At 63.9% G+C, this 56294-nt stretch carries 55 protein-coding genes, 1 tRNA gene and 1 pseudogene (2 of these 57 cut by a window edge); 29 read left to right on the forward strand and 28 right to left on the reverse strand.

All coding sequences use genetic code 11. The annotated features are described in order from the left end of the window. On the reverse strand, nt 1–398 hold the 5' portion of the coding sequence (locus tag PU724_RS25800; RefSeq protein WP_127286701.1) for a phosphoglycolate phosphatase. 283 nt of this gene lie to the left of the window's left edge; 398 of the gene's 681 nt are visible here — the first part of the coding sequence; the start codon lies at nt 396–398; its stop codon lies beyond the left edge, outside the window. Between the two features lie 164 nt (nt 399–562). Between PU724_RS25800 and rpiA the strand changes: the two genes are divergently transcribed. From rpiA to gor, 3 genes are all read left to right on the forward strand, one after another. Beyond that, a complete protein-coding gene (rpiA, locus tag PU724_RS25805) occupies nt 563–1297 on the forward strand; it encodes a ribose-5-phosphate isomerase RpiA (RefSeq protein ID WP_348630783.1) in 735 nt (244 codons plus the stop codon). Continuing rightward, nucleotides 1284–1895, forward strand: coding sequence for a DUF2059 domain-containing protein (locus PU724_RS25810; protein WP_127391626.1), 612 nt, complete (start codon nt 1284–1286; stop codon nt 1893–1895). The genes rpiA and PU724_RS25810 overlap by 14 nt, the downstream gene beginning before the upstream one ends. Nucleotides 1896–2013: 118 nt before the next feature. Then, entirely contained in the window at nt 2014–3402 is a 1389-nt protein-coding gene (gene gor / locus PU724_RS25815) for a glutathione-disulfide reductase (RefSeq protein ID WP_127391627.1), read from the forward strand. 59 nt (nt 3403–3461) lie between these two features. Here gor and mgtE read toward each other — a convergent pair whose 3' ends face one another. Then, complete coding sequence (gene mgtE, locus PU724_RS25820; RefSeq protein WP_135858442.1) at nt 3462–4826, reverse strand: magnesium transporter; 1365 nt, start codon at nt 4824–4826, stop codon at nt 3462–3464. A gap of 288 nt (nt 4827–5114) precedes the next feature. Next, nucleotides 5115–7001: an ABC transporter ATP-binding protein/permease gene (locus PU724_RS25825; protein WP_354421738.1), complete on the reverse strand. Its 1887-nt coding sequence runs from the start codon at nt 6999–7001 to the stop codon at nt 5115–5117. Nucleotides 7002–7590: 589 nt separating this feature from the next. Here PU724_RS25825 and PU724_RS25830 point away from each other — a divergent pair. Beyond that, a complete protein-coding gene (locus PU724_RS25830) occupies nt 7591–8025 on the forward strand; it encodes a hypothetical protein (RefSeq protein ID WP_354421736.1) in 435 nt (144 codons plus the stop codon). Between the two features lie 11 nt (nt 8026–8036). Here the strand turns inward: PU724_RS25830 and PU724_RS25835 are convergent, their stop codons facing one another. Both PU724_RS25835 and PU724_RS25840 read right to left on the reverse strand, forming a co-directional pair. Beyond that, nucleotides 8037–8720: a DsbA family oxidoreductase gene (locus PU724_RS25835; protein ID WP_354421734.1), complete on the reverse strand. Its 684-nt coding sequence runs from the start codon at nt 8718–8720 to the stop codon at nt 8037–8039. A gap of 20 nt (nt 8721–8740) precedes the next feature. Then, nucleotides 8741–10561, reverse strand: coding sequence for an extracellular solute-binding protein (locus PU724_RS25840; RefSeq protein ID WP_127394104.1), 1821 nt, complete (start codon nt 10559–10561; stop codon nt 8741–8743). A gap of 282 nt (nt 10562–10843) precedes the next feature. Between PU724_RS25840 and PU724_RS25845 the strand changes: the two genes are divergently transcribed. Continuing rightward, nucleotides 10844–11470 (forward strand): invasion associated locus B family protein, encoded by a 627-nt coding sequence (locus PU724_RS25845; RefSeq protein WP_126054534.1) that lies wholly within the window; start codon nt 10844–10846, stop codon nt 11468–11470. Nucleotides 11471–11540: 70 nt separating this feature from the next. Here the strand turns inward: PU724_RS25845 and hspQ are convergent, their stop codons facing one another. Both hspQ and PU724_RS25855 read right to left on the reverse strand, forming a co-directional pair. Further along, nucleotides 11541–11864, reverse strand: coding sequence for a heat shock protein HspQ (gene hspQ / locus PU724_RS25850; protein ID WP_128346819.1), 324 nt, complete (start codon nt 11862–11864; stop codon nt 11541–11543). A 222-nt stretch (nt 11865–12086) separates the two neighbouring features. Further along, on the reverse strand, nt 12087–13298 hold the full coding sequence (locus tag PU724_RS25855) for a UbiH/UbiF family hydroxylase (RefSeq protein ID WP_354421731.1): 1212 nt from the start codon (nt 13296–13298) through the stop codon (nt 12087–12089). 103 nt (nt 13299–13401) lie between these two features. Between PU724_RS25855 and PU724_RS25860 the strand changes: the two genes are divergently transcribed. The 8 genes from PU724_RS25860 (at nt 13402) to PU724_RS25895 (ending at nt 21719) form a co-directional block, all read left to right on the forward strand. Continuing rightward, the gene (locus tag PU724_RS25860; RefSeq protein ID WP_354421894.1) at nt 13402–14298 is read left to right on the forward strand and encodes a DUF2182 domain-containing protein; all 897 of its coding nucleotides are present in this window, start codon (nt 13402–13404) and stop codon (nt 14296–14298) included. Between the two features lie 14 nt (nt 14299–14312). After that, nucleotides 14313–14927, forward strand: a complete 615-nt coding sequence (locus tag PU724_RS25865; RefSeq protein WP_127311367.1) for a DUF1326 domain-containing protein — start codon at nt 14313–14315, stop codon at nt 14925–14927. Beyond that, nucleotides 14924–15754, forward strand: coding sequence for a phosphatidylcholine synthase (gene pcsA / locus PU724_RS25870; protein WP_128275701.1), 831 nt, complete (start codon nt 14924–14926; stop codon nt 15752–15754). The genes PU724_RS25865 and pcsA overlap by 4 nt, the downstream gene beginning before the upstream one ends. Before the next feature lie 52 nt (nt 15755–15806). Next, nucleotides 15807–16784, forward strand: a complete 978-nt coding sequence (locus PU724_RS25875) for a quinone oxidoreductase family protein (protein WP_292348813.1) — start codon at nt 15807–15809, stop codon at nt 16782–16784. A 209-nt stretch (nt 16785–16993) separates the two neighbouring features. Continuing rightward, on the forward strand, nt 16994–18571 hold the full coding sequence (locus PU724_RS25880; protein ID WP_354421728.1) for an ABC transporter ATP-binding protein: 1578 nt from the start codon (nt 16994–16996) through the stop codon (nt 18569–18571). Beyond that, nucleotides 18568–19680, forward strand: coding sequence for an ABC transporter permease (locus PU724_RS25885; RefSeq protein WP_292100855.1), 1113 nt, complete (start codon nt 18568–18570; stop codon nt 19678–19680). The genes PU724_RS25880 and PU724_RS25885 overlap by 4 nt, the downstream gene beginning before the upstream one ends. Next, entirely contained in the window at nt 19680–20600 is a 921-nt protein-coding gene (locus tag PU724_RS25890; protein ID WP_127282244.1) for an ABC transporter permease, read from the forward strand. The genes PU724_RS25885 and PU724_RS25890 overlap by 1 nt, the downstream gene beginning before the upstream one ends. Before the next feature lie 51 nt (nt 20601–20651). Further along, nucleotides 20652–21719 (forward strand): BMP family ABC transporter substrate-binding protein, encoded by a 1068-nt coding sequence (locus PU724_RS25895; RefSeq protein ID WP_292100851.1) that lies wholly within the window; start codon nt 20652–20654, stop codon nt 21717–21719. Nucleotides 21720–21763: 44 nt separating this feature from the next. Here PU724_RS25895 and PU724_RS25900 read toward each other — a convergent pair whose 3' ends face one another. From PU724_RS25900 to PU724_RS25915, 4 genes are all read right to left on the reverse strand, one after another. Further along, nucleotides 21764–22864, reverse strand: a complete 1101-nt coding sequence (locus PU724_RS25900; RefSeq protein ID WP_354421726.1) for an acyltransferase family protein — start codon at nt 22862–22864, stop codon at nt 21764–21766. A gap of 109 nt (nt 22865–22973) precedes the next feature. After that, entirely contained in the window at nt 22974–24287 is a 1314-nt protein-coding gene (gene rimO / locus PU724_RS25905) for a 30S ribosomal protein S12 methylthiotransferase RimO (RefSeq protein WP_128275869.1), read from the reverse strand. A 130-nt stretch (nt 24288–24417) separates the two neighbouring features. Further along, nucleotides 24418–25077: a TerC family protein gene (locus PU724_RS25910; protein WP_127282240.1), complete on the reverse strand. Its 660-nt coding sequence runs from the start codon at nt 25075–25077 to the stop codon at nt 24418–24420. A 192-nt stretch (nt 25078–25269) separates the two neighbouring features. Next, complete coding sequence (locus tag PU724_RS25915) at nt 25270–25677, reverse strand: DUF930 domain-containing protein (protein WP_354421724.1); 408 nt, start codon at nt 25675–25677, stop codon at nt 25270–25272. A 180-nt stretch (nt 25678–25857) separates the two neighbouring features. Between PU724_RS25915 and PU724_RS25920 the strand changes: the two genes are divergently transcribed. Continuing rightward, nucleotides 25858–26382: an OmpA family protein gene (locus tag PU724_RS25920; RefSeq protein WP_292348823.1), complete on the forward strand. Its 525-nt coding sequence runs from the start codon at nt 25858–25860 to the stop codon at nt 26380–26382. Between the two features lie 14 nt (nt 26383–26396). Here PU724_RS25920 and PU724_RS25925 read toward each other — a convergent pair whose 3' ends face one another. Both PU724_RS25925 and PU724_RS25930 read right to left on the reverse strand, forming a co-directional pair. Continuing rightward, nucleotides 26397–27839: a caspase family protein gene (locus tag PU724_RS25925; RefSeq protein ID WP_354421722.1), complete on the reverse strand. Its 1443-nt coding sequence runs from the start codon at nt 27837–27839 to the stop codon at nt 26397–26399. A gap of 402 nt (nt 27840–28241) precedes the next feature. Then, nucleotides 28242–28688: a hypothetical protein gene (locus PU724_RS25930; RefSeq protein ID WP_426213666.1), complete on the reverse strand. Its 447-nt coding sequence runs from the start codon at nt 28686–28688 to the stop codon at nt 28242–28244. Between PU724_RS25930 and PU724_RS25935 the strand changes: the two genes are divergently transcribed. From PU724_RS25935 to PU724_RS25945, 3 genes are all read left to right on the forward strand, one after another. Continuing rightward, nucleotides 28602–29225: an autotransporter outer membrane beta-barrel domain-containing protein gene (locus tag PU724_RS25935; RefSeq protein WP_354421720.1), complete on the forward strand. Its 624-nt coding sequence runs from the start codon at nt 28602–28604 to the stop codon at nt 29223–29225. The two genes, PU724_RS25930 and PU724_RS25935, sit on opposite strands and share 87 nt — an antisense overlap. A gap of 4 nt (nt 29226–29229) precedes the next feature. Next, a complete protein-coding gene (locus tag PU724_RS25940; RefSeq protein WP_292168989.1) occupies nt 29230–29367 on the forward strand; it encodes a hypothetical protein in 138 nt (45 codons plus the stop codon). 509 nt (nt 29368–29876) lie between these two features. After that, nucleotides 29877–30173 carry a PilZ domain-containing protein gene (locus PU724_RS25945; protein WP_128275723.1) on the forward strand — a complete coding sequence of 99 codons (297 nt, stop codon included), beginning with the start codon at nt 29877–29879 and terminating at the stop codon, nt 30171–30173. A gap of 836 nt (nt 30174–31009) precedes the next feature. Here PU724_RS25945 and PU724_RS25950 read toward each other — a convergent pair. Both PU724_RS25950 and PU724_RS25955 read right to left on the reverse strand, forming a co-directional pair. Continuing rightward, nucleotides 31010–31210 (reverse strand): hypothetical protein, encoded by a 201-nt coding sequence (locus tag PU724_RS25950; RefSeq protein WP_127282233.1) that lies wholly within the window; start codon nt 31208–31210, stop codon nt 31010–31012. Nucleotides 31211–31984: 774 nt separating this feature from the next. After that, a tRNA-Ser gene (locus PU724_RS25955) sits at nt 31985–32074 on the reverse strand. 638 nt (nt 32075–32712) lie between these two features. On the opposite strand from PU724_RS25955, the gene PU724_RS25960 reads away from it, so the two are divergent. From PU724_RS25960 to PU724_RS26000, 9 genes are all read left to right on the forward strand, one after another. Then, nucleotides 32713–33933: a septal ring lytic transglycosylase RlpA family protein gene (locus tag PU724_RS25960; protein WP_354421718.1), complete on the forward strand. Its 1221-nt coding sequence runs from the start codon at nt 32713–32715 to the stop codon at nt 33931–33933. A gap of 87 nt (nt 33934–34020) precedes the next feature. Then, the gene (locus PU724_RS25965; protein ID WP_354421716.1) at nt 34021–35178 is read left to right on the forward strand and encodes a D-alanyl-D-alanine carboxypeptidase family protein; all 1158 of its coding nucleotides are present in this window, start codon (nt 34021–34023) and stop codon (nt 35176–35178) included. 63 nt (nt 35179–35241) lie between these two features. Next, a complete protein-coding gene (gene tmk, locus PU724_RS25970) occupies nt 35242–35916 on the forward strand; it encodes a dTMP kinase (RefSeq protein WP_127284328.1) in 675 nt (224 codons plus the stop codon). After that, complete coding sequence (locus PU724_RS25975) at nt 35913–36968, forward strand: DNA polymerase III subunit delta' (RefSeq protein WP_292168398.1); 1056 nt, start codon at nt 35913–35915, stop codon at nt 36966–36968. Before tmk ends, PU724_RS25975 begins: the two co-directional genes overlap by 4 nt. An 83-nt stretch (nt 36969–37051) precedes the next feature. After that, nucleotides 37052–38602: a methionine--tRNA ligase gene (gene metG, locus PU724_RS25980; RefSeq protein WP_354421714.1), complete on the forward strand. Its 1551-nt coding sequence runs from the start codon at nt 37052–37054 to the stop codon at nt 38600–38602. Beyond that, nucleotides 38602–39396 carry a TatD family hydrolase gene (locus PU724_RS25985; protein WP_354421712.1) on the forward strand — a complete coding sequence of 265 codons (795 nt, stop codon included), beginning with the start codon at nt 38602–38604 and terminating at the stop codon, nt 39394–39396. Before metG ends, PU724_RS25985 begins: the two co-directional genes overlap by 1 nt. Before the next feature lie 3 nt (nt 39397–39399). Then, on the forward strand, nt 39400–40218 hold the full coding sequence (locus PU724_RS25990; RefSeq protein WP_354421710.1) for an MBL fold metallo-hydrolase: 819 nt from the start codon (nt 39400–39402) through the stop codon (nt 40216–40218). A gap of 79 nt (nt 40219–40297) precedes the next feature. Beyond that, entirely contained in the window at nt 40298–40585 is a 288-nt protein-coding gene (locus PU724_RS25995; protein ID WP_292168406.1) for a DUF1330 domain-containing protein, read from the forward strand. 408 nt (nt 40586–40993) lie between these two features. After that, nucleotides 40994–41386 carry a GFA family protein gene (locus PU724_RS26000; protein WP_354421709.1) on the forward strand — a complete coding sequence of 131 codons (393 nt, stop codon included), beginning with the start codon at nt 40994–40996 and terminating at the stop codon, nt 41384–41386. Between the two features lie 32 nt (nt 41387–41418). Here the strand turns inward: PU724_RS26000 and PU724_RS26005 are convergent, their stop codons facing one another. Further along, complete coding sequence (locus PU724_RS26005) at nt 41419–42936, reverse strand: winged helix-turn-helix domain-containing tetratricopeptide repeat protein (protein WP_354421707.1); 1518 nt, start codon at nt 42934–42936, stop codon at nt 41419–41421. A 135-nt stretch (nt 42937–43071) separates the two neighbouring features. Between PU724_RS26005 and PU724_RS26010 the strand changes: the two genes are divergently transcribed. Further along, a complete protein-coding gene (locus PU724_RS26010) occupies nt 43072–43299 on the forward strand; it encodes a DUF1127 domain-containing protein (protein ID WP_354421705.1) in 228 nt (75 codons plus the stop codon). 58 nt (nt 43300–43357) lie between these two features. Here PU724_RS26010 and PU724_RS26015 read toward each other — a convergent pair. The 6 genes and pseudogenes from PU724_RS26015 to PU724_RS26040 all read right to left on the reverse strand — a co-directional run. After that, nucleotides 43358–43462: pseudogene (locus tag PU724_RS26015) on the reverse strand (glutathione S-transferase family protein); the annotation flags it as partial. Further along, nucleotides 43459–44235 (reverse strand): pyrroline-5-carboxylate reductase, encoded by a 777-nt coding sequence (locus PU724_RS26020; protein WP_354421703.1) that lies wholly within the window; start codon nt 44233–44235, stop codon nt 43459–43461. The gene PU724_RS26020 and the pseudogene PU724_RS26015, both read right to left, overlap by 4 nt. A 46-nt stretch (nt 44236–44281) precedes the next feature. Beyond that, complete coding sequence (locus PU724_RS26025) at nt 44282–45154, reverse strand: aldose 1-epimerase family protein (RefSeq protein ID WP_354421701.1); 873 nt, start codon at nt 45152–45154, stop codon at nt 44282–44284. A gap of 293 nt (nt 45155–45447) precedes the next feature. Next, the gene (locus tag PU724_RS26030) at nt 45448–46164 is read right to left on the reverse strand and encodes a Bax inhibitor-1/YccA family protein (protein ID WP_127392809.1); all 717 of its coding nucleotides are present in this window, start codon (nt 46162–46164) and stop codon (nt 45448–45450) included. Nucleotides 46165–46185: 21 nt separating this feature from the next. After that, nucleotides 46186–46956 (reverse strand): anti-sigma factor family protein, encoded by a 771-nt coding sequence (locus PU724_RS26035; protein WP_354421699.1) that lies wholly within the window; start codon nt 46954–46956, stop codon nt 46186–46188. After that, nucleotides 46953–47471 carry a sigma-70 family RNA polymerase sigma factor gene (locus tag PU724_RS26040; RefSeq protein ID WP_189340757.1) on the reverse strand — a complete coding sequence of 173 codons (519 nt, stop codon included), beginning with the start codon at nt 47469–47471 and terminating at the stop codon, nt 46953–46955. The genes PU724_RS26035 and PU724_RS26040 overlap by 4 nt, the downstream gene beginning before the upstream one ends. 193 nt (nt 47472–47664) lie before the next feature. Here PU724_RS26040 and PU724_RS26045 point away from each other — a divergent pair, with 193 nt between their 5' ends. Together PU724_RS26045 and mazG are read left to right on the forward strand one after the other, a co-directional pair. Continuing rightward, nucleotides 47665–48849 (forward strand): amino acid aminotransferase, encoded by a 1185-nt coding sequence (locus PU724_RS26045; RefSeq protein WP_292348855.1) that lies wholly within the window; start codon nt 47665–47667, stop codon nt 48847–48849. 84 nt (nt 48850–48933) lie between these two features. After that, the gene (mazG, locus tag PU724_RS26050) at nt 48934–49758 is read left to right on the forward strand and encodes a nucleoside triphosphate pyrophosphohydrolase (protein WP_292168423.1); all 825 of its coding nucleotides are present in this window, start codon (nt 48934–48936) and stop codon (nt 49756–49758) included. Nucleotides 49759–49764: 6 nt separating this feature from the next. On the opposite strand, the gene hflX is transcribed toward mazG, so the two are convergent. The 6 genes from hflX to ntrC form a co-directional block, all read right to left on the reverse strand. After that, the gene (gene hflX / locus PU724_RS26055) at nt 49765–51153 is read right to left on the reverse strand and encodes a GTPase HflX (protein ID WP_292168425.1); all 1389 of its coding nucleotides are present in this window, start codon (nt 51151–51153) and stop codon (nt 49765–49767) included. Next, nucleotides 51154–51399: an RNA chaperone Hfq gene (gene hfq, locus PU724_RS26060; RefSeq protein ID WP_006202172.1), complete on the reverse strand. Its 246-nt coding sequence runs from the start codon at nt 51397–51399 to the stop codon at nt 51154–51156. A gap of 143 nt (nt 51400–51542) precedes the next feature. Next, nucleotides 51543–52406: a D-amino-acid transaminase gene (locus tag PU724_RS26065; RefSeq protein WP_127286358.1), complete on the reverse strand. Its 864-nt coding sequence runs from the start codon at nt 52404–52406 to the stop codon at nt 51543–51545. Nucleotides 52407–52506: 100 nt separating this feature from the next. Continuing rightward, nucleotides 52507–53868 (reverse strand): nitrogen assimilation response regulator NtrX, encoded by a 1362-nt coding sequence (ntrX, locus tag PU724_RS26070; protein ID WP_127286357.1) that lies wholly within the window; start codon nt 53866–53868, stop codon nt 52507–52509. Next, nucleotides 53858–56137, reverse strand: a complete 2280-nt coding sequence (locus tag PU724_RS26075; protein ID WP_135858470.1) for a sensor histidine kinase NtrY-like — start codon at nt 56135–56137, stop codon at nt 53858–53860. Before PU724_RS26075 ends, ntrX begins: the two co-directional genes overlap by 11 nt. Nucleotides 56138–56254: 117 nt before the next feature. After that, nucleotides 56255–56294, reverse strand: the 3' end of a protein-coding gene (gene ntrC, locus PU724_RS26080; protein ID WP_127310266.1) for a nitrogen regulation protein NR(I). The gene runs 1421 nt beyond the window's last position; only the last 40 of its 1461 coding nucleotides appear in the window; its start codon lies off the right edge, out of view; the stop codon is at nt 56255–56257.

Here is a 56294-nt window from a genome sequence, read left to right on the forward strand (position 1 = left end):
AAATACCGCGCCAGGCCAAGCGCGCCGATCAGCGCCACCGAATTGCCCTCGTATTTGTTGGTGCAGATCGCCAGCAAATAACCGGCGGCCTTGAAGCGGTCGAGCGCCTCGACAACGCCGGGGTAGGGGCGCGACTTGCCGGGAATGTTGAGCGTGTAGTGGTCGAGGAACAGCTGCAGCAGCCGGTCATGCTCCTCCACCGCCAGCGCCCGCTGCTGCGCGGCATGCGCCCGCTCGATCATCACCCGCCCGCCATGGCCGACGAAGCGCTTGAAGCCGGCCTCGTCGACAGCCGCCAGCGCATTGGCCGCCAGGCTGTGGTTCAAGCTGTCGAGCAGGTCCGGCGCCGTGTCGACCAGCGTCCCGTCGAGGTCGAACACGATGATCGGTCGGGTCATGGGCAGTCCTGTACGGTTGCGTCGCCAGAGGCGATAACCCCTGCGTCCCGATCAGGCAAGCCGGCTTGGTCAATCCACAGGCCTTAAGCACAAGCGCGGCCTTTGACCGCGCGGGCAAAAATGCTAGGAGCGCCCAAATCAGCCTTTCCCGGGGACGACGTGCAATCATGGATGCCAGGCAACTGAAGGTCGAAGCCGCGCGGTCCGCCCTTGGCCATGTCAGCGACGGCATGCGGCTCGGCATCGGCACGGGGTCGACGGCCGAGGAGTTCGTGCGGCTGCTCGCCGAGAAGGTCGCCACCGGGCTCCGGATCATCGGCGTGCCGACCTCGGAGCGCACCGCAGCACTCTGCAGCGAACTCGGCGTGCCGCTCTCGACGCTCGAGGAGACCCCGGAGCTCGACCTTACCGTCGACGGCGCAGACGAAGTCGACCCGGAGCTCACCCTGATCAAGGGGGGCGGCGGCGCGCTGCTGCGCGAGAAGATCGTCGCGGCTGCCTCCGCGCGCATGATCGTGATTGCCGACCAGTCCAAGATGGTGGAGACGCTTGGCCGCTTTCCGCTGCCGATCGAAGTCAACAAGTTCGGCCTGCGCGCGACCGAGATCGCGGTGACCGCGGCGGCCGCGAGCCTCGGCCTTGCCGGTCCGATTACATTGAGGATGACGGGGAGCCAGCCTTTTGTTACAGACGGCGGCCATTTTATCCTCGATGCATCTTTTGGCCGCATTCCGGATACAAGAGCGCTTTCGAATGCTCTCCATGCCATTCCAGGCGTTGTCGAGCACGGTCTTTTCATCGGGCTGGCTTCAGCGGCCATCATCGCCGGCGGCGAAGGCATCCAAACCGTCCATGCCGCCCGAAAACCAGGGAGTTCTATCGACCATGATGTTGCATAACCGGGTTCGCCGCTTCTCGGCCGCTCTGGCGGCTTCGGCTGTCCTTGCGCTGTCCTCGCCGGCGTTTTCGCAGGACGTCTCCGAATCGCATCTCAAGGCCGCGCGGGCCGCGGTTGCCGCGATCCACGCCACCGACCCGTTCGACAACATCCTGCCGCAGGCGGCGGCGGCGCTCGAGAACCAGCTGATCCAGAAGAACCCCGACATGCAGGAACTGATCGGCAAGACCGTTACCGAAAAGGCGATGGCGCTGGCGGCGCGGCGCGCCGATCTCGAAAAGGAGGCCGCCCTTGCCTATGCCAAGGTGTTCTCCGAAAAGGAACTCAACGACATCGCCACCTTCTACGGCTCCGATTCGGGCAAGAAGCTGCTCGACAGCGGCCCTGCGGTGACGCGCGATCTCGTCAAGGCAGCCGACATCTGGCAGAACGGCGTGGCCCGCGATCTCGCCCAGCAGGTCGGCGAAACGCTTGCCGCCGCGTCGAAGGCCGCCGCTCCGGCGGCGCCTGCGCCCGCCGATGCGAGCGCTCCTGCCGCCCCCGCCGATGGCGACGCTCCGGCCGATGGCGAGGCGCCTGCCGACAACACGCAGAACTGATTTGCCTTTACAGGCGGCATGACGGCCGCTGGACCAGAAAGCCCGGCTTTGTCCGGGCTTTTCTTTTGCCGCCCGGCAGCCTACCTGTGCCTCGGCCTTTCTCTGCAGGAGTTCCGTGATGACCGCTTACGACTACGATCTTTTCGTCATCGGCGGCGGCTCCGGCGGGGTGCGGGCGGCCCGTGTCGCGGCCGCACTCGGCAAGCGCGTCGGCATCGCCGAGGAATATCGCTATGGCGGCACCTGCGTCATCCGCGGCTGCGTGCCGAAGAAGCTTTACGTCTACGCCTCGCAGTTTCCGGAGCATTTCGCAGATGCCGCCGGTTACGGCTGGACGGTGCCCGAGGCCAGCTTCGACTGGCCGATGCTGGTCGCCAACAAGGACCGTGAGATCGCCCGGCTGGAAGCGATCTACGAGAAGAATGTGAAAGGTGCCGGCGGCGAGACGTTCCATTCGCGCGCCATGCTGGTCGACCCACATGTGGTGCATCTGCTCGGCGACGACCGCACCGTCACCGCCGACCAGATACTGATCGCCACCGGCGGGCGCCCGGCACCACATCCGGCCCTCGTCGGCCACGAGCACTGCATCTTCTCCAACGAAGCCTTCGACCTCAAGCAATTGCCGAAGGCGATCATGGTCGAGGGCGGCGGCTATATCGCCGTCGAATTCGCCAACATCTTCCACGGGCTCGGCGTCGAGACCACGCTGGTCTATCGCGGCAAGGAGATCCTTTCCCGCTTCGACATGGACCTCAGGCGCACGCTGCACGAGACGATGGAGAAGAAGGGCATCAGGATCCTGTGCCATGCGGTGTCGGAATGGGTGCGCAAGCGGCCGGATGGGCGCCTGGACGCGCTCGTCACCGGCGGCAAGGTGCTGACCGTCGACCAGGTGATGCTCGCCATCGGCCGCATCCCAAACACCGAGAACATGGGCCTGGAGGGAGTTGGCATCGAGCTCAGCAAGACCGGCGCCATCAATGTCGACAAATATTCGCGCACCAATATCGACAACATCTGGGCGATCGGCGACGTCACCAACCGCGTGCAGTTGACGCCGGTGGCGATTCACGAGGCGATGTGCTTCATCGAGACCGCCTTCAAAGGCAACCCGACCGCGCCCGACCATGACACAATCCCGACGGCGGTGTTCTCGCAGCCGGAGATCGGCACTGTCGGCCTGTCGGAGGACGAGGCGGTCAAACGCTTTGCCGACATCGAGATCTACCGCGCCAGCTTTCGGCCGATGCGGCATACGCTCTCCGGCCGCGACGAGAAGATGCTGATGAAGCTGGTGGTAGACGGCGCGTCTCGGAAGGTGCTCGGCGCCCATATCCTCGGGCCGGATGCCGGCGAGATGGCGCAGCTTCTGGGGATCCCACTGAAAGCAGGACTGACCAAGGAAGATTTCGACCGCACCATGGCCGTGCACCCGACGGCGGCGGAAGAGCTGGTCACCATGTACAAGCCGACCTACCGCGTGAAGGACGGCGAGCGCGTCTGAGATCGTGCGCATATCGCAAGGCCGCCACCAATTCTGTGGGCGACGGCCTTGCTAGCGGTCTACAGCAGCGTGCCGCGCAGGATCACCAGCGCCACCGAGAAGTAGATCACCAGGCCGGTGACGTCGACCAGCGTGGCGACGAACGGCGCCGAGGCGCTGGCCGGATCGAAGCCGATGCGCTTCAGCGCGAACGGCAGCATCGAGCCGGAGAGCGAGCCGAAGGTGACGATGCCGACCAACGCGGCGCCTACCGTGGCCGCAATCCGTTCCCAGTGTGGGCCGTAGTCGTAGAAGCCGAAATACTGCCACAGCGTGATACGGCAGATGCCGACGACGCCGAGGATCGCCCCGAGCACCAGGCCGGTCGGCAGTTCGCGCAGCGCCACCCGCCACCAGTCGCCAAGGCTGATCTCGCGCAGCGCCAGCGCCCGGATGACCAGCGACGTCGCCTGCGAGCCGGAGTTGCCCCCGGAACTCATGATCAGCGGAATGAAGAGGGTGAGCACGATCGCCTTCTCCAACTCGCCCTCATAGCTTTGCATGGCATTGGCGGTCAGCATCTCGCTGATGAACAGCGCGCAGAGCCAGCCGCCGCGTTTCTGGATCATGGCGAGGAAGCCCATCTTCATATAGGGCTCGTCGAGCGCCTCCATGCCGCCGAAACGATGCACGTCCTCGGTCGTCTCCTCGACCATCGTGTCGATGATGTCGTCGATGGTGACGATGCCGAGGATCTTGCCATGATCGACCACCGGCACGGCGAGCAGGTCGTATTTGGAGATCGTCTGCGCCAGCGTCTCTCGGTCGGTCAGGGGGGTGACGGTCACCGGCGCACGATCCGGCGCCACCGACAGGATAGGATCGTCGGGCTCGCCGGTAATCAGACGGCGCAGTCCGGTCGAGCGCACCAGAAGGTGCGTCTCCGGATCGACGATGTAGATCGCGTAGACGGTCTCGCGGGTGCGTTCGACCTTGCGGATGTAGTCGAGGGTGCGGCCGACGGTCCAGTCCGAAGGCACGCTGACGAATTCCGTCGTCATGATCGACGCGGCGCTGCCCTCCGGATAACCCAGAATGGATAGCAGCGTCGCGCGCAGCGGCGGCGCGAGCGCGCCGAGCAGTTCGGAACGGGCCGGCTCATCGAGCTCGCGCAAAATGTCGGCCGCGCGGTCGACGGACATGGCGGTCAAGAGCTTGCTGGCCTTGGCGCGCGGCAGGGCTTCGACGAGCTCCGGGGCGCTTTCGAGTTGCGGTTGGTCGAAGATCTCGACCAGGCGCTCGAAAGGCACGGCGCAAAGCAGCTCGATGGCTGTTTCGCGTGGTTCGTGGTTCAGCGCCTCGACGACGTCGGCGACGTGGTCGTTGGCAAGGACACGGGCGACGGCGATGGCTTCGTCGTCCAAGACGGGTACGAATTCGTTCATGGCTCACTCCTTGCCGTCCGGCAGGACGTGAGCCGTCAGGTCACGTCAAGGCGGACGGCGATTGCGTTCGACTGTGACTGTCGCCAGGCATGGCGGGTTGACCTTTCTGCTCGCGGGTTCGGGTTTGAATTCTGCGAGCCGGCGCAACATAGGAGCGCCTCGGCCCGAGTCAATCGCAAGGGCGCGGGAAAACCGCGGCCAATGGCAAGATCGCGACACTGTGATCGCCGTTCAACGGCCCAAGGAACAGCCTGATGCCGGAGGCCGATCGAAGAGAGGGGAGCGAGGCTATTTCTGCTTCAGCCGGCGCGAGAAGCGCAGCCATTTGTCCTCGGGCGGCCTGGGCTGCGCGAGGATGGTGGTGAGTTCGCGCGGCAGGCTCGGCGCGAGCGGCTTCTTGGTGGCGATGCCGTCACTGATCGCCACCACGCTGTGGTAGAAGTCGGCGCCCGTGAGCGAGCGCGGCGGCACGGCCTCATGCATGACGCTGATCACCGTGACATCGGGACAATTGTCCTTGATCGCCTGGTGGAAGGCGACCTTGCCTTCGGGATCGAGTGCGCCGGTCGCCTCGTCGAGGAACAAAAGGCCCGGCTGCTGCAGCACTATGCGGGCAACCACCAGCTTCTGCTTCTGGCCGCCCGAAAGCACCTGGTCCCAGTTCTTCCCGTCACGGCTTTCGTCGGCCAGGTGTTCGATGAAATCGCCAAGGCCTGCCTTGTGCAGCGCCGATGCGACCTGCGCATCGGTGTGGTCGCGTTCGGAGCCGGGCAGGCAGACCAGCTGCTTGAGCGACACCTGCTGCAGCTTGACCTCCTGGGCGGCGTAGAAGTTCTTGACCCCTTCCGGGAAGACGATGGTGCCACGGCCATAAGGCCACAGACCGTTGATCGCCTTGATCAGCGAGGTTTTGCCGCAGCCGGATTCGCCCTTGAGGAAGGTCCACTCGCCGCGCCGGAAGCGAAGGTTCGCGGCGCTCAGGAAGGGCGTCGCATCCTCGCCCTGATGCGCCAGCTCGAGCTTCTGGATGGTCAGGCCGAAGACGGGATTCTGGCCGGCATAGCTGAAGTCGGAGCGGCCGGTCTGCCGGTAGAATTCCTGCGGCTGCTGCACCTTCTCGATGGCGTTGGCCAGTTCCGTCACGCGCTGGCTGTTGGCCCGCAGCGTCGCGATGGCCGGCATGACATGGATGAACCAGGAGCACTGGCCGATCAGCGCGTTGACCATTTCGGAGCCGGTTATGTAGCCCTTGAGATCGAAGCCATTGTGGATGAAGGGCACCAGGCCCGGGCCATAGGCGACAATGCGGGCGCCGATGAAATTGTAGATCAGCTCGAACGAGTTGTAGCCGGTGTTGACGATGTTCAACCGCGCCCAGTTGCGGTCGATGTCGGCATAGAGCCGGTTGTGCATGGTCTTCTGGACATTCTCGCCTTGCGACGCGGCGACGTGGAAACTGCGGCGCAGGAAGGTGGTCAGCTCGCCGCGATAGCTGCCTTCCGACTGCTGCATCCTCACGTTGAGACGTTCCAGCAGCCTGCCCAGCTTGACCGCGATCCAGGTATTCAACGGCACGTAAATGGCGACGGCCAGGAAAGCCAGGACCGCGCTGCCGTAGCTGCCGAGGAATTCCAGTCCCCGCACTTCGACCGAGGTCTCGAGCAGCTTCTGGCCAACAAAGTAAAGCGAGGTGGCAACGGCGAGCACGCCCATGGCGAGGCCGATGGCTCCGCCGGTCATGTCCTTGATCGATTCCTGGACCCGCTGGTCGATGTTGTCGGGCGCCAGCGAGTCGGACGAACCGTGCTGGGCGTGGAAATGCGTGTGATTGGTGTCGAGGAGCGCCTCGTTGAAGCGGCCGTCCAGCCAGCCGCGCCATTTGCGGTGCAACGTTGCCGAAACAAGGCTGCGTATGCCGGTGAAGCCTGCATCCTTGAGCACGACGATAAGAATGAGGATGCCGGCGTTGGTGAGCAGCGTCTTCAGCGGGGTGGTATTTGCGGCGTCGTGGAAGAAAGCAATCGAATTGACCAGTTCACCCGACGCTTCGGCGAACCACACGCCGGACTTGCTGGACAACGCCGTGAGCAGCGCGATGACGAGGGTTAGGGTCCAGGCTTCCTTCCAGCGATCCGAGAACCAGTAGGCTCGCATCAGTCCCCAGAAGGTTCGCATCGACGACACCGGGGTCAGGGGCGGCTGCCTTCTGGCGTCGCTAGCACTTTTCTCCGATATTGAACGTCTCGGTCTGCCAACCCGAATCACGATCCCGCCCAAACCTTTTTAGTTTTGTTACGGATAGTAACACCAATTGATCATTTTCCATTAATTTTGTGTCGGCGAATGTGAACCGCCACACGAGCCGTTGCCCCTGCGCAACAGATCGCACCGCGATACGGTCGTGCTCAAACGGGATATTTCCCTTTCTTTCAATAAGTTGCGGCTCACTCATGTCGAGTGGAGGACCTTCCCTAAGGGAAACCAAAAACACGGTTTCGTGAACCGATCTGCTCTCCAGCTCAGCTGAATCTCCGTCCGAGGGCGAACCGGAGCGGTCGAAAATTTACCTGCTCGCGTCTTTCGGAGCCGGCCTTCGTGATGTTCCCGGGCAGGTCGAAACATGCCGGGAAGCGAACCGAAGGCGCCCGGCATCGTCCCGATACATCGATCCGCCATTGCTCTTTCAGGCGAACGCCGACTGTGTTCGACGTGCCGGCCGTTCGGTTTCGATTTTGCACCGGCCCTGGAGCGGAGGAGTTTTCTGATGTTTGCACGGACATTGTCAGCCGCGATGCTCTCGACACTCGCCTGGCTGGCGCCGGCACATGCCGGCAGCCAGACCATCCCGGCGAATGCCGAAGGTCAGGTCGAGTTCAACACGCCGTCAGGCAATATCGGCTGCATCTACACGCCGAAGGGCGGGACCAGCACCTATCAACCGCAGGACGGCGGCCCCGAGCTGAGCTGCTCGCGCGTCGAGCCGAGCTACATCACCGTCATCCTGGGGCCGAAGGGTCCCGCTACCCAGATCAAGAATCCCGGCGAGCAAGGCTGCTGCGGCGACGTCGCAAAGCTCGCCTACGGCAACAGCTGGAGCAAAGGATCGTTTTCCTGCCAGTCGTCGAAGAAGGGGCTGAGCTGTACGGGCAGCAACGGCCACGGCTTCTTCGTCAACAAGGCCAAGGTTACGGTGAAGTAAGCCGGTGTTGCTCAGCCGGCCGCTGTTTCCAGTTCGCCCCGCGCCTTGGCCGCGGCCACCTGGCGGATGGCGTCGGCGAGCGTGTCGGCTTCCTGCGCGCCCATCACCGCGTATTTGCCTTCGAGCAGGAAGCAGGGGACACCGGTGATGCCCATGCGCGAAGCGGTCGTGATTTCGGTGCGCACCGCCTCGACATCGGCATCGGTCGGCAGCAGCGTCTCGACCACGGACGCATCCATGCCGGCTTCGCGGGCGGCTGCCGTCAGCACGGCGTGATCGCCGAGATTCGCGCCTTCCTCGAAATTGAGCTGGAACAGCCGGCGCACCAGCCGGTTCTGCACCTCCTCGCCGGCGGCGCCCGCCCAGCGGATGACGCGGTGCGCGTCGAGCGTATTGGCTGCCACCTTGATGGCGTCGAAGGCGAAATGGATCCCTTCGGCCTCGCCCAGCGGCTCGATGCGGGCATGGATCTGGCGAACGCGCTCCTCGCTGCCGAACTTGGCGATCATGTAGGCGCGGCGATCCATGCCTTCGGGCGGGATGGTGGGGTCGAGCTGGAACGGCCGCCAGCGGACATGCACCTCGACGTCGCTGGCGGCGTCAATCGCCCTGTCGAGCCGTTTCTGGCCGATAAAGCACCACGGGCAGACGACATCGGATACGACATCCACCGTCACGGAATTCTCGCCGCTCATCCTCTGCTCCTGTCCGGAATTCAGTTCGGCTTGCGCCACCAGCTTGGCAGCTGATAGCCGAATATGGGGGTCTTTTGCGGATGTTCCAGATAATTCCAGTAAGCGAGCCATTGCTGCGCGTTGTATTGCATCGGCACCATATAGTTGCCGGAGATCAGCAGCCGGTCGAGGACACGAACGGCGGCGACATAGTCTTCCTTGGAACGCGCCCTCAGCATCGCATCGATCGCCGCGTCCACGGCCGGGTCGGCGACGCCGGCAAGGTTGAACGATCCTTCGGCCCTGGCGGCGGAAGAACCCCAGCGGCCGATCTGCTCGATGCCCGGCGACAATGAGTTGTTGAAGCCGCTGGAGCCGATCAGCACCTCGAAATCGAAACGCTGCTTGCGCGACTGGATCTGGTCGCCGTCAAGGCTGCGGATGGTCATCTCGATGCCGATCTTCTCCAGCGTGCGCTGGTAAATGGCGGCAAGCCGCTCCTCATCCTGCGAGGCGGTCAGGATCTCGAAGCCGAAGGGATTTCCCTGCGGGTCGTGCATCACACCGTCCTTGACCGTGTAGCCCTCGCTCTTCAGCAGCTCGAAAGCCACCCTCAGCACCTTTCGGTCCTGGCCCGAGCCGTCGGTGACCGGCGGCCGCCAGCTGCCGTCCATGACATTGGCGGGCACGCGGCCGGGGTAGGGCGCCAGCAGCGCCTTTTCCCTGTCGTCGGCCGGATGGCCGAGCGCGGAAAGCTCGGAATTCTGCCAGTAGCTCATGGTCCGGCTGTACTTGCCGCCGAACAGGTTCTTGTTCGCCCATTCGAAGTCGTAGAGCATGCCCAGCGCGCGCCGGACGGCCGGGTTGGAGAACTTCGGCAGCCTGGTGTTGAACAGGAACCCGGTCACGACGGGCGGAATGCCGGTGTCGAAGGTCTCGGCGACCACGTCGCCCTTGCGGAAGGCAGGAAAGTCGAGATCGCGTTCGCGCTTGACCGGGTCGGTCTCGTCGTCGATGGCGCAGATGCCTTTCTTGAACGCCTCGGTCTTGGCGTTGGCATTTAGGAAGTACTCGATGGTGATCTGGTCGAAATTGTCGAAGCCGCGCTTCGAAGGGACATCCTTGGCCCAATAGTCGGGATTGCGCTTGAACACGATGCGCTGGCCGGGCACCACCTGCGCCACCGTGTAGGGGCCGCTGCCGGTCACAGGCTTCAGCGTCGTCTTGTCGAAGCTGTCCTTGTCGAAGGCATGCTTCGGGATGATCGGCGTCAGCGCGACGATCAGCGGAAACTCGCGGTCGGCCTTGTCGTTGAAGGTGAAGCGCACGCTGCGGTCGCCGGTCTTTTCCAGCTTGGCGATCTTGGCCATGCGGTCGCTGTAGGGCGGGCGGCCCTTGTCGGTGAACACGTCGTAGGTGAACAGCACGTCCTCCGGCGTCACCGGCTGGCCGTCCGACCATTTTGCGTTGGGATTGAGATGGAACTCGATCGACTTGCGCTCGGGATCCATGTCGGCGCTGTCGGCGAGCAGGCCATAGAGGCTGAAGGGCTCGTCATAGTTGCGCTGCATCAGCGGCTCGAAGACCAGATTGCCGTAGATCGTATCCATCATGCCGCGTGCCGTGGTGCGCAGGCTTTTCAGGATGAACGGGTTGAGATTGTCGAAGCTGCCGACGACGCAATAGGTGATGCTGCCGCCTTTCGGCGCATCGGGATTGACGTAGTCGAAATGCGTATAGTCCGCCGGCAGCGCCGGCTCGCCCTGCATGGCGATGGCATGCTTCGGCTCCGACAGCGCCGGTCCAGCAGCAAGGGTCAGAAACGAGGTCGCGGCGATCAGCCAAACGAGAACGCGGCCCATGACCGTCTCCTTGCCAGGCGGCTTGATGATTCGGAATGCACCCTAGAGCATTTCGTGCTCCGATTGAATCGTTGCGGCACGGGGACCGAGCTGCAGGAGCTCGGCGACCGCGGGCGGCCGGCGGAGCTGCGCCAAGAATTGCGGCCGACGGGCTGGATTCGCCATCGCTGGCAGTGTAACAGGCGCTCCGAAGTCATGCTGTTGCCTCATTTCGGCAACAGGTAGCAGGACCACACGGCACGAAGAAGCCGGTCCCGGGATCATTGAGAGGAAGTACACCATATGACGAGCCTGAACAGCAACGCGTACCGCCTTTCGGTCCTGGCCGCAGGCGTGATCGGCTTTCTGGGCGCAGAACTTCCGGCTGCCTCCGCGCAGCAGCAGCAGATTCCGCAGGGCTGGTTCAAGGCCTGCACCAAGCAGGAAGATGTCGACATCTGCAATGTCCAGAACATCGTCACCGCCGGCAACGGCCAGCTCGTCACCGGCATCAGCCTGATCGAGCTGAAGGGCAAGGTGAACCGCAAGGTGTTCCAGGTCACGGTCCCGACCGGCCGTCTGGTCCCTCCCGGAATCGGCCTGCAGATCGACACCGGCAAGGCGCAGAAGCTCGACTATGTGATCTGCTTCCCCGACCGCTGCGTGGCCGAAGTGCCGCTGACCGACCAGCTCGTCGCCTCGTTCAAGAAGGGCCAGGCGATCACGCTGACCTCGGTCAATTTCCAGAACCAGCCGAACCCGATCAAGGTCGCGCTGACCGGCTTCAGCGGCGCCTATGACGGTCCGCCGCTGCAGCAGTCGGACATCGAGGACCGGCAGAAGAAGCTGAAGGACTTCGTGGCCAAGAACAACCAGGACTTCGCCAAGAAGCTCAAGGAAGAGCAGGACAAGGCGAAGACCGCCAACTGATCGCCGGGGACTCCTGAGGGAGTCTTCCTGCTTCGAAAAAAAGCGGGGCATGCCCCGCTTTTTTTGCGCCTCAATGCCGCGACTGTCGTTTCGGTTCGTAGCGACCGTCCGGCCGCTTGTCGAACATCTCGCCGATCTGCGGATGGCGCACCGGCTCGCCCGACTTGTCCTCGAGCAGGTTCTGCTCGGAGACATAGGCGATGTATTCCGTTTCGGAGTTCTCTGCGAGAAGGTGATAGAAGGGCTGGTCCTTGCGCGGCCGCACGTCGGCCGGTATCGCCTCGTACCATTCCTCGGTGTTGGCGAATTGCGGGTCGACGTCGAAGATGACCCCGCGGAACGGAAACAGCCGGTGGCGAACCACTTGTCCGATCGAGAATTTGGCCGTTTTCATCGCACTCACCACTCAGGTTCCAAGGCGCCGTCGGTGACCGCGCAAAGGCGCCTAAGATCTTGAATTTACGCGCTGCGCCGCCAAAAATCGACCCCGACTTTCGGTTGGTGCCTATTTGGCGCAGACGCCGCGTCAATTCAACGCCAAAGCACCGCTCCTATGCCAAGCAACGAGCTGGCGGAGCCGAGGGTTTCCGGCCTGCGGCGGAAATGTCCGGCGAACCTACCGCCGGGACTGCTTGCGCAACCCGCCGGCAAGCGCCTGGAAGCCGCTGCCGGGCCTCAGCCCTTCGCGCATGAAAAAGGCGCGCAACGGCGCGAAGCTGCCGAGCACGCCGAGGCCGGCGCTGCGCGCCAACTGCGCCGGCAGCATGTCGGAGAGCAGGGACCTGTTCAGCAGATTAACCGCGCTGCTGCGCGCCAGAATGTCGGGCCGTCGCCTGGTATCGTAGGTCGCGAGGCACTTCTCCGACCCCGGATCAGAGCTATTTTCGCTGGCGATTCCAATCAGGTCGTCGATATCCCTGATGCCGAGATTGAGACCTTGCGCGCCGATCGGCGGGAAGACGTGCGCGGCCTCGCCAACCAGCGCCACCCGGTTTTGCGCAAAACGCCCTGGCGAGGCGGCCGACAGCGGATAGACCTGCCTGCCGGGGTCGACGGTGACGCGCCCCAGCATCGACTGCATCTGCTCTTCGACGCGCTGCGAGAGCGTTGCGTTGTCGAGCGCCGCCAGTTCCGTCGCCGTCTCCGGCTTCACCACCCAGACAAGGCTGGAACGGTTGCCGGGCAAGGGAACCTGCGTGAACGGGCCGGTCTCGGTGTGGAACTCGGTCGAGGTGAAGGCGTGGTCGCTGCGGTGGCTGAAATTGAGAACCAGCGCCGCCTGTGGATAGGAGCGCACCGATGCGGCGATGCCAGCCGCCTCGCGCGCCGGCGACAAGCGCCCGTCGGCGGCGACCGCCAGGGAGGCGGAAATCTCGCTGCCATCGGCAAGCACGGCATGGGCATGGGTGGTGTCCAGGCGCCAGCTCTCGACCATCGATTTCCGCCATTCGATGCCCACATGCGCGGCAACCGCCCTGGCAAGGGCTGGAACAAGCACGTTGTTGGGCAGGTTCAAGCCGAACTGCTCTTCGCCGATTTCGGTGGCGCGGAAGGTGACCGTCGGGCTGCGGACCAGCCGCCTCGTCGCGTCGACGATGCGCATCACCTTCAGCGGCGCGGCCTTTGGCTTGAGTTCCGCGAGAACGCCCAGCCGCTCGAGGACTTTCAAGGCAGGGTTCATCAGTGCCGTGGTGCGGCCATCCTGGCCATTGGCTTCCGGGCCTGCCAGCGTCACCGCAAAGCCGGCCTCGGCAAAGCCGAGCGCCGCGATCAGCCCGGCCGGACCGCTGCCGGCAACCAATATCCGCGCTGTCTTGTGATGATCCAAATCCGGTATCCAGATCGCAATGCAGGCCCAACTGGCCGCCAACGTCGGTATAGGCCCGATCGCACGGCTTGATCAACGCGGCGATTCGGCCCATTTCGGGTCCATGACCGGCCAGGACCATGATTTCAGCCATCTCGACCGGGCCGGCCGCGCCACGGCGAGCGTCGCGCGCAACCCCCGGCTGGCGGTGACCGTGGCAGTGGGAGCGGCGGTCATGCTGGCCTGGCTCACGCTTGGCGCCATGGCGATCCGCGGCGCCGAAAGCCGGATAGCGGGCGCCTCGGCCCCCGGCGATTTCATGCTGAACAACCTGCCACCGCTGCCGCTGCCGGATTTTCTGGACCGGTTTTTCGCTCTCTGCCTGACACCGGTGTCGTTTGCCGATGCAATCAGCGCCCAGGCGCCGGCGCTTGTCCTGATGTGGTTCCTGATGGCCGTGGCGGCGATGCTGCCTTCCGCAGCACCAATGATCCGCACCTATTGCGAGATCGCCGATACCGCCCGCATCAAGGGCGAGCCGGTCGTCCACCCGCTGGTTCTGGTCGCCGGCTATCTTTGCACATGGCTCGTCGCTTCGGCGCTGTTTGCGGGGCTGACCCTCGGCGTCCATGCTTTTGCTCCGGCGGCGCGATTGCTGGATCCGGTCGTGGGCATTGCCGGGGCGCTGGCCTTGCTGGTCGCAGGCCTCTACCAGTTCAGCGGCTGGAAGGAAGCCTGCCTGACGAAATGCCGGAACCCGTTCTCGATCCTGTTCGCAAACTGGAGCGCGAAACCCCAACGCATCTTCCGGCTCGGCCTGGAACAGGGCCTGTGGTGCCTCGGCTGCTGCTGGGCGCTGATGCTGGTGATGTTCGCCGTCGGCGCAATGAACATCTTCTGGATGGCGTTGATCGGCCTGTTCACCCTGATCGAAAAACAGACCCAGGGCAGGGTGGCAAGCCGGGTCGCCGGTGCGATACTGCTTGTCTGGGGCGCCGCCCTGCTATTAGTTTCGGCCTGAGGGGGGAGAAGTCGATGACGGATCAGGGCTGGGCAATGAAGGGAGAGCTCGTCCTCTCCTGCAATTGCACGGTTTTTTGCCCCTGCGTGCTGTCGCTCGGCAGCCATCCGCCGACCGAGGGTTATTGCCAGACTTGGGCCGGTTTCCGCATCGACGCCGGCCATTTCGGCGACGTCGACCTCTCCGGGCTCAATCTCGGCCTGGTGATGGAAATCCCCGGATATATGAGCCGAGGCAACTGGACCGCCGGCCTGTTCATCGACAAGCGCGCCTCGGTCTACGCGGTCAAGGCGCTGACCAAGATCTTTACCGGCAAGGCAGGCGGCACAACCGCGCTGCTCTCCATCCTGGTCGGAAAATTCCTCGGCGTCGAACAGGCGCCGATCACCTATGAGACGCGTGACAAGACGCGTATCTTCCAGATACCAAAGATCATCGACGGGGCGGTGACGCCGGTTCCCGGCAAGGACCGCGAGAAGGATACGGTGATCAGCAACTCCGAGTACTGGATCGCGCCGGAAATCATCGTGGCGAAGTCCGACAAGAGCAAGATGCGCGCCTTCGGCCGCAACTGGAACTTTGCCGGCCGTTCGGCCGAGATCTGCAAACTGGACTGGCGGGGCCCGTGAGCAAGAACACTACGGCCAGGAAAGCCGCCAAGAAAATCGCCGATCGGATTCCGCGACCGAAGAAGAAGGTCACGTGGCCGCAGGCGCGCGCCTTTTCGGTGCACCTGCTGACGGCATCGGGCTCGTTCCTGGCCTTCCTGTCGCTGGTCGCGGCGAGCGAGCAGCGCTGGACGGCGATGTTCTGGTGGCTGGGCCTGGCGCTGTTCGTCGACGGCATCGACGGACCGATCGCCAGGAAGCTCGAGGTAAAGGAGATTTTGCCGACATGGTCGGGCGAGCTCCTCGACAACATCATCGACTACGTGACCTACGTGCTCATTCCGGCCTTCGCGCTCTATCAGCGCGGCTTCATGGGCGAGAAACTATCCTTCCTGTCGGCGGCCATCATCGTGGTGTCGAGCGCGATCTACTATGCCGACACCGGCATGAAGACGAAGGAGAATTTCTTCAAGGGATTCCCGGTCGTCTGGAACATGGTGGTGTTCACGCTCTTCGTCATCGAGCCCGGGCAGTGGGTTTCCTTCGCCGTGGTGGTGGTCGCCGGCATCCTCACCTTCGTGCCGATCAACTTCATCCATCCGGTTCGCGTGGTGCGGCTGAGGCCGATCAATCTCGGCATGACGCTCTTGTGGTGCGCCTTCGGCGCGCTGGCGCTGGCGCAGGCAGCGCTCGCCGCCTTCTACGACCAGATCGGCGTGCTGGGCGAACAGGTGAGCGTCTTCACCAAGGTCGGCATCACGGTCACCGGACTTTACCTCGCCTGCATCGGCGGTATCATGCAGTTCTTTCCAAGGCTCGGCGCCAAGCCCGGCGCCCGGAAAGACTGATCCCCGCGAAGGCCGGTTCCCAGGACGGCCCGATCCCAAGAGAGACTGCCCAATGCCCAAAGCGATCCGCATCCACGCCCATGGCGGCCCGGAAGTACTGATCTATGAGGACGCCGATCCGGGCCAGCCAGGCACCGGGCAGATCCTGATCAGGCACACCGCGATCGGCCTCAACTTCATCGATGTCTACCATCGCTCGGGCCTCTATCCGCCGCCCGGCGGCTTTCCGCTGATCCCCGGCGGCGAGGCGGCCGGCGTGGTGCTCAAAATCGGTGCCGACGTCGATTGGCTGAAGCCCGGCGACCGCGTCGCCTACGCCGTCAATGTCGGCGCTTACGCCGAGCAGCGGGTCATTGCCGCGGACCGCGTGGTGAAGGTGCCCGACGGCATCAGCGACGAGCAGGCGGCGGCGATGATGCTGAAGGGCATGACTGCGGAGTATCTCCTGCGCCGCACCTTCAAGGTGAAGGCGGGCGACACCGTCCTGTTCCATGCGGCGGCCGGCGGCGTCGGCCTGATCCTCGGACAGTGGGCCAAGCATCTCGGCGCCACCGTCATCGGCACGGCGAGTTCCGCCGACAAGATCGAGCTCGCCAGGGCACATGGCTTCGACCATGTCATCAACTACAAGGAGCAGGATTTCGTCGCCGGCGTCGCCGCCATCACCGGCGGCAGGAAATGCGATGTCGTCTACGATTCTGTCGGCAACGATACGTTTCCCGCCTCGCTCGACTGCCTGAGGCCGCTCGGCACCTTCGTCAGCTTCGGCCAGTCCTCCGGGCCGATCCCGCCCTTCTCGATGTCGCTGCTGGCGCAGAAGGGCTCGCTGTTCGCCACCAGGCCGACGCTGTTCGTCTACAACGCCAGGCGCGAGGATCTCGTGGCGTCGGCCGAAGCCCTGTTCGACGTCGTGCTGAGCGGTGCCGTAGAGATCAAGATCAACCAGCGGTACGCGCTCAAGGACGCCGGCCGGGCGCATTCGGATCTCGAAGGAAGGCGTACGACGGGCACGACAGTCCTCATCCCCTGACGTCGTCGTTTTCGGCGGTTTGCCGCCGCCGTAAGCATTGGTCGCCCGAAAAGACAGCTCCCGATTTTCGTGGTCTTGCGGAGTACTTTTTTACCGCTTGAGTTTCCGCTGAAATTCTTGAAGCTCTTTCAAGTCGCGTGCCGCTTTCCGACGGGAGCCGGCCGCGCATACCATGCTTGCGGGAACACAGAACATATCTGGCAAACCAGATGGGAGGCACTGTGAGTGCAAATCACGACAGCGCGAATCTGCTTGAAGTTCGCGGGCTGACCAAAATTTTCGGCACGCTGACGGCGTGCAACCATGTCGACCTCAACATCGCGAAGGGCGAGATCCACGCGTTGCTCGGCGAGAACGGCGCCGGCAAGTCGACGCTGGTCAAGATGCTGTTCGGATCGCTGGAGCCGAATTCTGGCGAGATATTCTGGGACGGCCAGCCCGTCCGGATTGCCAGTCCCGGCGCCGCCAAGAAGCTCGGCATCGGCATGGTGTTCCAGCATTTCTCGCTGTTCGAGGCGCTGACGGCAGCCGAGAACATCGCGCTGTCGCTGGACGACGGCTCGCCCATCAGCAGCATCGCCGCCAAGGCGCGGGCGCTCTCCTACAGCTACGGGCTGCCGCTCGACCCGGAATCGCTGGTCGGCGACCTCTCCGTCGGCGAACGCCAGCGCATCGAGATCATCCGCTGCCTGCTGCAGACGCCGCAGCTCATCATCCTCGACGAGCCTACATCGGTGCTGACGCCGCAGGAAGCCGACAAGCTGTTCGAGACGCTGGAAAGGCTGCGCTCGGAAGGCAAGTCGATCCTCTACATCTCGCACCGGCTGGAAGAGGTCAAACGCATCTGCGACCGCGCCACGGTGCTGCGTCACGGCAAGGTGGTCGGCCATTGCAATCCGCGCCAGGAAACCGCGGCCTCGCTCGCCCGTATGATGGTCGGCAACGAGGTGAAGGCGGTGGTGCGCGCGCCGGCCGAAGGCATCGAGACGGCGCCGGCGCTGCTCGAGATCCGCGCGCTGACCCGCAAGCCGGCGACGCCGTTCTCGATCCCGCTGAGGAACATCAACCTCACAGTGCGCGCCGGCGAGGTGATCGGCATCGCCGGCGTCGCCGGCAATGGCCAGGGCGAATTCTTCGAATCCGTCTCCGGCGAAGCGCTGCAGCCGGAGGCTGGCTCGGTACGCATCCGCGGCAAGGACGCCGGCGGTCTGAGCATCACCGGCAGGCGGCTGATGGGCGCTGCCTTCGTGCCGGAAGAACGGCTCGGCCACGGCGCCGCGCCGCGCATGAAGCTGTCGGAGAACCTTTTGCTCTCGCGCCACGCCACCGACGGCAAGGCCTTCGTCGGCTCCGGCGGCATGGTCAAGAGCGCCGCCATTTACGCTGCTTCCCAGCGCATCATCGAGGTGATGGACGTTCGCAAGAGCGCGCCCGATCCGGAGGCCGCGGCATTGTCCGGCGGTAATCTGCAAAAATTCATCGTTGGGCGCGAGCTCGACCGCAAGCCAAGCGTCATGGTGGTCAACCAGCCGACCTGGGGCGTCGACGCGGGGGCCGCCGCCCACATCCGCCAGGCACTGATCGAACTGGCGCGCAGCGGCTCGGCGGTGCTGGTCATCAGCCAGGATCTCGATGAGCTGTTCGAGATCTCCGATGCGATCGCCGTGATGCACAATGGCGAATTGTCGAAACCGCTGCCGATCGCCGAGGCGACCTTCGAGAAGATCGGCCTCTTGATGGGCGGGGCCGAGCCCGGCCACGCCGAACACACGCTGGAGACGGCATGATGCGCCTCGAACTCGTCAAACGCCCGCAGCGCTCGGCGCTGTTTTCGGTGCTGTCGCCCTTCATCGCATTCGCGCTCACGATCGTCGCAGGCGCCATCATGTTCGCGCTGCTCGGCGTCAACCCGCTCAACGCCTTCACGATCTATTTCATCGAGCCGATCAGCCAGGTCTGGCAGCTGCACGAACTGGCGATCAAGGCGGCTCCGCTGATCCTGATCGCGGTCGGCCTGTCGGTCTGCTACCGGGCCAACATCTGGAACATCGGTGCCGAGGGCCAGCTGATCTTCGGCGCCATCTTCGGCTCCATCATCCCGGTGGTGTTCCCCGGCTTCGAAGGGCCGCTGGTGCTGCCGCTGATGCTTATCCTCGGCATGTTCGGCGGTGCTGCCTACGCCGCCATCCCGGCGCTCCTGAAGACGCGGTTCAGCACCAACGAGATCCTGACCAGCCTGATGCTGGTCTATGTCGCGCAGCTTTTCCTCGACTGGCTGGTGCGCGGTCCCTGGCGCGATCCGCAGGGCCACGGCTTTCCGCAGACCATCCAGTTCGGCGACTCCGCCATTCTGCCGGAGCTGATGCCGGACGCCGGACGCGCCAATTGGGGCTTCGTCTTCGCCCTGGTCGCCGCCGTGCTGATCTGGCTCTTGATGAGCCGCATGCTGAAGGGCTTCGAGGTCCGTGTGCTGGGCTCCAGCCCGAGGGCAGGGCGCTTCGCCGGCTTCGGCTTCAACCGCATGGTGTTCTTCACCTTCCTCCTGTCGGGGGCGCTCGCCGGACTTGCCGGCATCTCGGAAGTCTCGGGCGCGATCAACCAACTGCAGCCCGTGATATCGCCCGGCTACGGCTTCACCGCCATCATCGTAGCCTTTCTCGGCCGGCTCAATCCGCTGGGCATCATCGCGGCGGGCCTGGTTCTGGCGCTGACCTATCTCGGCGGCGAGGCCGTGCAGAGCGCGCTCGGCATCTCCGACAAGGTGGCGCGCGTCTTCCAGGGCATGCTTTTGTTCTTCGTGCTCGGCTGCGACACGCTCATTCACTACCGCATTCGTCTGATCGGCTTCGCCGCGCCAAAACTCGAGGCCGCGCCCAAGCTGGAGGAGGCACGCTGATGGACATCACCGTCAACATCCTTTTGACCATCGCCACCGCGGCGACCCCGCTGCTCATCGCGGCGATCGGCGAGCTGGTGGTCGAGCGCTCTGGCGTCCTCAATCTCGGCGTCGAGGGCATGATGATCATGGGCGCCGTCGGCGGCTTCGGCGCCGGCTACCTGACCGGTTCGCCGTGGATCGGCCTGCTCGCGGCGATCGTCGTGGGTGCGCTGTTCTCGCTGCTCTTTGCCGTCATGACGCTGTCGCTGGCCACCAACCAGGTGGCGACCGGGCTGTCGCTGACGCTGCTCGGCCTCGGCCTCTCCGGCATGATGGGAACGAGCTTCGTCGGCCAGCCGGGCCAGCGCCTGCCCAATCTCGACATTCCCGGCCTGAGCTCGATCCCGGTCGTCGGCAAGCTCATCTTCGGCCAGGATCCGGTCTTCTACATCTCGATCGTGCTGACCGCCGCCGTCATGTGGTTCCTGTTCAGGACCCGCACCGGGCTCACCTTGCGCTCGATCGGCGACAGCCACACTTCGGCGCATGCGCTGGGCATCCAGGTGATCCGCTACCGCTATCTGGCGGTGATCTTCGGCGGCGCCTGCGCCGGCCTTGCCGGCGGACATCTGTCGCTGGTCTACACGCCGCAGTGGGTGGAGAACATGTCTGCCGGGCGCGGCTGGATCGCGCTGGCGCTGGTGGTGTTCGCCTCCTGGCGGCCGTGGCGGGTGCTCGCCGGCGCCTACATCTTCGGCGCGGTGTGGATCGGCCAGCTTCATGCACAGGCTTTTGGCATTCCGATACCGTCGCAGATGCTTTCTTCGTTGCCCTATCTGGCAACCGTCGTGGTTCTCGTTCTAATCTCGCGCAACAAGCGTCTGACGATGATGAACACGCCGGCTTCCTTGGGGCAGCCATTCGTTCCGGATCGTTGACAACAACAAAAAGACGGGAAGCTCCAAGGCTTAACTCAGAGAGGTAACACGATGAAAAAACTGCTTATTGCCCTGATGACCACGACCGCCGCGATTTCGCTGGCGGCGACGGCCGAAGCCGCCGACAAGCTGAAGGCGTGCTGGGTCTATACGGGCCCGATCGGCGACTTCGGCTATTCCTACCAGCACGACCAGGGCCGCCTCGAGGTGGAGAAGGCGCTCGGCGACAAGGTCGAGACCGCCTATCTCGAGAACGTCTCGGAAGGCCCCGACGCCGACCGTGCCTTCGAGCGCCTGGCGCGTGAAGGCTGCAAGCTGATCTTCGGCACCTCCTTCGGCTTCATGGATGCCGAGGTGAAGGTGGCCAAGAAGTTCCCGAAGGTGATGTTCGAGCACGCCACCGGCTACAAAACCGGCGACAACCTCGGCATCTACAATGCGCGCTTCTATGAAGGCCGCTACGTGCTCGGCCAGATCGCCGCCAAGGAATCGAAGGCCGGCGTCGCCGGCTACATCGTCTCCTTCCCGATCCCCGAAGTTGTGATGGGCATCAACTCCTTCATGCTCGGTGCGCAGTCGATCAACCCGAACTTCAAGGCCAAGATCGTCTGGGTGAACTCCTGGTTCGATCCGGGCAAGGAAGCCGACGCCGCCAAGGCGCTTTTCGACCAGGGCGCCGACATCGTCGTCCAGCACACCGATTCCACCGCAGCCCTGCAGGTGGCGGAAGAGCGCAAGCTGCACGGCTTCGGCCAGTCCTCGGACATGATCAAGTTCGCGCCGAAAGCGCAGCTTACCTCGCTGACGGACGAATGGGGTCCGTACTACATCAGCCGCGTCCAGGCCGCCATCGACGGCACCTGGAAGCCGGACAATGTCTGGCTCGGCATCAAGGACGGCGCCGTCAAGCTGGCGCCGTTCACCAACATGCCCGACGACGTCAAGGCGATGGCCGAGGCCACCACCAAGAAGATCGCCGACGGCTGGAACCCCTTCACCGGGCCGATCGCCAAACAGGACGGCTCGCCGTGGCTGAAGGACGGCGAGGTCGCAGACGACGGCACGCTGCTCGGCATGAATTTCTACGTCAAGGGCGTCGACGACAAGCTGCCGCAGTAAGCGATTGGAATATAAGACAAAAGGGCGCCGCTTGGCGCCCTTTTTCATTCGGCCGGCTGGGCGGTGGTGCGGCGCAGTCTCCATCGCCCGGCCTCGACCGCCCGCCCAAGCCGGATCCGGAGCATGCGCTGCGCCGGCCGCTCGAAATAGTGCCAGATCGCCGAGGAGACAAAGAGCATGAGCGCGACGCAGGCAAGGGCGGCCACCCATCTGCCGGCCAGCGGTGTGGCGGCGTTGATGACGAGATAGCCGACGTTCTGGTGCAGGAGGTAGAGCGGATAGGTCAGGCCGCCGAGCGCCAATGTCAGCGAGGACGAGCTGATATGGCCGCGCAGCAAGACAGCGGCAATCAACGCGCCATGCATGACGACATTTGCGGCCACCAGATTGACGGTCGGAACGGCGGCGCCATAGGCCTCCAGCATCCACTGCTGGGTCACGGTGATGGTGCAGCTGGAGATCAGGAACGCAGCCGCGAGGAGCAGCAAGGCGGGCCTTGAACGGCCATGCGCGTGAAGGTGGTGGACCAGCAGGCCGGCGGCGAAGAGTGGGCCGAACTCGGTGATGAACAGGAGCCTGATCGCGCGGCTGCCGATGAAGACCTCGTTCAACGTGGAGATCGCCAGCCAGACGAAGATCAGCTGCAGCTTTCGGTTCCGGAAAGCGCCGGTCGCCATGGCGAGCGTAACCCAGCCGTAGAAGATCAGCTCCAGGAAGATCGACCAGTAGACGCCGTCCATGAAAGGCTGGCCGAAGACCGGCGCCACCATCGACAGATTTGCTGCATACTGCGCCAAGGAGGTCGAAAACAGCGGCGCGCCGAAAGAGACGACAGCCGCGAAGCTGATCGTCATGCACAGCGCGAAGCCGGGATGGAGGCGGGCGAAACGCGCAATCGCGAACTGCTCCCAGCCGCGGCTTTCCGCCGACCAGGCAATGACGAAGCCACTGATCAGAAAGAACAGATTGACCCCGAGATAGCCGTAGATGGCGATGGGCGCGATATCCGCAAAGCCAGCGCCGGCAAGATCGCCAGCAGCCGCGCCGCGAAAGAAATAGTGAAAGAATACAACGGCAAGCGCCGCCGCCAGCCGCAACAGGTCCAGCGTCGCGATATAGTCCTGCCGCGCCGGTCTGGCGTCCATGCGACCCTCGCATCTACGGTCCGGAACGCATAGCGCGGATCGCGATGGAACGGGATACGGAGGCCGGACCTATCGCAAGTTGTAGTAAATGCGGCGAATTCCAAACCCGTCAGACCGCAGAGCCGTAGAGATCGTAGGCGTCGGCGCGATCGACCTTGACGGTGACGATGTCGCCGGCGCGCAGCGGACGGCGCGACTGGATGTGCACCGAACCGTCGATCTCCGGCGCGTCATATTTGGTGCGGCCCTTGGCCGACGTGCCGTGCGCCTCGTCGATCAGCACCGGCAGGCGCTTCCCGACCTTCCTGGCGAGCTGCGTGGCCGAGATCTTCTGCTGGCGCTGCATGAAACGATGCCAGCGCGCCTCCTTGATCTCCTGCGGCACCTGCTCGAGACCGAGATCGTTGGAGCGGGCGCCCTTGACCGGCTCGTATTTGAAGCAGCCGGCGCGGTCGATCTTGGCCTCGTCAAGCCAGTCGAGCAGCATCTCGAAATCTTCGTCGGTCTCGCCGGGGAAGCCGACGATGAAGGTCGAGCGGATGGCGAGATCCGGGCACACCTCGCGCCAGCCGCGGATGCGCTCAAGCGTCTTTTCGCCATGCGCCGGCCGGCGCATGTTCTTCAGCACCTGCGGCGAGGCATGCTGGAACGGGATGTCGAGATAGGGAAGGATCTTGCCCTCCGCCATCAGCGGAATGACGTCGGCGACATGCGGGTAGGGATAGACATAGTGCATGCGTATCCAGATGCCGAGCTTGCCGAGTTCTTCGGCCAGGTCGAGGAACTTCGCCTTGACCTCGCGGTCGCCGAACATGCTGGTCTGGTACTTGATGTCGATGCCGTAGGCGCTGGTGTCCTGCGAGATGACGAGGATCTCCTTGACGCCGGCCTTGGCAAGCTTCTCGGCCTCGCGCAACACGTCTGCAGCCGGCCGCGAAACGAGGTCGCCGCGCAGCGCCGGGATGATGCAGAAAGTGCAGCGGTTGTTGCAGCCCTCGGAGATCTTCAGGTAGGCGTAGTGGCGCGGCGTGAGCTTCACGCCTTGCGGCGGCAAAAGGTCGATGTAGGGGTCGTGGCTGGGCGGCGCCGCCTCGTGCACCGCCGCCATGACGCTCTCATAGGCTTGCGGTCCGGTGATGGCGAGAACGTTGGGATGCTTCTCGCGGATCACCTCCGGTTCGGCGCCGAGGCAGCCGGTGACGATGACGCGGCCGTTCTCGGACAGCGCCGAGCCGATGGCGTTGAGCGACTCGTCGCGGGCGGAATCGAGGAAGCCGCAGGTGTTGACCACGACAAGATCAGCGCCGTCATGCTTGCGGGCGATCTCATAGCCTTCGGCACGCAGGCGCGTGATGATGCGCTCGGAATCGACGAGCGCCTTCGGGCATCCAAGACTGACGAAACTGACGCGAGGGGCAGACATTAGGTTTTCCGGGCTTTTCGGGATCGGCGGGCGCAATACCACACTAATTGCGGCATTGGTATGGGCTGACCCGTCCTGCGGCAAAACGCATTGCGCCGGCCCCAGTCCCGGCGATGACGGATATTAAACGTCAGCCCACCGCGTTGTTCACATGCGGCCACACTTCCAACACGCCCCGATAGACCATGTCGACCGCCACATAGAGGATGATCGCCAGGCCGACATAGGCGATCCAGCGATAACGATGCAGCAGCCTGGCGATAAAGCTTGCCGCAAGGCCCATCAGGCCGATCGACAGCACGAGGCCGATGACCAGCACCCAGAAATGATCGCGCGCCGCGCCGGCGACCGCCAGCACGTTGTCCAGCGACATCGACACGTCGGCGACGACGATCTGCAATGCCGCCTGGCCAAGCGTCTTGCGCGGCGCCTTGCCGGCGATCTTGCTGTCGCTGTCGAAGTCGGTGTTGGACAGCGCCTCCGTCGCCTCCTCCTCGTCGGCATGGGAGGTGCGCAACTCGCGGTACATCTTCCAGCACACCCAGAGCAGGAGGATGCCGCCGGCCAAGAGCAGGCCGACGATCGCGAGCAGCTTGACGGTGACCGCGGCGAACAGGATGCGCAGCACCGTTGCCGCCAGGACGCCGATCAGGATTGCCTTCTTGCGCTGCTCGGTGGGCAGACCTGCGGCCGCCAGCCCGATGACGATCGCATTGTCGCCGGCCAGCACGAGATCGATGGCAATGACCTGGAGAAGGGCGGTCAGGCTTGCGGCGCTGAAAATGTCCATCGACTGGAGGCCCTTTGCTGTTCGCCGAGTGTCGGTCGTCGAATATCCAGACGCCCTAACGTGTATGGTTCGTGCACGTCAAGTCACTGCCCGGAACAAGGTCGGCAAGGCGGTTTCTTTCGGCAAGCGGCTGATCGGTCGGCGATCGAGATCGCAGGGTCGCCGAGAGGCTGGTGCAAGTGCACCGCTGCCTCAGTCGTAGAGGTTGTACTTCGCCCAATCGGTTTCCGGGATCTCGTCGCCGATCCGGTAACGCAACTGCAGAACCTGCATATGGTCGGGCGCGGTCTGGCACTTGAACTTCAGCCGGTACCACTGCCCCTTGCTGCGAAAGGCCGCGCCCGGACTTCTGATCGCGTCGGCGCTCATCTCCGGCGTGGCAAAGGCGTAGGCGACCACCCGGTCGGCCTTGAAGTTTTTATCGTCATGGGTGATCCGGTCGAGCACTTCGGCATCGCATCGCTGTTCGAGCCGGGTCTGTGGATCAAGTTTCAGGAGACCGGCGCGCAACGCATTGTCCATCGCCTTGGCCGGCCAAGCCAGCGTCAGGGACGCCAGAACCAAGAGGCAGAGCTTTTTCATGGGCGCGACAAGCAACATATTTTGTCTGAGAAATCAACCAGACAGGGGTTAGGGGCAGCGTCGAACGGCGGGCGCGATCTTCGCCCGCTACCGCGTTATTTGGGCCTTTTTGCCTGTATGTGAGATGCGTCACATCGTCCGGTCATCCGTTGCGGGACAGTGTGGTTTCGATCCGTGACGGCGATACCGGAGGCGGCCATGCGCGCGACCATCTCTCTCCTCGTTCTGGCGGCGGGGCTGATGCCTTCGAGCTCGCTTGCCGGTCCGGCGCAATCGTCGGAAGACATCATCAAGTTCTTCGCCAGCACAGCCCACCTCGGCCAGTCGCGCGGCATATGCGTCGGCGCTGAAGCCGAATGCGACGGCAAGGCGGCCGCGCCGGCGGCGGCCGGGCTGGACATGCTGATCAATTTCAACCTCGATTCCGCCGAACTCATGCCGGACGCGCAAGCCAAGCTCGGCGAATTCGCGAAGGCGCTGAAGGACAATCGTCTGAAGGCCCAGAGCTTCGTCGTCGAAGGCTATACCGACGCCTCCGGCTCGCCCGCCTACAATAAAGGGCTTTCGGAACGCCGTGCCGAGTCGGTGACCGCATTCCTGCTGTCGAACGGCATCGAGGCGTCGCGCGTCACGCCCGTTGGTCTTGGTGCAACGCATCCGCGGGTCGCCAATCCGTACGATCCGGTCAACCGCCGCGTCGAGATGCGCATAAACGCTCAATAGATATTGTGGCGCCGCTAGAACACGCCGCCGATGCCGATCCCGCCACTGATGTCAGGGGGAGGGGCAGCCGGCCGCGAGGATTGCGGTTTCGAGGATCTTGCGGCCTTTCGGCCAGTCGCCTTGCCGCGCTCGGGCGCCGTGTCGGACGAGATCCTGGCCGGCTTGGCCTTCTGCACGACGACCGGATCCTTGCACACCCGGCCCGACTGCAAGAACAGGTCGCTCAGGAGCTCGACTGTGGGTTCGGTCGTCGACGCGGTCCGCCTGGTGTTCCTGTAGTAGCTGGTGAGGGCGCGGACGGAACCCTTGCCCCAATTCCCGTCGACGGTGGCGCGGTAACAGCCCAATCGGCGCAGCTCCGTCTGGATGCTGCGCGCCAGGTCTGTCGCCTTTTCCTCGTCCGGCTCGCCGGCCGACTTGCCGACGATCAGCGTTTCGAGGCCGGAGACAACGCTTTGCTTGGCGCCCTCGAGACTGGCGACCTGCGTGCCGGTAGGCTTGACCGAGGGGCCGGCCGGCGGCGTGATCTCGACCGATCGCAATGTCTGCCCGACGATGATCACAGCCGTCTGCAGATCGTTGGAAGCAAGCTCGACCTGCAGTTTTTCCTTCGCGACCGGATCCGACAGGATACGCGAAAGGCTGGCGCTCAATTGGGCCGGATCGAGCACCTGCTGTTCGGTGAAATAGAACTGCTCTCGCAGATTCGACTGATCCCAAGGCACCTGACGGCCGAGCGTGAGCGTCTCGGTCTCGTTGCGCACGCGGATCATCATGTCGGAAATGCTGAGCCCCGGGATTTCGACATTCTGCAGCAGGGCCGTGGTAAAGGGGCTGTTGTCGCCGGCTCCGTCAACCGTGGTGTTACCGGGCTGGGTGGCAAAGGCGACAAAAGTATTCTCCCCCACTTCGACCTGCGCCAGACCGTCGGCGACGCTGGCACCTTTGCCCACCGGGTTGTTCCGGCAGGCGTCGAGGAAGATGAAGGTCTGCCGCTCACGGCTGGCAAATTTCGCGATCACATCATTGAGCCTGATGGCGCGCGCGGTCAGCTGCTCCAGGTTCTGCGCGTCGGGCGTGTCGACCGGCAACAGAAAGTTCTCGCCCTGAAGCTGCACGCCGTGACCGGCGTAAAAGATAAGCACCGCGCTGGCGGTCGCGAGTTTGGCGTCGGCTTGCTGAAAGATTTGTGCAAACCCGTCGGACGAAAGATCAGTTCCGGTCAGCACGTCGAAGTTCAGCCTTTTCAGGCTCTCGGAAAGTCTTCTGGCGTCGTTATCAGCATTGGCGAGATGGGGGAGGCGGGCGCTCTGGTAGTTGGAATTGCCCATGACGATTGCCAGCCGCTTGGCGGGCTGGGGTGTCGGCTCTTCCACGGCAGCCGCCCAAACGCCTATCAAGCCGAGACAAGAGAAGAGCAGAACCGCCACGATGCGCAGGAAGGGGGCACAGGTCATGACGCGAGCTCGTCTCAGTTGGCGACAGTCTTCGGGCCACCGAAGCGCTCACCCCATGACGGCCCTTGCGCGCCGAACCCGCATCTTCGAAGACCTGAAAATTTTACATCAGAACCCCTCTCGAAGGAAGGGCGAGACCGTGACCGGTCAAAGTGAGTTACTATGATCTTCGATCGATTTTCTGCTAGTATGTCGAAATCGTATCTATGGGCGCCTGATCGTTGTTCTTGGAGAATTCAATCGCATAGCTTGCACCGACTGTTTGAGTAAAACTTTAAGTACGGGGACACGAAAATGAAAGCAGCGAATTGGCTTCTGCGCCTGTGCGCCGCGAGCGCGCTCTCGATTGGCGCAGCATTGGCCTTCATGCCTTCGAAAGCCAATGCTTGCATCATTGAAGGCCTAGACGCCAACTGTTATCTTGGCGGAGTGGCCAACGGCGCGATTGTCGACACGTCTCTGGATGCCCTTCACAACATTGTTGACGACATTGTCGAAGCGGATGTCGGTCCGGCCAAGGCGGCTCCGCCGGCACCAGCCCAGACGGCGCCTTTTGGCGTTTTCGCTTCCGGCCAGCTTGCCCACACCGAACATGACGGCTTCAGGATTTCGAACAGCTTCGACACAATTGATGGACAACCTTTCGATGTCGATGAATTCTCCGCTGCCGTCAGCGTGGATTTCAATGCCGCCAGGCATTTCGGCTTCGATAATGAGCATGGGCTCAACATAGGCCTGTTTGGCGGCTATGCCTCGGCCGAGGTGAGTGTCGACGACCGCCGCTTTTCCAGCGGCGGCGATGCCACCAACAGAAGCGGCATGTTTGGCGGCTATGGACTCTATCGCCATGATACGAGTTATGCGCTTGTGGCGGTGTCCGCATTCCTCGGCAACACCGACGTCGAGAATGTGGACAGCGGCTCCGGCAACTATGACACGCAGGGCTATGCGATCACCGGGTCTGTTGGACGCATCTTCAACCTGACCGACCGGGTCCGTTTCGATCTGCGCGGTGGATTGCTGGGCGTCACTTTCACCGGCGACGGATATGAGGACAGCTTCGGCACTGATTACGGCAAGAGCCACCTGTCCTTCGGTGCGGTCAAATTCGAACCTGGCATCTATGCCGATTTCCAGCTTGGCAATGGCATGGTGATCAGCCCCTACGCACGTGCCGATTTCCAGCAGCGTTTCGGCTACTCCAACACGGCCAGCGTCGAGGGCGAGGAAAGCGAATTCGAGGACGCGGACTTTTCCGTGGCGCTGTACTCCGGATTCAATCTGAAGATGACGGGATCCACCACGCTCAGCTCCGAAATTCGCGGCAAGTGGTCCGCGGACAGCACGACCGTCGCCGGCAAGCTGGGCCTGAAGATCGCCTTCTGAGTGGATGTCGACGAATCGAAGCGGTGACGGCGGCGATGCCAAGGGCATTTCGGGCGACGCCGGCGATGGCGGACTGGGTGGCATCGGCGGCATCGTCAATTTCAACCTCGGCAAGGTCGAGACCTGCTCGGGATCGGTCTGATTGCGATGCGCTTGGCGCCATCGCCGTCGACGGTACCTTGAACCGGCCCTTGTCGCCGGCGACGAGGGTGCGCCGACGCGGGAAATCGCCGATGTCATCGGCCGGCGCCTCGGGGTCCCTGTGGTAGCCAAGACCCACGAGGAGGCAGCCGGCCATTCTGGTTTTGTTGGCCACTTCTTCGGTCTGGACTGGCCGGCCTCGAGCGCGCGGACCAGGGAATTGCTGGGGTGGCAGCCGAGGCAGCCCGGGCTCATCCCGGACCTCGATCGGCCGCGCTATTTCGAAAGCTGAACGGCCGATATCCATCAGGTGAACGATCCAGGCGGTCGGCCGGAGCCGGCGGCCGCCAATTGCGTGCACCACGGGTCTAGCGTGCGACGTTGCCGGTAGCGCAGCCGATTGTCCTTGCTGTATCATTCAACTTCGGGCGGCTGGCAGACCAATAAAGCGCCGGCTAATATGAAGGCGCACCTGCCGCGAGGGTGATTCCGGATCAGGCAAGACACGCGATGGAACCCGACGAACCCAGAAGAGAGCGCCGCCTTCATCCGCGTGAGATTGTCCTGAAGGAGGCCACGATAGTTGCGGGTCCGGACAACCCGGCGATTGGTTGTTCCGTGCGAAATCAGCATGAGCGGGGTGCCGAACTGCGCGTTCCCTCCGACGCCGTCGTGCCCGAGCGGTTTCTGCTGCACGTGCCCGACGATGCAGTCACCTATCAAACGGTGGTGCGCTGGCGACGCAAGGAGCGGCTTGGCGTGCAGTTCTACGGCGCACCGAAGCCTTCGACGACGGCCGCGGATTAGCCTGTCCGGCTTTTCGTCGGAGATCACGCTTAGTCCAGCTTCCCCAGAAGACTGCCGGCATGAGGCGCGCACGCCGTCGCCATGACTACTGGCGACCTCACCAGGCGGTCAGCGCCGCAGGCGGAACCCGAGCCCGCGTTGCAATCAGCCGACCAGCGGCGAAAGCAGCCGCGATTATGAAAACCGCAGTGGCGCAAAGGAAGATCGAAGACGCAAGGACGGTCCCGCTGTTGTCGTAGCAAACCGCGAATTCCATGAGCTCTACCCCTGCAATCCCCGCGCGGCTTGCATGATGATCCTGCTTCGGCATGAAAACAAGCATCTGCTAATAAAAGACAGCGCGATCGGCGGCTGAGCCTGCCTGATGATTCGCAGGCGTCAGGCGGCGGCCTTATGGGAAGGCGCACTCTCGGCCGGGAGCTCGTCGCTCACGCTGCCTGCGGCCCGACAGTCTGTTGGGGTGGATTCGACTGACCGCCGGGCCTAACCGGCTTGGGGTTTGGGGGGCAAGCCGGCTGAGACGAAGGTAATATTAGCGACTCTGCAACAAAACCCCGCGGGAACGTTTTCCCCTGCTAATGGCCAGTAGCGCAGCAGCCCGGCGCGCTCTTGTCGGGGGACAGTGACAGAGGGGCGCCGGGCCTTACCGACGTTGCTGCGAGGAAAGCGGCAACCGGCTCCAACATAGTATGCGCCTGCTCATGCAGGCGGAACACATCCATATGAACGAAGGAAGCACTAAAAGGGGGGAACACAAGTCGGGTGCGACCTACCTCGCGCTCGACTCGGTTCATCGGCGATGGCCATTTGCTGGCGAGTGGCAGAGGGGGCAGTCCCTAGCGGTCAACGATGATGAATCGCGGGCATCCGGTCACGGCATAGCTCGGCGTCGTGAACGTTCCTGTTCCGGTGAAATAGGAACACACTGCCCCGTCAGCCGCTTTCTCCTGCTGATAGAGAATGCCGCTCGACGTGGCGACCAGCGCGCCATTGGAAAGAACGGCCAGCAGGCACAGGCCGGCGAGGATCGTCCGCATTTTAGCTGACTGACAAGGCCCGTTGAAGCTGTCCGACCGAGTGCACGCGAACCCTCAGCACAAGAAGGCGTGTCGCGGCAAACAGCCCCAGCACATTTGAGGCGATGGCGATGTTGACCAGGACCGACAAGACACAGAATGCGCTGGGCGCGTAACAAACGGCTTGCATAGTCGGACCCTTCAGTTGCCTGCGCTCCCGCCGCCGCTGGTCCATCCGCAGTCGACGGCGGGTGCAGGGCTCATGTACCCGCTCGGTGCGTGGGATTGCACCGTCCCTACACCTGCGAATCTACGACCACAGCAGCGGTCGCGCAATTAATGCAAAAAGGCGGGCGGCCTCATCCTTTCAGTGGCTTGGTCGTGAAACAGAATTTCCGAGCCGTCGACAATGGCCGAACTCACCTGTGGCCAGGTTCCAGATCGAAACCGGAACCTGTGACTTCCCGATCCATCAAAGTCTAACGATCACGAAAGCGCACTGGAAAGCACGTGTGATAACAGTTGATTCAACCATTGCTGGTATATAAGGCGAGGGTGGCGGCTCCGACCGGCCGTAGGGGTTGGGTTGCCGGAGCCGCCGGCGCAGCCAGGGGTAGTTAGTTGACCGCGCTGTCTCAAATTAGGACAGCGCGGTCTACGAACCGTTAACGCGTCGCACTAATTCAGCGGCAGCTAACGGAATGAAAGCGGCTGGATCAAATTCGAATTGCGGGGCGAGGCGTTATGGCAAGTCCCGCTTTCGGCGCGTCTAACGTCCTGTTTTTATTTATATTATGGCGGAGGGAGTGGGATTCGAACCCACGGTGAACTTGCGCCCACGCCGGTTTTCAAGACCGGTGCCTTAAACCGCTCGGCCATCCCTCCATCGTGATTTTTCAATCACTTGGGTGCTTCCGTTGATCTCTGACGTGGCCCTTGGCGCCAAGGCACGAGATCATCATTTCGCACCGCACTGCTGTAGTGCGGGGCGTAAAGACCTGTCAACCGCGCCAGGATCGACTGGTTACATATTGCCGAACGGCAACAGCTTCCAACGATCGGCCTGGCCCGATTGACAAGGCGGCGCAGGGCTGGCCAATCTGTGGCGTGGCCATTTTGCCCCGGGGTTAAGGGAACTATGAGAAAGACCTACGAAAAGCCGGTTTTGATCAAGCGCGAGAAGCTGTCGGTCGTGACGGCGCAGGTGGTTACGTCGACGGATTGATCGGCGCGCTCGGATCGGCGCCGGGGGGATTGATCCCGGCGGACGTCCTCCTTCGCCTTTTTTGTTTAGATGCCGGCTCTCCAACCCTCCGGCGTCACACGAGTACTGTCGTGTGTAGCAGCCACACCGGTGTCCTGCCACAATCTCGCCCCCTTCCGACCACAATCGGTTAATACCGTGATAAACAATTCCTGCGCACAAGGGGATTGGGGATCCGGGTGTCGCTGGCAAGTGTCGAGTGGGTGCTTTGGCTCCGCTGACGTTCAGCTGGTGGCGAGACTGTAGGGGACATCATAAAATGCAGACTTCGGCGCGCCCGCGTCTTCGTCGCGCTCCCGCTCTTGCACTGTGCGCGCTGTCGGCGGTGCTGCTTGCGGCCTGCACATCGACACCGAAGGCGATGGTCGACAAGAGGCCGCGTTCCAAGGAATATTTCGCTGAGACCGAATATGGCGTGAAGGCGAGCCCGCGCGTTGCCTTCATGCGGCGCGGCGGCGGCCGCGACCAACTCGGCAAGCCCTACCAGGTGCGCGGCAAATGGTATTATCCCAAGGAAGACAAGCGCTACCGCAAGGTCGGCCTGGCATCCTGGTATGGCGATGCCTTCCACGGCCGGCTGACCGCCAATGGCGAAGTCTACGACACGGCGCAACTGACGGCGGCGCATCCGACCATGCCGCTGCCGAGCTACGCCCGCGTCACCAACCTCGAAACCGGCAGTTCGGTCATCGTGCGCGTCAACGACCGTGGCCCATACCATGAGGGCCGCATCATCGACGTCTCGCAGCGCGCCGCGCAGATGCTCGACTATGACAAGGTCGGCACCGCTAAGGTGAAGGTCGAATATGTCGGCCGCGCGCCGCTCGACGGCAATGACGACCAGTATCTGATGGCGTCCTACCATCCCGGTAACAGGCGGCCGGATCCGTCCGACGGCCTGCCGACCGGCGTGATGGTGGCGATGAACGGGCCGACGCCGGTCCTGGCGGCGGGCGCGACTGCCGCCGCCGTGCCGTTCCCCGGCCAGCTGACGGATTCCGGCCAGGCGCCGCAGGCCGAGCCGGCCATGTCTTCGCAAGCGCCCGGCGATGTGGCGCTGCCTGATTTCGGGCCGATCGTGCCGGAGCGGCCGGACATCAGCCTGCCGCCGAATTCGCCCTTCGCCATGGCCTCGCTTTCCTATGCCGATGAGCGCGTCGGCCGCGCCGATGTCTTCGCGGCTTTCGATGGCGCCGGTATGTCGCCCTCCGACATCCTGCAGTCCTGGAAGAGATCCAATTCGACGTCGCCGGAGGTTACCGACTATGTCGCCGCCGGCTCCTTCGATGATGCCGCCGAGGCAAAGCGTGTGGCCTCGGCGCTCAAGCCCTTCGGCCGGACCGAAATCCAGCGGACCGAGCTCGACGGCAATGATTGGTACGCGGTCAACGTCTATCCGGACGGCCATGGCAGCGTCGATGATCTGCTGAAGGCCGCCTGGTCGCACGGCGCGCCGGACGCGCTCGTCGTGCGCGACTGATCTATTTCAACCGCACGGTTGATCCGCCGGAAAAAAGCCTGATAGCTTCACCGAAATTGCCAATACCGGCTAACAGGTCGAGCCTTTATGCAGTTGCGCCTTTTCCCGCCCCTCGCAGGGCTCTGCCTTTTGTTGCTTTCCCTGATTCCGGCCAATGCGCAGCTTTTCGAGACCAAGGCGGCGCAAGCCTTCATGATCGATGCCGAAACCGGCACCGTGCTGTTCGCCAAGGATGCCGACAAGCCGATCCCGCCGGCCTCGATGGCCAAGCTGATGACGATGGAAGTGGTCTTCAACGCCATCAAGTCAGGTCGCATGACGCTCGATGACACATTCGTGGTCAGCGAGAACGCCTGGCGTACCGGCGGCGCGCCGTCGGGCACCTCGACCATGTTCGCCAAGCTCAAATCTGCGGTCCGCGTCGAGGACCTGATCCAGGGCGTGACGGTGCAGGCCGCCAATGACGGCTGCATCGTTCTGGCCGAAGGCATGGCCGGATCGGAGTCCAATTTCGCCGCGCAGATGACCGAGCGCGCGCGCCAGCTTGGCCTGCCGAAATCGACCTTCGTCAACTCGACCGGCCTGCCGGCCGACGGCCAGCAGACGACAGTGCACGAACTGGCGCAGCTGGCGCTGCATCTCTGGCGCGACTATCCCGATTTCTATCATTACTACGGCCAGCCGGATTTCACCTGGAACAAGATTACCCAGAGAAACCGCAACCCGCTGCTGGCCATGGGCATCGAGGCCGACGGCTTCGTCGCCGGCACGAGCGAGGCGGCGGGCTTCGGCATTGTCGGCACGGTCAGCCACAATGGCACGCGCGTCATCGCGGCGATGAGTGGGCTGGCGAGCGACCGCGAACGGTCGGAGGAAGCGCGCAAGCTGCTCGACTGGGGCGTCCGCTCGTTCCAGAAGACCGAGATCTTCGCCAAGGACGAGGTGGTCGGGGAAGCCCAGGTGTTCGGCGGCGCCAAATCCGGCGTGGCGCTAAAGGCGAAGGGACCGATCGATATCTTCCTGCCGATCGCCAACCGCGACAAGCTGACGGCGAAAATCGTCTATGACGGCCCGGTCTCGGCGCCGGTGGAGGAGGGGCAGCCGGTGGGCAAACTGCGCGTCTGGATCGGCGACACGCTGAGCCAGGAGACGCCGCTCTTCGCCGCCGAAACGGTCGGTGTCGGCACGCTGCCGCAACGCGCGCTCGATGCCGCCAAGGAACTGGCCGTCGGCTGGCTGCGTTAGCTCGTGGACCTTTTCTCAGACGAGGGCTATGACAGCGTCGAGCACGGGCAGAGGCTTTTTCTGGTGGCGAGCGGATTTTTCATCACCTTCGAAGGCGGCGAAGGGGCAGGCAAGTCGACGCAGATCGAGCGGCTGGCAAAGCGGATGCGTGCCAAGAAATACGACGTCCTCGTCACCCGCGAGCCCGGCGGCTCGCCGGGCGCCGAGGCAGTTCGGCACGTGTTGCTTTCCGGCGCTGCCGAGCCCTTCGGCCCGAAGATGGAGGCGCTGCTGTTCGCCGCCGCGCGTTCCGACCATGTCGAGCAGGTCATCCGACCGGCAGTGGAGCGCGGATCGATCGTGCTTTGCGACCGCTTCATCGATTCCTCGCGTGTCTACCAGGGCGTCACCGGCGGTCTGGATCCGGCCTTCATGGAGACGCTGGAGGAGGTCGCCATCAACGGCATGGTGCCCGACATGACCCTGGTCTTCGACATCGATCCGGCCGAAGGCCTGCGGCGCGCCACAGCCCGCCGCGGCGCCAATGACGGTCCAGATCGTTTCGAGAAGGAAACGCTCGATATCCACCGCCGCAGGCGCGATGCTTTCCTCGCCATCGCCGCCGCCGAGCCGGGGCGCTGCATCGTCATCGACGCCTCCGCCGACCCGGACACGGTGGAAAACGTCGTCACCGCCGCCGTCTTCGCCGCGCTTGAGACGATGACGCCGGCCGAGCAGCGGCAGACAGCCCCGGCATGATCTTCGAACGCATCGCCCCCGAGCAGCACGACACGCTGGACGGCGTGCCGGAACCGTCCGAGACGGCTCGCCTCATCGGCCACGGTCAGGCGGCTTCCATGCTCGCCACTGCCTATCGCGCCGGCAAACTGCCGCATGCGCTGATCCTCGCCGGACCGGTCGGCATCGGCAAGGCGACGCTCGCCTTTCACCTCGCGCATCATCTCCTGAAGCACCCGGCATTCGAGCGGGCGCCGGACGTTATCGCTCAGCCGGACCCGGCCTCATCGCTGTTTCGCCAGATCGCCACCGGGGCGCATCCTTCGGTGCTCCACCTGACCCGGCCGGCGAACGACAAGACCAAGAGCTTCAAGACGGTCGTCACCGTGGACGAGATCCGCAGGGTCAGCCGCTTCCTGTCGATGACCTCGCATGACGGCAGCTACCGGGTCGTGATCGTCGACCCGGCCGACGACATGAATACCAATGCCGCCAACGCCTTGCTCAAGAATCTCGAAGAGCCGCCGGCGCGCACGCTGTTCATCCTCATCGTGCATGCCCCGGGCAGCCTTTTGCCGACGATCCGCTCGCGCTGCCAGATGGTGCGCCTGACGCCGCTCGGCGACGAGGAACTGATGACCGTTCTGCAAGGCATCGAGCCGCCACCACCCGAGGACCCTGCGGCGCGCGCGGCACTTGCCGAGCGGGCAGGGGGCAGCGCCCGCAACGCGATCCTTCTGACGCAGTATGGCGGGCTGGAGATCGCCGCCGCGCTCGACGCCCTGGTTGCGGCGAGGAAGGGCGACGTCGCCGGCGCCCACCGGCTGGCCGAGGCGGTTGCCGGCCGCGACCAGGCGATCCAGTTCGACATCTTCAACCGACACGCGCTCGACCTGCTGTCCTCACGCGCCAGCGAGGCGGCCCTCGCTGGCGATCTGGCGCGGGCCAAGGCTCTGTCCGAAGCTTGGCAGGAAGCCCAGAACGCTATATCTGAGACCGAGACCTACAATCTCGACAAGAAGCAGCACGCTCTGATCATGATCGACCGCCTGAATTCTGCGATGCGAATGTGATGGCCCGCTCGGGATGGCAATCGCCATGCCGATAGGATATCCACCCCCACAACTCACATTCAGACTTTCATGACGGTTCATTCATGTCACGCGACACATTCTACATCACGACCGCGATTTCCTATCCGAACGGCAAGCCGCATATCGGCCATGCCTACGAGCTGATCGCCACCGACGCGCTCGCCCGATTCCAGCGCCTTGACGGCAAGCGGGTCTTCTTCCTCACCGGCACCGACGAGCACGGCATCAAGATGCTGCAGACGGCGCGCAAGGATGGCCTCTCGCCGCGCGAACTTGCCGACCGCAACTCGGCCGAATTCAGGCGCATGGCGGCGGTGCTCAACGCCTCCAATGACGATTTCATCCGCACCACCGAGGAGCGCCACTACGCGTCCTCGCAGGCGATCTGGAAGGCGATGGCCGCCAATGGCGATATCTACAAGGGCGGCTATGCCGGCTGGTATTCGGTGCGCGACGAGGCCTATTACGGCGAGGAGGAGACTGAGGTCCGCGCCGACAACGTCCGCTACGGGCCGCAGGGGACGCCGGTCGAATGGGTCGAGGAAGAGAGCTATTTCTTCCGGCTTTCGGCCTATCAGGACAAGCTCATAGCGCTTTACGAAAGCCAGCCCGACTTCATCGGCCCCGCAGAGCGGCGCAACGAGGTGATGAGTTTCGTCAAGTCAGGGCTGAAGGACCTGTCGGTCTCGCGCACCACTTTCGACTGGGGCGTGCCGGTGCCCGGCGACGAGAAGCACGTGATGTATGTGTGGGTCGACGCCTTGACCAACTACATCACCGGCCTCGGCTATCCCGATGAAAACGATGATAAATGGAAGTTCTGGCCGGCGGATGCCCATATCATCGGCAAGGATATTGTGCGCTTCCATGCGGTCTATTGGCCGGCTTTCCTGATGTCGGCGGGAATCCCGCTGCCCAAGCGCGTCTTCGGCCACGGCTTCCTGTTCAACCGCGGCGAGAAGATGTCGAAATCGGTCGGCAACGTCATCGACCCGTTCACCATGGCCGAGCACTACGGCGTCGACCAGGTGCGCTATTTCTTCCTGCGCGAGGTGCCGTTCGGCCAGGACGGCAACTACAGCCATGAAGCGATCGTCAACCGCAACAACGCCGATCTCGCCAACGGGCTCGGCAATCTGGCACAGCGCTCGCTGTCGATGATCGCCAAGAACTGCGGCGGCGTGGTGCCGACGCGCGGCGAACTGGCGGAGGCCGACACGGCGATCCTCGACCAGGCCGTGGAGGCTCTTACGGTGGCGCGCAGGGCGATGGCGGAGCAGAGCATCCACCTGGCGCTGGCGGCGATCTTCGGCGTGGTGGCGGAAGCCGATCGCTATTTCGCCTCCCAGGAGCCTTGGGCGCTGCGGAAAACCGACCCGACGCGCATGGAGACCGTGCTGTGGACGACGGCCGAGGTCGTGCGGCGGGTGACGGTGCTGTGCCAGCCCTTCATCCCGGGATCAGCGGCGAAGCTGCTCGATCTGCTGGCGGTGCCGGTGGACAGGCGCGGTTTCGAGCATGTCCACGCCGATCACGCGCTGGTGCCAGGCACGCCGCTGCCGGCGCCGGAGGGCGTTTTCCCGCGCTATGTCGAGCAGGATGCCAAAGCCTGATGCTCGTTGACAGCCATTGCCATCTCGACTTTCCGGACTTCGCCGAGGAGCGGGCGGCCATCGTCGCCCGCGCCCTGGCGGCCGGCATCGGTCGCATGGTGACGATCTCGACGCGCGTGAAGCGGTTTCAGCAAATCCTTGAAATTGCTGAAACTTTTAATGACGTCTATTGCTCGGTCGGCACCCATCCGCACAATGCGGCGGAAGAGCTCGACGTGACCGCCGACGAGCTCGTGCGGCTCTCCGCGCACCCCAAAGTGGTGGCGATCGGCGAGGCCGGGTTGGACTACTTCTACGACAAGGCGCCGCGCGATGCGCAGGCGCAAGGCTTGCGCACCCATATCGCCGCCGCGCGCCAGACCGGCCTGCCGCTGGTCATCCATTCGCGCGATGCCGACGACGATATGGCCGCAATCCTCGAGGACGAAACAGGGAAGGGCGCCTTCCCCTTCATTCTGCATTGCTTTTCGTCCGGGCGCGGGCTGGCCGAGGTCGGCGTGGCGCTAGGCGGCTATGTCTCGTTCTCCGGCATCCTGACTTTCAAGAACTCGGCCGAATTGCGCGCCATCGCAGCCAACGTGCCGCATGACCGGCTGCTGGTCGAGACCGATGCACCTTATCTCGCGCCGATCCCGTTTCGCGGCAAGCGCAACGAGCCGGCCTATGTCGCCAACACCGCCAGGGTGCTGGCCGAGACGATTGGCGTCAGCGAGGCCGAGATCGCCGCCATCACCACGGACAATGTCTTCCGGCTGTTCCGGAAGATGCCACGCCCCGAAGCGCCGGGCGCCTGACAAATGAGCAATCGGCTGCGCCTCACCATTCTCGGCTGCGGCTCGTCGCCCGGCACACCGCGCATCACCGGCGACTGGGGCAATTGCGATCCCGCCAACCCCAGGAACCGGCGCATGCGCACGGCAGCACTGGTCGAGCGGATCGCCGCAAACGGTGCCCGCACGACCGTCGTCGTCGACACCGGACCGGACTTCCGCGAGCAGATGCTTCTGGCGTCGGTCAGGCGCATCGATGCGGTCGTTTACACGCATCCGCATGCCGACCATATCCACGGCATCGACGATCTGCGCGGCTATGTGCAGGAGCAGCGCCATCTGATCGACATCCATGCCGATCAGCCGACGATGCAGCGCCTGCGGCAAGCGTTCGGTTATTGTTTCGAGACGCCGCCCGGCAGTTCCTATCCGCCCATCGTCAGGGCGCATCTCATCGACCACGCCAGGCCGATCGTGATCGAGGGAGAGGGGGGTGCCCTCACCCTTGAGCCGCTGCCACAGACCCATGGCGACATCATTTCCCTCGGCTTCCGCGCCGGCGGGCTTGCCTATTGCCCTGACATCAGCGACTTCCCCGACGCCACGGCGGAAAGGCTGCGCGATCTCGACACGCTGGTCATCGACGCTTTGCAGTACAATACCCATCCGAGCCATCTGTCGCTTGGCCAGGCACTGGGCTGGATCGAGAGACTGGCACCGAAAAACGCCGTGCTGACACACATGCATGTGCCGCTGGATTACGCCGCCGTGATGGCCGAGACGCCCGACAACGTGGTGCCGGCCTATGATGGGATGGTGATCGAAATTCCTTATGAGTCAGCGTGATAGGACGAGCTGTTCAGAAGCGCGTTCCGCTCTATGGCTCGATTGTGTTAACGTCGCGACTTTCAGAGGAGAAGGCACCATGGCGGCCTATCTGATTGCTGAGCACAAGATCGCGGATCCGGCGGCATACGAGGAATATCGCATAAAGGCCTTGGCTGCCGTCAACCGCTTCGGAGGCAAGTTGCTGTTGCGTGCTCGAAGCGTCGAGGCCCTTGCGGGCTCGTGGCAGCCGGACCGGCTCGTCGTGCTTGAGTTTGCCGACATGGCGTCGCTCAAGGCCATGCATGATTCACCTGACTACCAAGCCCTCATCGGAATCCGCAACGTTGCGGCCGCCAATGTGCTGCTTGCAATTGAAGCCGCTTAGATCCAGTCCCTCGGTCGCCTGTGACGACGGCTGAAGGCCCTCAAATCGGCAACAATTTCCGCCTTTTTGCCAACGCATAAGTTCCATAATCTATCTTATGCGACTTAGAGATCGATGCAGACGGCATGCCTTCGCCACGTCTCGCCGCGCCCTCCAGATATGTCAGCGCGACAGATCCGAGAGCTCATCATCAAGGATCGGCGCCTGCCGCGCTGTCGCAATTGATGATGATATTGCGCTGGCGATCGTATTGATGGTTTCGGCGGCGACTTCGGCCGTGCAGCGCGGTAGGCGATCCACGCGCGCTTCATCTTGCGACAGCCTTCCGCAACTGCCGCGGCGGCATTGCGACGACGGCCCCGTTCGTTGTAGCCATGCCGAGCGCTTGATTTTGGAGGAGACGGGAGCATGGACCTGTTCACCGGCGGCTGCCTGTGCGGGAGCGTTCGAATTGTGGCCTCGGGTGCCCCATACCGGGTCGGCGTCTGCCACTGTCTCGATTGCCGCAAGCATCACGGGGCGCTGTTTTACGCTGCCGCGGTGTTCCCTCAGGAGGCGGTGACGATCGATGGCGAAACACGCGACTACGCCGGGCGCTTCTTCTGTCCGCGCTGCGGCTCGTCTGTTTTCGCGCGCACCGCAGACGAGATCGAAGTGCATCTGGGGTCGCTGGACGCCCCGGACCAGCTGCTGCCGACCTACGAGCTGTGGACCGTCCGCCGCGAGTCCTGGCTGCCGCCGTTTCCGGTCAGGAAACGATACGACCGCGATTGTGACGCCAAGGATCGTCTCGAGGGGTAGATCGCAACCATCTGGGTGGTCGCGCCGGCGGCTCAGTCCGGAAGTCCGGCCTTGCGGAAGCCATCGACGAAATGCTCAAGCGTGGCGGTGTCGCGGAACGGCTCGGTCCACACCCAGTGGCTGGTCGTGAAATGCGGGTTGGCGACCAGAAACATTTCGACCTCGGCGTGCGCCTCGTCGAGCCGGCCGAGTTGCGCAAGGCTTGCCGCCAGGAAACGGCGCGAGCTTGTGCGATAGGTCTCCTCCCTGCGCAGCGTCTCGATGGCGGCTTCGTAGTCGCCGGCCGCGTATTGCGCCTGGCCGAGCGTCAGATAGTACCAGCTTGCTGGAAACGGGTTCAGCCGGAACGCCTTGCGGATCTGCTCCAAGCCCTGCTCGACCTGCCCGGCCAAGGTCGTGATGTCGGACAGCGTCGCCCAGGCGTCGGCTTCGTTGGGGTCGAACTCGAACGCCTTGGCGAACTCCGTATCCGACTCGGCGAAGCGGCGCTCATAGGCCAGCAGGTTGGCGAGCACCCAGCGGCAGCCGGCATCGTTGGGATCGATCGCCACGGCCTTGCGCGCCAGTTCCAAGGCAACGCTACGGTTGGGCTCGATGGGTTCGCCCCAATGCACCCATCCCATCCAGTGGTTCATGGCAAGCCAGCGATAGGCCTCGGCGTAATCCGGATCGAGCGCAACGGCGCGCGTGAGCATCAGATGCGCCTCCCGCGCCGCCTGCGGCGAACTATCGATCAGCTTGCGCGCCCGCACACAGAGGTCATAGGCCTCGAGTTTCTTCGGCCGATTGCGCGGCAGCGGGGCGCGCAGCCGGCCGAGCAGCGCCTCGACGATCTTGGCCGTCACCTCGTCCTGAACGGCAAAGATATCTTCCAGGCTACGATCGAAGCGCTCCGCCCACAGATGCTCGCCGCTCAGCGCATCGACCAGTTGCGCGTTGATGCGCACGCGCCCGGCGGCGCGTCTCGCGCTGCCCTCCAGCAGGTAGCGCACGCCAAGATCCTCGGCGATTCCGCGCACGTCCATCGCCCTGCCCTTGTAGGCAAAGACCGAGTTGCGGGCGATGACGAACAGGCCGGCATTGCGGGACAGGTCGGTGATCAGGTCTTCAGTCAGCCCGTCAGCGAAGGATTCCTGCTCGGGATCGCTGCTGAAAGCGACGAAGGGCAGCACGGCTATCGAGGGTTTGTCGGGCAGCGGCAAAGGCTTCCGTTTCGCGCCGCCAAGCTGTTCGATGGCCCCAGTGAAGCGGTAGCCGACGCGCGGAACGGTGGAGATCCACTCGCCGCCGTCGGTGGCCGGACCAAGCAGCTTGCGCAACTGCGCGATCTGGACGGTGAGATTGCCCTCCTCGACCGCCGTGCCCGGCCACGCCGCGTCCATCAACTCGGCCTTGCCCAGGATTTCACCGGGTCGTCCGACCAGTGCCGCAAGCAGCTTCAGCCCGCGGTAGCCGAGAGCAACGGGATCGTCGTCCCGAAGCAGCGTTCCCGCATCCGGATCAAGCACGAATGGACCAAAGGCAAAGCGCGATCCCTGCATAGGGCGCATCTATAGCCCGTTTGGAACTTTTGAGAACTATTTGGGAGGGCTTAATTACGGCGCCGTCCGCATCCTGCAGAATTCAACCTCTTTCAGGTCGAAGGCTCCCAACCGCATGGGGCCTCAAAACTATAGGAGGTTGCCATGAACGATACTCTTGCGACGATCCAGCATTGCGTAGTCCGGCCAGGGCGGCCGTTGCGGCGCCAAACGACCCTGTGTGGCATGATCGCCACCTGGCGCGAGCGGGCGCGCTTTCGCTGGGACCTCAAGCGAATGGCGGAGACCAATCCGCATCTGATCGACGATATCGGCCTGACCAACAGGCAGGTCGAGGAAGAGATCGCCAAGCTGCCCTTCTGGCAGCGCTAGGGCGAATGCCGGTCGGATATCAGGCCGGATGGCCCTCGCCTCCTGGCGGCGGCGGTTCCGGTGCGAATGGCGCGGCGAATTCAAACTCGATCTTGGCGACAAGGTAGCGAGCCACCGCGACCGCCAGCCGAGGATTGGGATTGCGGCTGAAGCAGAGTTTCATTTCGTGTCGCCCGTGATGCGCCGATGGATGCCGTCCAGGCTTTCGGCGAATGCGTCGAACACGCCATAGGCCGTGAGCTCACGCAGAACCTGCTCGTTGATGCCGCCGCGCGTCGCGTAGTCTTGCGCCAGATGTCTGAAATCCGCGTCCGGCGACGTCTCGGGAGCGGCGCCCAACGCCTTGAAAAGCGAGGCGATATAGTCGCGCGCGGTCCCCTCCCCAACGCCATGATCCTTGAGCCAGCTGTGGATGGTCTCGAGGTATTTGAAATAGCTGGCATAGGTCGCGGTCGCGACGCTCAAGGCGTCGAACTCGCCGGCATCCGCGACCTCGATCACCTTCCCCAGCCTCCCGAACAAAGCGCCCGCGCCTTGATCGGGCGGACAGATGATCGTCGCCCCCAGCCGGTGCGCGATCATCGGCATGGGAAGCGCCTTCGTCACGTGGCCGGCGGGCGCGGTCAAGCTCTCTATGTCCTTGAGGGACAAAGTGGCGATCAGGCTGATCAGGCGGTGGTCGCGCCGGAAGCGCAGCGCCGACAGCACGTCGTGCGCAATCTGCGGGCGGACCGCCAGCATGACGGTTTCGCTATTGTCGAGAACGGCCTGATTGTCGCTGGCGATGCGAACATCCGGGTAGCGGGAGGCAAGGCTCGCGGCGATGTCTTCGTTTCGGGGCGAAAGCAGAATGGAAACTTTGTTGTCCGCAAGGGACTTGAGCCCGGTGACGATAGCGGCCGTGAGCGCGCCTGTGCCGATGAAGCCGAGTTTCATGGGATGCCCCGCAAGATTGGTTCCGCATTGTCGTCCGCGGATCATATCAGTCCAGATGGATCTGATAGCTCAGAACACGCGTCGCGGCTGGCGGGATCAGCATCACGCCCGGCTTTTCGGTGAATTCGCCGTCGAAATCGATGGGGCTGGCAAGACCATGCCAGGGCTCGATACAAAGGAACGGCGCGCCGCCCGGCCTGGACCAGATGCCGAGCTCCCGAAATCCCTGCCAGGATATCTCAAGCGCCGGTCCGTGCTCGGCGGCGTAGCGCACATTGGCGCTGGCCGGCCGATCGATGATCACGGCGTCCTCCTCGAACAGGCTTTCGGAGAGCGCCAGTATCTTGCCTTTCACGGGCGTCGGCTGTGGCGTTGGCAGCAGCAGGCCGTCCTTGAGGCGGCGGATCGGGGCGCTTTCGTCATTGGCGAATCTAAGCTGATAGGCTGTCTTGGGCAGATCAGGCAGAAGCGGCCAGTTGAACGCCGGATGCCCGCCGATCGATGCCGGCAGCGTCTCGCCGCCGGTGCTGGTGATCGTGAAGCTGACGTCGAGTTGCCGAAGCCGCAGGCTGTAGCTTATGGCCAGATGAAAGGCGAAGGGATATTGCTCGCGGGTCCCCGCATCGTCGGTCAGAAGCAACGTGCAGGACCGGGGCCCCTGCTCCGTCCATGCAAAGCGCCTGTCGCGGGCAAAGCCATGCTGCGTCATCGGATAGGATCGGCCGCGGTGCCGCAGTTGGTCGCCCTTCAGCCGGCCGACGATCGGGAACAGGACCGGGGAATGGCGCTTCCAGGCCGGACCGGCCTGCCACAGAAGCTCGGTTCCTTCACTGTCGCGCAGCGAGACCAGTTCGGCACCCTGCCTGACGATGGTCGCCGAGATGCCGTCACCGTGAAGCGTAAGGCTGTCCTGTTCCATGCGCCCTCGCTTAAGCAATTCCAGGAAAGTGTGTAACGGTTTTCCGTCCGGAATTGCGCAGAAACAAATGGCTAGAGCGGTTCGGCGATCCCATGAAGCGCCGAACCGCTCTGGTGTGACCGGCAGGCTAGCAAAAGGCCGCGCGTGAACTCAAGAGCAGCGGAGTGCACGGCAGTTCGCCAAGCGGCGACGAACGATGCACAGACCCGAGCGTCAGTTTGCCCTCAAAGAAATGGCCGGAGGTTGCCCTCCGGCCCCGGCAAGGTGAGACCTGTTGCCTGCTACGGTTCGGCCTACTCGCGCTCGCCGGTGAAGTTCAGCAACAGCTGGAAGATGTTGACGAAGTTCAAATAGAGCGAGAAGGCGCCGAAGACGGCGAGCTTCTGCTGCGATTCCGCATCGAAATTCTCCGCATACTGCTCCTTGATCGTCTGCGTGTCCCAGGCAGTGAGGCCAATGAACACGGCGATACCGATCACCGAGATGGCGAACTGCAGCGCGGTCGAACCGAGGAACAGGTTGACGAGGCTGGCGATGACCACGCCGATCAGGCCCATGATCAGGAACGACGAGAACTGCGTCAGGTCGCGCCTGGTCGTGTAGCCGTAGAGGCTGGTAGCGCCGAACATGGTGGCGGCGATGAAGAACGTGCGCGCGATGCTGGTGCCGGTGAAGACCAGGAACACCGAGGCCAGCGACAGGCCCATCACCGCACAGAAGGCCCAGAACATGGCCTGCGCGCTCGCCGCCGACATGGTCTGCATGCGGAACGAGAACAAAAGCACGAAGGCGAGCGGCGCCAGCATCACCACCCATTTCAAGGGGCTGGAGAAGATCGGCACGTAGAGCGCGGGCGTCGACGCCACGGCGAAGGCGATGGCGCCGGTGACGACCAGGCCAAGGCCCATATAGTTGTAGACGCGCAGCATGTGGCGGCGCAGGCCCTCGTCATAGAGGGCGCCCGTTTGGGCGCCGCTGCCCACGCGATATCCCAGGTTGGGGGTGTTCATGTTCGGTCTCCTTGATTGATCTCAGTAAAGCGTGCGGGCCAGCGTTTCGGCGGCCCGGTCGAGGTCGCGCGCATCGCTTCGCGCGACGACGGCGTAGGCCACCTCGCCGATCTGGAAATAGGCCGAGGAAATGTCGCCCGAGGGCGCGAGGGCCGGCTTCACCACGTCGAAAGTCCCCGGCCTGATCGCGAACAGCGAGACCAGGCCGAGATCCTTGGTTTCGAGCGCCATCTCGACGCTTGGGCCGAAGCGCGACGGATAGATCTGCACATCGCGCACCTTCCAGTCGCCGGGCAGCGACGGCATGACGATCGCGGTCGCGGCGCGGATCTCGCCTGGATTGTAGTTCGGCGCTTCCCGCTGGGAGGTCATCCCCTCGCGCACCAGCGTCGTCCGGTGCGCCCTCACCGCTTCCTCGACATAGGCGGGCGGCTGCGTGGAAGCGACGACCTTCGTCACCGCGACCGGTCCGAAAATGCCATTCGCCAGCCAGCCGGCCGCGATCAGGATCGCCGCCGCCGCGGCGCGCTGCAGCACCCCGAAGATGCGGTCGCGGCCAAGCCCGCGCTCCAGCCGTCGTGCCGCCTCGGTCGTTGCCGGCCGCGCCATTCCCTTGGCGGCGAGCGCCACGCGCAGCTCGTCGCGCGTCCTGAGATCGGACATCACGCGCGCGGCGACTTCCGGTTGGGTGGACAGGAACGCCTCGACCTCGATACGGCGGGCCACCTCCAGCTGGTCGTCGACATAGGCATCGAGATCGGCATCGGTCACGGGATCGAGCATTGCGTTCATCGCTCACCTCTCACGATCCTGAGATGGTTCCTGCCCGCCGGCGCGGCGTCTTCCATCTCGCGCAGCGCGGCGCGGGCCCGGCCGATGCGCGACATCAGTGTTCCCAGCGGCACGCCGCTAACCTCCGCCGCCTGGGCGTAGCTCAGCCCCTCGATGGCGACGAGATGCAGCGCCGAACGCTGCTCCTCCGGCAAAGATAAAAAGGCCGCCCGCACCTGCGCCAGACGGACGGAGTGGTCCTGTGGCGCTGGGGAGGTGCTGTCGGCAAGATATCCGGCCTGCTCGATGCGCGCGGCTTCCGACCGGCGCGAGCGGACACCGTCGATGAAAGCGTTGTGGACGATCGACAACAGCCAGGCGCGCAGGTTGCTGCCGGCGCGAAAGGTGCCGCGCCGCTCATAGGCGCGCACCAGCGCGTCATGCACTAGGTCCTCGGCCTCCGTGGTGTCGCGCGTCAGCGAGCGCGCGTAACGCCTGAGCGAACCCAGCTGTCCGACGATATCGAAGCGTGGCATCGACCGTTTCATGCCCTGTTTACGGAGCAGGGCAAGGTTTTAATCCCCAACGGCGCATTATTTTGTCCCAGGCAGCAGCCGTTTCATCGCCCCGCAGGCCGCCCTGCCCGCCGTCTTCAGTTTGGCGCGGAGGAAAAGCGCTGGCGAAGCGGGGCCAATTTGCGTATCACTCCGCCGCCATTGGAGCCTTGCGATGTTCGAAACCCTGCAGCCCGCCCCCGCCGACAAGATCCTTGCCCTCATCGGCCTCTACCGCGCCGATCCGCGTCCGGGCAAAGTCGACCTTGGCGTCGGCGTCTACAAGGATCGCGACGGCAAGACGCCGGTGATGCGCGCCCTGCGCGAGGCCGAGAAGCGGCTGCTGCAGAGCCAGGACACCAAGACCTATCTCGGCCTTGCCGGCGACACCGGCTTCAATGCCGCCATGGCCAAGCTCACCTTCGGCGACAAGGCCGACCTTTCGCGCGTCCGTACCGCGCAGGCGCCGGGTGGTTCCGGCGCGCTCAGGCTGGTGGCCGAGTTGCTGAAGCGGACCCGCGCCGACGCCACTGTCTGGCTGTCCGACCCGACCTGGCCGAACCACATGCCGGTGATGCGCGCGGCCGGCCTGCAGATCCGCGACTACCCCTATTTCGACGCCGCTTCCGGCGCCGTGCGCTTCAAGGACATGCTGGCGGCGCTGCGGACGGCCGAGCGCGGCGACGTGGTGCTGCTGCATGGCTGCTGCCACAACCCGACCGGCGCCAATCTCGACGCCGCGCAATGGGCGGAAGTGGCCGACCTGGTCGTCGAGCGCGGCCTGCTGCCCTTTGTCGACATCGCCTATCAGGGCTTTGGCGAGGGCCTCGACGCCGATGCCGCGGGCCTGCGCCTGCTGGCCGCCAGGGTGCCGGAAATGCTCGTTGCGTCGAGTTGCTCGAAGAACTTCGCCGTTTACCGCGACCGCGTCGGCGCGGCGATGATCCTGGCCAGGGACGGCGCTGAGGCCGATGTGGCGATGAGCCAGATGCTGTCGGCGGCGCGTGCCATGTATTCGATGCCGCCGGACCATGGCGCTGCCGCGGTGCGCATCGTGCTGGAAGACGACGGCCTACGCGCCGACTGGCAGGCGGAGCTCGAGGAGATGCGGTTGCGCATGCTGCGCCTGCGCGTCGCCTTCGCCGAGGCGCTGCGCCGGCAGTCCAATTCCGACCGCTTCGACTTCGTCGCCAGCCATCGCGGCATGTTCTCGCGCCTCGGCCTTTCGGAAGCGCAGGTCGAGCGGCTGCGCACCGAGCACGCCGTGTATATGGTCGGCGACAGCCGCATCAACGTGGCCGGCCTGCCCGAGGACGGGATGGACGCGCTCGCCAAGGCGATTGTCTCGGTCCTCGACTGACGAGGTCCGCGCAGCTGTGGACAAACAGCGTTCGTCAGGCGACAGCATTGGTCGCCCGCCCGGCGTCGCGATAGGGTTTGCCGCATGAAGCCCTCCAAAGACATCGCACGGCTGATCGAGATCATGGCTGCGCTGCGCGCGCCGAAGACCGGTTGTCCCTGGGATATCGAGCAGAATTTCTCTACCATCGCGCCCTACACGATCGAGGAAGCCTACGAGGTGGCCGACGCCATCGCGCGCGGCGATCTCGACGATCTGCGCGAGGAGCTCGGCGACCTGCTGCTGCAGGTTGTCTACCACGCGCAAATGGCTGAAGAGGCTGATGAATTCGCCTTTGGCGATGTCGTCGAGGCCATCACCACCAAGATGATCCGCCGCCATCCGCATGTCTTCGGCGACGAGGAGGCGCGCAGCGCCGGCATGGCCAAGGGCATGTGGGAAAAGATCAAGGCGGTGGAGAAGGCGGAGAAGCGAAGCGCGCGCCTGGCCCGCGGGCTTGACCCGGAAGACAACGGCAAAGGGTTCCTCGACAGCGTGCCTGTCGCCCTGCCCGCGTTGACCCGAGCGCTGAAGCTACAGGAAAAAGCCGCCCGCGTCGGCTTCGACTGGAGCGAGGCGGCCCCCATTCTCGACAAGATCGAGGAGGAGATCGGCGAACTGCGCGAGGCTTTGGCCAAGGGCGACGCAGCACCGATCAAGGACGAGTTCGGCGACATGCTGTTTGCCATCGTCAATCTCGGCCGCCACCTCAATCTCGATGCCGAGGCAGCACTCAGCGGCACCAATGAGAAATTCCGCACCCGCTTCCACTATGTCGAGCGAGCGCTGGAAGCCTCCGGCAACACGTTGGAAAAGGCGACTCTGGATGAGATGGAAGCGCTCTGGCAGCAGGCCAAGGGCGAGAAATAACCAGGCTTAACCGTTGTTCTTACGGTGCAATCGGCTCTCGATCTCTTGCCGTGCGCTGTGCGTGGCATTGAGCGAAATGGTGACGCTCCCATCCTCATTGTCGACCCGCGAAACGACGTCGCCGTTGCGGTAGATCCAGTCGACAAGGCCAAACTGGGCTGGCGTCAGCGTCAGCGTCGTCGTTTCCAGCTCACCCGACATCCTGGTTTCGATAAGCGCCTTCAGCGCATCGATGCCCTCGCCGGTGACCGCCGATATGGCGACCGGTGGCGCCTTGGTGGCGGCGCCATCGGCCAGCAACCGCTCCCGGTTGCCCTCGTCGAGCAGGTCGATCTTGTTCCAGACCTCGATCACGCGCTTGGCGTCACTGGCATCGACGCCAAGATCGGCAAGGATGCGCTCGACATCCTCGGCCTGCGCCGCCGTATCGGGGTCTGAGATGTCGCGCAGGTGGATGACGAGGTCGGCTTCGACCACCTCTTCCAGCGTCGCCCGGAAGGCGGCAACCAGATGCGTCGGCAGGTCCGAGATGAAGCCGACCGTATCGGACAGGATGACGGGCGTGCCATGCGGCAGGCGCACGCGGCGCAGCGTCGGGTCGAGCGTGGCGAACAGCATGTCCTCGGCCAGCACCCCAGCTCCGGTCAGCTTGTTGAACAGCGTCGACTTGCCGGCATTGGTGTAGCCGACGATCGCCACCACCGGGAATGGCACCTTCTTGCGCTTGGCGCGGTGCAGGTCGCGGGTGCGGCGCACCGTCTCCAGCTCATGCTTGAGCTTGATGATCTTTTCCTGCAACTGCCGCCGGTCGGATTCGATCTGCGTTTCGCCGGGGCCGCCGAGGAAGCCGGCGCCGCCGCGCTGACGCTCGAGGTGGGTCCAGCTCCGGACAAGGCGGCCCTTCTGGTAGTTGAGATGCGCAAGCTCGACCTGCAGCGTGCCTTCCTTGGTGCGGGCGCGCTCGCCGAAAATCTCCAGGATCAGCCCGGTGCGGTCGAGCACCTTGGCGTTGAATTCCTTCTCGAGATTGCGTTGCTGCACCGGCGTCAGCGGATGGTCTACGATGACCAGTTCCGCGTGGCGCTCCTTCACGATGTCGGCGAATTCCGCCACCTTGCCACTGCCGAGCAAGGTCGCCGGGCGCGGATCGGTGACGGTGACCACGGCCGTATGAACCGGATCGAGGTCGATGGCGCCGGCGAGGCCGACCGCTTCGTCGTGGCGGGCCTCGGCGGAGCGCGTCAGGCGCGGCCGGTTGGTTTCGTCCTCGCCGCGCGGCTGGCGGGCGAGCACGGGCACAATGACGACTGCCCGGGTCGGAGCTTTGTCTTCCGGCCCCAGCTGGTGCGCTGGTTTTCCGCGGACGCTGCGGTCCGCGTCTTTCTCACGTGCCAATCAGGCGCCCTGGCTTTCCTCGCCATCGAACATCTGAACCGGCTGGCTCGGCATGATCGTGGAAATGGCGTGCTTGTAGACAAGCTGGGAATGCCCGTCACGCCGCAACAACACACAAAAATTGTCGAACGAGGTGACCACGCCGGTCAGCTTGACGCCGTTGATGAGGAAGATGGTGAGTGGATTTTTGCTCTTGCGAACTGAATTCAGGAACAGGTCCTGAAGGTTTTGCGATCGTTCCGCCATTGTTTTTGTCTTTCGCCGATCCCCTTCGGTTTGCAGCCAATGCGCCAATTTATCCGGCACATGTCAAGCGCGCAAACACCCTCTTGCCGTCAAATAACGACAAGCAGAACGAGATATTGATTTTCATTCCATCTGTGCGGTTATCAGGCCGGACTTTTTTCCGCAACGTCAAAAAATGCCTGACGCAACGAAAGTGTTACGGAACCGGGGTGGCCATTGGCCACCGGAGCGCCGTCGATTGCCACGATCGGCATGGCGATCGTGGTCGCGGAGCTGATGAAGGCCTCGCGCGCCGCCTTGGCCTCGGTGACCGAAAATTTGCGCTCTTCGATCTTCACGCCGAGCTTGGCGGCAACATCGAACAGCGTCGTACGGGTAATGCCGCGCAGGATCCCGTGCTCGGCCGGCCGCGTCACCAGAACGCCATCGCCGGTGACGATCCAGGCGTTGGAGGAGCCGCCCTCGGTGACCATGCCGTCGCCGTCGACGAACCAGGCTTCCTGGGCGTCGGCCTCCTTGGCCTTCTGCTTGGCCAGCACATTGGGCAGCAGCCCGGTGCTCTTGATGTCAACCCGATCCCAGCGGTTCTCCGGCACGGTGATGACCTTGATGCCGGTCTCGGCTCGCTTGATCGCGGCGGCAGGATCGGCCTTCCTGGCGGTCACCACCAGCGACGGCCTGGTGCCGGGCGCCGGAAAGACGAAGTCACGGCTGGCGACGCCGCGCGTCACCTGGACATAGACCAGGCCGTTGACCACGTGGTTGCGGCGCACCACCTCGCGCAGGATGAGAGGCAGCACGGCCTGCGTCACCGGCCAATCGATCGACAGTTCGCTCAGCGAGCGGTTCAGGCGGCCGAGATGGCGCGGCATGTCGACGATGAAGCCGCGCGCCACCTCGCAGACCTCATAGACGCCGTCGGCGAACTGATAGCCGCGATCCTCGATATGCACGGAAGCGTCGGCATGGGCGACATAGCGCCCGTTCACATAGGCAATGCGCGGCATGGATCACCCCTGGGGACTTTCGGTTTGTTTAAGCGATTCCGCCGCGGCCGTAACCGGCAATCGGCCGGCCGGGAGCCGCTGGACCAACAACAGGCCGTTGTCAGACGCCCAGCGACTTCAGCTTGCGGTGCAGAGCGGAGCGCTCCATGCCAATGAATTCGGCGGTTTTCGAGATGTTGCCGCCGAAGCGGTTGATCTGGGCGATCAGGTAGTCCTTCTCGAACTGTTCGCGCGCCTCGCGCAGCGGCAGCGCCATGATGTGCTGGTCCGACTGGTTGGGCGTGCGCGGCATGACGTCGCCGATCTCCGACGGCAGCAGATCGGCGGTGATCGGCGCGTCGACATCCTCGCCCCGGGCCAGGATCATCAGCCGTTCGACATTGTTGCGCAACTGCCGGACATTGCCGGGCCAGTTGTGGGCCTGCAGCACCGCCAGCGCATCGTCGCCGATGCGGCGCGGCTTGATGCCGGCCTGGCGGGCGATCTGCTTCATGAAATTGTCGACCAGATAGGGGATGTCCTCGCGCCGCTCGGCCAAGCCCGGCACCGCGACCGGAACCACCGCCAGGCGGTGGTAGAGGTCTTCGCGGAAACGGCCGTCGGCGATCATTGCCTCCAGGTTCTGCGAGGTGGACGAGATGATGCGGACGTCGACCTTGACCCTCTTGGTGCCCCCTACCCGCTCGAACTGCTGCTCGACCAGCACGCGCAGGATCTTGTTCTGCGTCTCGCGCGGCATGTCGGCGACTTCGTCGATGTAGAGGATGCCGCGATGCGCCTCCTCCAGCGCGCCGACCTTGCGTTCGGTGCCGTTCGATTCTGTGCCGAACAGTTCGATCTCCATACGCTCCGGTGTGATGGTGGCCGCGCTCAAGGTGACGAACGGCGCGGCTTTGCGCGTCGACAGCGCGTGGATGGCGCGCGCGGCCAGTTCCTTGCCGGAACCGGACGGGCCGATGATCATGATGCGGCTGTTGGTCGGCGCGACGCGCTCGATGGTCTGGCGCAACTGGCTCATCGCCGACGACATGCCGATCAGGTCGAAGGTCTCGCCGCTGCGTTGCTTGAGGTCCGACACCTCGCGTCTCAGTTTCGAGGTTTCGAGTGCGCGCTCGGCGATCAGGATCAGCCGGTCGGCCTTGAACGGCTTCTCAATGAAATCATAGGCGCCGCGGCGGATGGCCGAAACCGCCGTTTCGATATTGCCGTGGCCGGAAATCATCACCACCGGCAGGTTCGGATGCATCGTCTTGATCTCGTCCAGCAGGGCCAGGCCGTCGAGACGCGAGCCCTGCAGCCAGATGTCGAGGAAGATCAGCCTCGGCGCGCGATCGGCAATCGCCGCCAGCGCGCTGTCGGCGTCGAACGCCGTGCGGGTTTCGTGACCTTCGTCGCTCAGGATGCCTGCGACGAGTTCGCGGATGTCTTCCTCGTCATCGACGATGAGAATATCAGACGCCATTACCGACCTTTTCAGTTTCTCTTTGGTGTTCCGTTCGGCCTTCGTCGCGTGGCGGCGCGGCGGCGACCGTCGCCGGCGGCAGGATGATCGAGATCATCGCGCCTCGGCCGCCGTGGAAATCCGCCGGCGCATCATGCAGTTCAAGCCGGCCGCCATGGTCCTCCACGATCTTCTTGACGATAGCGAGGCCAAGACCGGTGCCTTTTTCCCGCGTCGTCATGTAGGGCTCGAGTAGCCTTTGGCGATTTTCGCGTGGCAGCCCTCTGCCATTGTCGATGACATCGATTCTGATGGCGCCATTCTGGCGCCCGGCTTGAATCCGGATTGTGCCGTCCGAACGATCTTTTGCATCAAGTCCGTCAATGGCCTCGGCGGCGTTCTTGATGACGTTGCCGAAGGCCTGCGCCATCAGCCGGCTGTCGAAAGTGCCCTTCAGCGGTTCGCCGCCGAAATCGCGCTCGAAGGCGATGTCGGAGCGACTGACCTCGACGAGGAACGATGCCTCGCGCAGCGATTCGCGCAGGTCGATGGCTTTCATCTCCGGCTTCGGCATGCGCGCGAAGGCGGAGAATTCGTCGACCATGCGGCCGATATCCTCGACCTGCCGGATGATCGTGTCGGTGCACTGGTCGAAAACCTCGCGATCCTCGGTGATGACTTTGCCGTAGCGGCGCTTGATGCGCTCGGCCGAAAGCTGGATCGGCGTCAGCGGGTTCTTGATCTCGTGGGCGATGCGCCTCGCCACATCGGCCCAGGCCGACGAGCGCTGCGCCTGGACCAGGTCGGTGATGTCGTCCACCGTCACGACGTAGGATTTCTCCTCCGAACCATCGTCGCCGGCCTCGATGGTGATCTGGACGTTGAAAGTGCGCTCGGCGCCGGTGCGGTAGAAGGTCACCTGCTCGCGATAGACCGGCTTGCCCGACTTGCGACCGATTTCGAAGACGCGGCCGACATGCGGCAGCACAGCGGACAGGTTCTGCCCAAGTGCGGCGCTGGCCGAGATCGCCAGCATGGTCTCGGCCGATCGGTTGACGATGGTGACGATGCCGTAGGGATCGACGCCGATGACGCCGGCGGTGACGCCCGCCAGCACCGCTTCCGAGAAGCGGCGGCGCTCGTCGATCAGGTCCTTGGCGGAGAGAAGCTCGTTACGCTGCGATTTGAGCTCGAGGATCATGTTGTTGAAGGTGTCGCCGAGCGAGGCGACGTCGCCGTCGGAGAGCCTGACCGGCACGGCGACATCGAGATTGCCGGTGGCGACCTCGTCGGCGGCGCCGATCAGCTGGCGGATCGGCCGCACCAGCCGGTCGGCAACGGCGATGCCGGTCCAGATCGCCGACAGGATGACGATCAGCGTCAGCGACAGATAGGGCAGCGCGAAAGCGACCTGCGAGGTGCGGCGGTTGTCCTGCAGGTTGCGGTATTCGTCGGTGTTCGACCTGACGATCTGGCGCGCCTTGATCACATCGGGATCGACCAGGCGGATTGTGTAGAGGTAAAGCCCGTCGATCTCGCGCAGCTTGACGATAGCGCCCATGATGTTGCGGGTGCGCGGCTCGATCAGCACCGGCTTGCCGTCGGCGGCGGTCTCCACCGCGCCGGGTGGCGGCTCCGGCATGGCGAAGTCGGCGTCGGTCTTGGCGCTCATCACGAAGGAGCCGTCGGGCTTGATCAGCGCCGCATGCGCGAGCGAACGGCCAACCGCTTCCTTGTTCATCAGATCGAGGAAGCCTGTGCGGTCGAGGCCATAAAGCGTGCGCGAGGCATCGAGGTCATAGGCCATCGACAGCGTCGTGCCCTGCAGGTTGCGCGCGTTCTCCTGGACATAGGCGTCGGCGATCGACAGCGACGAATTGACGATCGTCTTGGTGCGGATCTCGAACCAGCGGTCGAGGCCGATGTCGAGCGTGATCGAGGCGATGATGGCCACCATGATGGCGGGAATGGCGGCGACCAGCGCGAACATCGCCACGATGCGCACATGCAGGCGCGACGCCGCCTTGCCGTGCTTGCGCGCCATCACAATGCGGTGAACCTCGCGGCCGATAAGCGCGATCAGGAACAGGACGAAGACGGCATTGAGCGCGATCAGCGCCAGCGTGGCCCTTGCGTCAGGCGTGATCGGCGTGGCGCCGACGAGAATCGCAAAGGAGATCGCCGCCGTGATCAACGCGCCGGCAATCGCCGTCACGCCAGGCAGCGCCAGAAGCCGGCGCCTGTCCTCTGCGCCGGGCTTGCTGAAAAGCGGTTCGTTCTGGGAAGCCATATCGCCGTCTAAGAGTCAGTGATTGCGTCGGATGTATGCAACGCATTGTGGCGATTATGCAACAAGTGTGGCCGAGACGGAAATCTTTCCCCGGCTCATTGCCCTTGCAGGGCGATTTTAGACCTGCCTGGAGGACTTGTAGACGTTGACGCCGAGC

This window comes from Mesorhizobium abyssinicae (genome assembly GCF_049887195.1).
Taxonomy (GTDB): domain Bacteria; phylum Pseudomonadota; class Alphaproteobacteria; order Rhizobiales; family Rhizobiaceae; genus Mesorhizobium; species Mesorhizobium abyssinicae.

Bases quoted from the DNA above. Each gene is read 5' to 3' on its own strand.
- PU724_RS25810 (WP_127391626.1), top strand. From the start codon at position 1,284: ATGATGTTGCATAACCGGGTTCGCCGCTTCTCGGCCGCTCTGGCGGCT.
- gor (WP_127391627.1), top strand. From the start codon at position 2,014: ATGACCGCTTACGACTACGATCTTTTCGTCATCGGCGGCGGCTCCGGC.
- mgtE (WP_135858442.1), bottom strand. From the start codon at position 4,826: ATGAACGAATTCGTACCCGTCTTGGACGACGAAGCCATCGCCGTCGCC.
- PU724_RS25825 (WP_354421738.1), bottom strand. From the start codon at position 7,001: ATGCGAACCTTCTGGGGACTGATGCGAGCCTACTGGTTCTCGGATCGC.
- PU724_RS25830 (WP_354421736.1), top strand. From the start codon at position 7,591: ATGTTTGCACGGACATTGTCAGCCGCGATGCTCTCGACACTCGCCTGG.
- PU724_RS25835 (WP_354421734.1), bottom strand. From the start codon at position 8,720: ATGAGCGGCGAGAATTCCGTGACGGTGGATGTCGTATCCGATGTCGTC.
- PU724_RS25840 (WP_127394104.1), bottom strand. From the start codon at position 10,561: ATGGGCCGCGTTCTCGTTTGGCTGATCGCCGCGACCTCGTTTCTGACC.
- PU724_RS25845 (WP_126054534.1), top strand. From the start codon at position 10,844: ATGACGAGCCTGAACAGCAACGCGTACCGCCTTTCGGTCCTGGCCGCA.
- hspQ (WP_128346819.1), bottom strand. From the start codon at position 11,864: ATGAAAACGGCCAAATTCTCGATCGGACAAGTGGTTCGCCACCGGCTG.
- PU724_RS25860 (WP_354421894.1), top strand. From the start codon at position 13,402: ATGACCGGCCAGGACCATGATTTCAGCCATCTCGACCGGGCCGGCCGC.
- PU724_RS25865 (WP_127311367.1), top strand. From the start codon at position 14,313: ATGACGGATCAGGGCTGGGCAATGAAGGGAGAGCTCGTCCTCTCCTGC.
- PU724_RS25875 (WP_292348813.1), top strand. From the start codon at position 15,807: ATGCCCAAAGCGATCCGCATCCACGCCCATGGCGGCCCGGAAGTACTG.
- PU724_RS25880 (WP_354421728.1), top strand. From the start codon at position 16,994: ATGGGAGGCACTGTGAGTGCAAATCACGACAGCGCGAATCTGCTTGAA.
- PU724_RS25885 (WP_292100855.1), top strand. From the start codon at position 18,568: ATGATGCGCCTCGAACTCGTCAAACGCCCGCAGCGCTCGGCGCTGTTT.
- PU724_RS25890 (WP_127282244.1), top strand. From the start codon at position 19,680: ATGGACATCACCGTCAACATCCTTTTGACCATCGCCACCGCGGCGACC.
- PU724_RS25895 (WP_292100851.1), top strand. From the start codon at position 20,652: ATGAAAAAACTGCTTATTGCCCTGATGACCACGACCGCCGCGATTTCG.
- PU724_RS25900 (WP_354421726.1), bottom strand. From the start codon at position 22,864: ATGGACGCCAGACCGGCGCGGCAGGACTATATCGCGACGCTGGACCTG.
- rimO (WP_128275869.1), bottom strand. From the start codon at position 24,287: ATGTCTGCCCCTCGCGTCAGTTTCGTCAGTCTTGGATGCCCGAAGGCG.
- PU724_RS25910 (WP_127282240.1), bottom strand. From the start codon at position 25,077: ATGGACATTTTCAGCGCCGCAAGCCTGACCGCCCTTCTCCAGGTCATT.
- PU724_RS25915 (WP_354421724.1), bottom strand. From the start codon at position 25,677: ATGTTGCTTGTCGCGCCCATGAAAAAGCTCTGCCTCTTGGTTCTGGCG.
- PU724_RS25920 (WP_292348823.1), top strand. From the start codon at position 25,858: ATGCGCGCGACCATCTCTCTCCTCGTTCTGGCGGCGGGGCTGATGCCT.
- PU724_RS25925 (WP_354421722.1), bottom strand. From the start codon at position 27,839: ATGACCTGTGCCCCCTTCCTGCGCATCGTGGCGGTTCTGCTCTTCTCT.
- PU724_RS25930 (WP_426213666.1), bottom strand. From the start codon at position 28,688: ATGGCGATAGAGTCCATAGCCGCCAAACATGCCGCTTCTGTTGGTGGC.
- PU724_RS25940 (WP_292168989.1), top strand. From the start codon at position 29,230: ATGTCGACGAATCGAAGCGGTGACGGCGGCGATGCCAAGGGCATTTCG.
- PU724_RS25945 (WP_128275723.1), top strand. From the start codon at position 29,877: ATGGAACCCGACGAACCCAGAAGAGAGCGCCGCCTTCATCCGCGTGAG.
- PU724_RS25950 (WP_127282233.1), bottom strand. From the start codon at position 31,210: ATGCGGACGATCCTCGCCGGCCTGTGCCTGCTGGCCGTTCTTTCCAAT.
- PU724_RS25960 (WP_354421718.1), top strand. From the start codon at position 32,713: ATGCAGACTTCGGCGCGCCCGCGTCTTCGTCGCGCTCCCGCTCTTGCA.
- PU724_RS25965 (WP_354421716.1), top strand. From the start codon at position 34,021: ATGCAGTTGCGCCTTTTCCCGCCCCTCGCAGGGCTCTGCCTTTTGTTG.
- PU724_RS25975 (WP_292168398.1), top strand. From the start codon at position 35,913: ATGATCTTCGAACGCATCGCCCCCGAGCAGCACGACACGCTGGACGGC.
- metG (WP_354421714.1), top strand. From the start codon at position 37,052: ATGTCACGCGACACATTCTACATCACGACCGCGATTTCCTATCCGAAC.
- PU724_RS25985 (WP_354421712.1), top strand. From the start codon at position 38,602: ATGCTCGTTGACAGCCATTGCCATCTCGACTTTCCGGACTTCGCCGAG.
- PU724_RS25990 (WP_354421710.1), top strand. From the start codon at position 39,400: ATGAGCAATCGGCTGCGCCTCACCATTCTCGGCTGCGGCTCGTCGCCC.
- PU724_RS25995 (WP_292168406.1), top strand. From the start codon at position 40,298: ATGGCGGCCTATCTGATTGCTGAGCACAAGATCGCGGATCCGGCGGCA.
- PU724_RS26000 (WP_354421709.1), top strand. From the start codon at position 40,994: ATGGACCTGTTCACCGGCGGCTGCCTGTGCGGGAGCGTTCGAATTGTG.
- PU724_RS26005 (WP_354421707.1), bottom strand. From the start codon at position 42,936: ATGCGCCCTATGCAGGGATCGCGCTTTGCCTTTGGTCCATTCGTGCTT.
- PU724_RS26010 (WP_354421705.1), top strand. From the start codon at position 43,072: ATGAACGATACTCTTGCGACGATCCAGCATTGCGTAGTCCGGCCAGGG.
- PU724_RS26020 (WP_354421703.1), bottom strand. From the start codon at position 44,235: ATGAAACTCGGCTTCATCGGCACAGGCGCGCTCACGGCCGCTATCGTC.
- PU724_RS26025 (WP_354421701.1), bottom strand. From the start codon at position 45,154: ATGGAACAGGACAGCCTTACGCTTCACGGTGACGGCATCTCGGCGACC.
- PU724_RS26030 (WP_127392809.1), bottom strand. From the start codon at position 46,164: ATGAACACCCCCAACCTGGGATATCGCGTGGGCAGCGGCGCCCAAACG.
- PU724_RS26035 (WP_354421699.1), bottom strand. From the start codon at position 46,956: ATGAACGCAATGCTCGATCCCGTGACCGATGCCGATCTCGATGCCTAT.
- PU724_RS26040 (WP_189340757.1), bottom strand. From the start codon at position 47,471: ATGCCACGCTTCGATATCGTCGGACAGCTGGGTTCGCTCAGGCGTTAC.
- PU724_RS26045 (WP_292348855.1), top strand. From the start codon at position 47,665: ATGTTCGAAACCCTGCAGCCCGCCCCCGCCGACAAGATCCTTGCCCTC.
- mazG (WP_292168423.1), top strand. From the start codon at position 48,934: ATGAAGCCCTCCAAAGACATCGCACGGCTGATCGAGATCATGGCTGCG.
- hfq (WP_006202172.1), bottom strand. From the start codon at position 51,399: ATGGCGGAACGATCGCAAAACCTTCAGGACCTGTTCCTGAATTCAGTT.
- PU724_RS26065 (WP_127286358.1), bottom strand. From the start codon at position 52,406: ATGCCGCGCATTGCCTATGTGAACGGGCGCTATGTCGCCCATGCCGAC.
- ntrX (WP_127286357.1), bottom strand. From the start codon at position 53,868: ATGGCGTCTGATATTCTCATCGTCGATGACGAGGAAGACATCCGCGAA.
- PU724_RS26075 (WP_135858470.1), bottom strand. From the start codon at position 56,137: ATGGCTTCCCAGAACGAACCGCTTTTCAGCAAGCCCGGCGCAGAGGAC.